56 protein-coding genes, 2 tRNA genes and 1 riboswitch (1 of these 59 running past the window's edge) are annotated in these 55,669 nt (G+C 63.8%); of the genes, 25 read left to right on the top strand and 33 right to left on the bottom strand.

Annotated elements, in window-relative coordinates; genetic code table 11:
• Positions 1 to 589, top strand: partial view of a phosphatase PAP2 family protein gene (locus NKH93_RS16485; protein WP_352539759.1) — the 3' portion only. The gene continues 323 nt to the left of window position 1, outside the view; the window shows 589 of its 912 coding nt (coding positions 324–912); its start codon lies beyond the left edge, outside the window; it ends in the stop codon at positions 587 to 589.
• Between the two features lie 343 nt (positions 590 to 932).
• Here NKH93_RS16485 and NKH93_RS16480 read toward each other — a convergent pair whose 3' ends face one another.
• Both NKH93_RS16480 and NKH93_RS16470 read right to left on the bottom strand, forming a co-directional pair.
• On the bottom strand, positions 933 to 2,000 hold the full coding sequence (locus tag NKH93_RS16480) for a cyclic nucleotide-gated potassium channel (protein ID WP_352970894.1): 1,068 nt from the start codon (positions 1,998 to 2,000) through the stop codon (positions 933 to 935).
• Between the two features lie 452 nt (positions 2,001 to 2,452).
• Positions 2,453 to 2,537 (bottom strand) — tRNA-Leu (locus tag NKH93_RS16470).
• A gap of 175 nt (positions 2,538 to 2,712) precedes the next feature.
• Between NKH93_RS16470 and lipB the strand changes: the two genes are divergently transcribed.
• Positions 2,713 to 3,456, top strand: a complete 744-nt coding sequence (gene lipB, locus NKH93_RS16465; protein ID WP_352450002.1) for a lipoyl(octanoyl) transferase LipB — start codon at positions 2,713 to 2,715, stop codon at positions 3,454 to 3,456.
• A gap of 388 nt (positions 3,457 to 3,844) precedes the next feature.
• Here lipB and NKH93_RS16460 read toward each other — a convergent pair whose 3' ends face one another.
• The 24 genes from NKH93_RS16460 to NKH93_RS16345 all read right to left on the bottom strand — a co-directional run bounded on the left by NKH93_RS16460 (position 3,845) and on the right by NKH93_RS16345 (position 27,686).
• Complete coding sequence (locus NKH93_RS16460) at positions 3,845 to 4,528, bottom strand: ABC transporter ATP-binding protein (protein ID WP_254818120.1); 684 nt, start codon at positions 4,526 to 4,528, stop codon at positions 3,845 to 3,847.
• A complete protein-coding gene (locus NKH93_RS16455) occupies positions 4,525 to 5,811 on the bottom strand; it encodes a lipoprotein-releasing ABC transporter permease subunit (protein ID WP_352705018.1) in 1,287 nt (428 codons plus the stop codon). The genes NKH93_RS16460 and NKH93_RS16455 overlap by 4 nt, the downstream gene beginning before the upstream one ends.
• A complete protein-coding gene (gene proS, locus NKH93_RS16450; RefSeq protein ID WP_352539626.1) occupies positions 5,808 to 7,136 on the bottom strand; it encodes a proline--tRNA ligase in 1,329 nt (442 codons plus the stop codon). The genes NKH93_RS16455 and proS overlap by 4 nt, the downstream gene beginning before the upstream one ends.
• 560 nt (positions 7,137 to 7,696) lie before the next feature.
• A complete protein-coding gene (locus NKH93_RS16445) occupies positions 7,697 to 7,981 on the bottom strand; it encodes a DUF1467 family protein (protein ID WP_352470241.1) in 285 nt (94 codons plus the stop codon).
• The gene (mce, locus tag NKH93_RS16440; RefSeq protein ID WP_352450005.1) at positions 7,978 to 8,382 is read right to left on the bottom strand and encodes a methylmalonyl-CoA epimerase; all 405 of its coding nucleotides are present in this window, start codon (positions 8,380 to 8,382) and stop codon (positions 7,978 to 7,980) included. Before mce ends, NKH93_RS16445 begins: the two co-directional genes overlap by 4 nt.
• A gap of 120 nt (positions 8,383 to 8,502) precedes the next feature.
• Positions 8,503 to 10,173 (bottom strand): ribonuclease J, encoded by a 1,671-nt coding sequence (locus tag NKH93_RS16435; RefSeq protein WP_352970891.1) that lies wholly within the window; start codon positions 10,171 to 10,173, stop codon positions 8,503 to 8,505.
• A 118-nt stretch (positions 10,174 to 10,291) separates the two neighbouring features.
• A complete protein-coding gene (locus NKH93_RS16430; RefSeq protein ID WP_352768816.1) occupies positions 10,292 to 11,113 on the bottom strand; it encodes a biotin--[acetyl-CoA-carboxylase] ligase in 822 nt (273 codons plus the stop codon).
• Positions 11,114 to 11,117: 4 nt separating this feature from the next.
• Complete coding sequence (gene nuoN / locus NKH93_RS16425; protein WP_352470239.1) at positions 11,118 to 12,554, bottom strand: NADH-quinone oxidoreductase subunit NuoN; 1,437 nt, start codon at positions 12,552 to 12,554, stop codon at positions 11,118 to 11,120.
• Positions 12,555 to 12,571: 17 nt separating this feature from the next.
• A complete protein-coding gene (locus tag NKH93_RS16420) occupies positions 12,572 to 14,077 on the bottom strand; it encodes an NADH-quinone oxidoreductase subunit M (RefSeq protein ID WP_352681670.1) in 1,506 nt (501 codons plus the stop codon).
• Entirely contained in the window at positions 14,077 to 16,050 is a 1,974-nt protein-coding gene (nuoL, locus tag NKH93_RS16415) for an NADH-quinone oxidoreductase subunit L (protein WP_352970887.1), read from the bottom strand. The genes NKH93_RS16420 and nuoL overlap by 1 nt, the downstream gene beginning before the upstream one ends.
• 10 nt (positions 16,051 to 16,060) lie before the next feature.
• Complete coding sequence (nuoK, locus tag NKH93_RS16410) at positions 16,061 to 16,369, bottom strand: NADH-quinone oxidoreductase subunit NuoK (protein WP_023676620.1); 309 nt, start codon at positions 16,367 to 16,369, stop codon at positions 16,061 to 16,063.
• A gap of 1 nt (position 16,370) precedes the next feature.
• Positions 16,371 to 16,991, bottom strand: coding sequence for an NADH-quinone oxidoreductase subunit J (locus tag NKH93_RS16405; protein WP_023676621.1), 621 nt, complete (start codon positions 16,989 to 16,991; stop codon positions 16,371 to 16,373).
• A gap of 118 nt (positions 16,992 to 17,109) precedes the next feature.
• The gene (gene nuoI, locus NKH93_RS16400; RefSeq protein ID WP_023676622.1) at positions 17,110 to 17,601 is read right to left on the bottom strand and encodes an NADH-quinone oxidoreductase subunit NuoI; all 492 of its coding nucleotides are present in this window, start codon (positions 17,599 to 17,601) and stop codon (positions 17,110 to 17,112) included.
• Complete coding sequence (gene nuoH, locus NKH93_RS16395) at positions 17,601 to 18,644, bottom strand: NADH-quinone oxidoreductase subunit NuoH (protein ID WP_352450011.1); 1,044 nt, start codon at positions 18,642 to 18,644, stop codon at positions 17,601 to 17,603. The genes nuoI and nuoH overlap by 1 nt, the downstream gene beginning before the upstream one ends.
• A 2-nt stretch (positions 18,645 to 18,646) precedes the next feature.
• A complete protein-coding gene (gene nuoG / locus NKH93_RS16390) occupies positions 18,647 to 20,728 on the bottom strand; it encodes an NADH-quinone oxidoreductase subunit NuoG (RefSeq protein ID WP_352970884.1) in 2,082 nt (693 codons plus the stop codon).
• A 74-nt stretch (positions 20,729 to 20,802) separates the two neighbouring features.
• Positions 20,803 to 21,498 carry a helix-hairpin-helix domain-containing protein gene (locus NKH93_RS16385; protein ID WP_352458243.1) on the bottom strand — a complete coding sequence of 232 codons (696 nt, stop codon included), beginning with the start codon at positions 21,496 to 21,498 and terminating at the stop codon, positions 20,803 to 20,805.
• A gap of 77 nt (positions 21,499 to 21,575) precedes the next feature.
• Entirely contained in the window at positions 21,576 to 22,880 is a 1,305-nt protein-coding gene (gene nuoF, locus NKH93_RS16380; protein ID WP_023676626.1) for an NADH-quinone oxidoreductase subunit NuoF, read from the bottom strand.
• Positions 22,881 to 22,890: 10 nt separating this feature from the next.
• Positions 22,891 to 23,952 carry an NADH-quinone oxidoreductase subunit NuoE gene (gene nuoE, locus NKH93_RS16375; protein ID WP_352919425.1) on the bottom strand — a complete coding sequence of 354 codons (1,062 nt, stop codon included), beginning with the start codon at positions 23,950 to 23,952 and terminating at the stop codon, positions 22,891 to 22,893.
• A 22-nt stretch (positions 23,953 to 23,974) separates the two neighbouring features.
• Positions 23,975 to 24,343: a hypothetical protein gene (locus tag NKH93_RS16370; RefSeq protein WP_352919428.1), complete on the bottom strand. Its 369-nt coding sequence runs from the start codon at positions 24,341 to 24,343 to the stop codon at positions 23,975 to 23,977.
• Positions 24,344 to 24,345: 2 nt separating this feature from the next.
• Positions 24,346 to 25,536, bottom strand: a complete 1,191-nt coding sequence (locus tag NKH93_RS16365; RefSeq protein WP_352970879.1) for an NADH-quinone oxidoreductase subunit D — start codon at positions 25,534 to 25,536, stop codon at positions 24,346 to 24,348.
• 50 nt (positions 25,537 to 25,586) lie between these two features.
• The gene (locus tag NKH93_RS16360) at positions 25,587 to 26,144 is read right to left on the bottom strand and encodes a DUF2059 domain-containing protein (RefSeq protein WP_352470231.1); all 558 of its coding nucleotides are present in this window, start codon (positions 26,142 to 26,144) and stop codon (positions 25,587 to 25,589) included.
• Positions 26,141 to 26,743, bottom strand: a complete 603-nt coding sequence (locus NKH93_RS16355) for an NADH-quinone oxidoreductase subunit C (protein ID WP_352470230.1) — start codon at positions 26,741 to 26,743, stop codon at positions 26,141 to 26,143. The genes NKH93_RS16360 and NKH93_RS16355 overlap by 4 nt, the downstream gene beginning before the upstream one ends.
• 5 nt (positions 26,744 to 26,748) lie before the next feature.
• Positions 26,749 to 27,330: a NuoB/complex I 20 kDa subunit family protein gene (locus NKH93_RS16350; RefSeq protein WP_023670824.1), complete on the bottom strand. Its 582-nt coding sequence runs from the start codon at positions 27,328 to 27,330 to the stop codon at positions 26,749 to 26,751.
• A complete protein-coding gene (locus NKH93_RS16345; protein ID WP_023676631.1) occupies positions 27,321 to 27,686 on the bottom strand; it encodes an NADH-quinone oxidoreductase subunit A in 366 nt (121 codons plus the stop codon). The genes NKH93_RS16350 and NKH93_RS16345 overlap by 10 nt, the downstream gene beginning before the upstream one ends.
• 335 nt (positions 27,687 to 28,021) lie before the next feature.
• Between NKH93_RS16345 and NKH93_RS16340 the strand changes: the two genes are divergently transcribed.
• The 8 genes from NKH93_RS16340 to NKH93_RS16305 all read left to right on the top strand — a co-directional run bounded on the left by NKH93_RS16340 (position 28,022) and on the right by NKH93_RS16305 (position 38,274).
• Positions 28,022 to 29,221, top strand: coding sequence for a winged helix-turn-helix domain-containing protein (locus tag NKH93_RS16340; RefSeq protein ID WP_352817123.1), 1,200 nt, complete (start codon positions 28,022 to 28,024; stop codon positions 29,219 to 29,221).
• 29 nt (positions 29,222 to 29,250) lie between these two features.
• Positions 29,251 to 29,454, top strand: a riboswitch (cobalamin riboswitch).
• 38 nt (positions 29,455 to 29,492) lie between these two features.
• Positions 29,493 to 29,927 carry a DUF1636 family protein gene (locus NKH93_RS16335; RefSeq protein ID WP_352817126.1) on the top strand — a complete coding sequence of 145 codons (435 nt, stop codon included), beginning with the start codon at positions 29,493 to 29,495 and terminating at the stop codon, positions 29,925 to 29,927.
• On the top strand, positions 29,924 to 30,964 hold the full coding sequence (gene cobW, locus NKH93_RS16330) for a cobalamin biosynthesis protein CobW (RefSeq protein WP_352817129.1): 1,041 nt from the start codon (positions 29,924 to 29,926) through the stop codon (positions 30,962 to 30,964). The genes NKH93_RS16335 and cobW overlap by 4 nt, the downstream gene beginning before the upstream one ends.
• Before the next feature lie 18 nt (positions 30,965 to 30,982).
• On the top strand, positions 30,983 to 34,648 hold the full coding sequence (locus tag NKH93_RS16325) for a cobaltochelatase subunit CobN (protein WP_352919434.1): 3,666 nt from the start codon (positions 30,983 to 30,985) through the stop codon (positions 34,646 to 34,648).
• Positions 34,645 to 36,114 carry a precorrin-3B synthase gene (gene cobG, locus NKH93_RS16320; RefSeq protein ID WP_352919437.1) on the top strand — a complete coding sequence of 490 codons (1,470 nt, stop codon included), beginning with the start codon at positions 34,645 to 34,647 and terminating at the stop codon, positions 36,112 to 36,114. The genes NKH93_RS16325 and cobG overlap by 4 nt, the downstream gene beginning before the upstream one ends.
• Complete coding sequence (locus tag NKH93_RS16315) at positions 36,111 to 36,758, top strand: precorrin-8X methylmutase (protein WP_502893717.1); 648 nt, start codon at positions 36,111 to 36,113, stop codon at positions 36,756 to 36,758. Before cobG ends, NKH93_RS16315 begins: the two co-directional genes overlap by 4 nt.
• Positions 36,755 to 37,513, top strand: a complete 759-nt coding sequence (locus NKH93_RS16310) for a precorrin-2 C(20)-methyltransferase (protein ID WP_352817140.1) — start codon at positions 36,755 to 36,757, stop codon at positions 37,511 to 37,513. The genes NKH93_RS16315 and NKH93_RS16310 overlap by 4 nt, the downstream gene beginning before the upstream one ends.
• The gene (locus NKH93_RS16305; protein ID WP_352919440.1) at positions 37,510 to 38,274 is read left to right on the top strand and encodes a precorrin-3B C(17)-methyltransferase; all 765 of its coding nucleotides are present in this window, start codon (positions 37,510 to 37,512) and stop codon (positions 38,272 to 38,274) included. The genes NKH93_RS16310 and NKH93_RS16305 overlap by 4 nt, the downstream gene beginning before the upstream one ends.
• Here the strand turns inward: NKH93_RS16305 and NKH93_RS16300 are convergent.
• A complete protein-coding gene (locus tag NKH93_RS16300) occupies positions 38,238 to 39,020 on the bottom strand; it encodes a cobalt-precorrin-6A reductase (RefSeq protein ID WP_352919443.1) in 783 nt (260 codons plus the stop codon). The genes NKH93_RS16305 and NKH93_RS16300 overlap by 37 nt on opposite strands.
• A 1-nt stretch (position 39,021) precedes the next feature.
• On the opposite strand from NKH93_RS16300, the gene cbiE reads away from it, so the two are divergent.
• The 8 genes from cbiE to NKH93_RS16260 are packed head-to-tail and all read left to right on the top strand — an operon-like array spanning position 39,022 to position 45,830.
• Positions 39,022 to 40,263, top strand: a complete 1,242-nt coding sequence (cbiE, locus tag NKH93_RS16295; protein WP_352919446.1) for a precorrin-6y C5,15-methyltransferase (decarboxylating) subunit CbiE — start codon at positions 39,022 to 39,024, stop codon at positions 40,261 to 40,263.
• Positions 40,260 to 40,640, top strand: a complete 381-nt coding sequence (locus NKH93_RS16290; protein WP_352919449.1) for a cobalamin biosynthesis protein — start codon at positions 40,260 to 40,262, stop codon at positions 40,638 to 40,640. Before cbiE ends, NKH93_RS16290 begins: the two co-directional genes overlap by 4 nt.
• Positions 40,637 to 41,401 (top strand): precorrin-4 C(11)-methyltransferase, encoded by a 765-nt coding sequence (gene cobM, locus NKH93_RS16285; protein WP_352470218.1) that lies wholly within the window; start codon positions 40,637 to 40,639, stop codon positions 41,399 to 41,401. Before NKH93_RS16290 ends, cobM begins: the two co-directional genes overlap by 4 nt.
• On the top strand, positions 41,398 to 42,204 hold the full coding sequence (gene cobA, locus NKH93_RS16280; protein WP_352919452.1) for a uroporphyrinogen-III C-methyltransferase: 807 nt from the start codon (positions 41,398 to 41,400) through the stop codon (positions 42,202 to 42,204). Before cobM ends, cobA begins: the two co-directional genes overlap by 4 nt.
• Positions 42,201 to 43,571, top strand: a complete 1,371-nt coding sequence (locus NKH93_RS16275; protein WP_352919455.1) for a cobyrinic acid a,c-diamide synthase CobB — start codon at positions 42,201 to 42,203, stop codon at positions 43,569 to 43,571. Before cobA ends, NKH93_RS16275 begins: the two co-directional genes overlap by 4 nt.
• A 4-nt stretch (positions 43,572 to 43,575) precedes the next feature.
• Positions 43,576 to 44,349, top strand: a complete 774-nt coding sequence (locus NKH93_RS16270) for an adenosylcobinamide-GDP ribazoletransferase (RefSeq protein WP_352919458.1) — start codon at positions 43,576 to 43,578, stop codon at positions 44,347 to 44,349.
• Positions 44,350 to 44,373: 24 nt separating this feature from the next.
• Positions 44,374 to 45,384 carry a nicotinate-nucleotide--dimethylbenzimidazole phosphoribosyltransferase gene (gene cobT / locus NKH93_RS16265; protein WP_352919461.1) on the top strand — a complete coding sequence of 337 codons (1,011 nt, stop codon included), beginning with the start codon at positions 44,374 to 44,376 and terminating at the stop codon, positions 45,382 to 45,384.
• 26 nt (positions 45,385 to 45,410) lie between these two features.
• Positions 45,411 to 45,830: a hypothetical protein gene (locus NKH93_RS16260; protein WP_352831137.1), complete on the top strand. Its 420-nt coding sequence runs from the start codon at positions 45,411 to 45,413 to the stop codon at positions 45,828 to 45,830.
• Positions 45,831 to 46,253: 423 nt separating this feature from the next.
• Here NKH93_RS16260 and NKH93_RS16255 read toward each other — a convergent pair.
• Positions 46,254 to 46,329, bottom strand: a tRNA-Lys gene (locus NKH93_RS16255).
• A 105-nt stretch (positions 46,330 to 46,434) separates the two neighbouring features.
• On the bottom strand, positions 46,435 to 47,340 hold the full coding sequence (locus tag NKH93_RS16250) for a PhzF family phenazine biosynthesis protein (RefSeq protein WP_352681705.1): 906 nt from the start codon (positions 47,338 to 47,340) through the stop codon (positions 46,435 to 46,437).
• A gap of 111 nt (positions 47,341 to 47,451) precedes the next feature.
• Between NKH93_RS16250 and NKH93_RS16245 the strand changes: the two genes are divergently transcribed.
• From NKH93_RS16245 to NKH93_RS16230, 4 genes are all read left to right on the top strand, one after another.
• Positions 47,452 to 48,744 (top strand): efflux RND transporter periplasmic adaptor subunit, encoded by a 1,293-nt coding sequence (locus tag NKH93_RS16245; protein WP_352539596.1) that lies wholly within the window; start codon positions 47,452 to 47,454, stop codon positions 48,742 to 48,744.
• A 2-nt stretch (positions 48,745 to 48,746) separates the two neighbouring features.
• Entirely contained in the window at positions 48,747 to 49,457 is a 711-nt protein-coding gene (locus NKH93_RS16240; protein ID WP_352470209.1) for an ABC transporter ATP-binding protein, read from the top strand.
• 2 nt (positions 49,458 to 49,459) lie between these two features.
• Entirely contained in the window at positions 49,460 to 50,677 is a 1,218-nt protein-coding gene (locus NKH93_RS16235) for an ABC transporter permease (protein ID WP_352919464.1), read from the top strand.
• Positions 50,678 to 50,791: 114 nt separating this feature from the next.
• Entirely contained in the window at positions 50,792 to 51,034 is a 243-nt protein-coding gene (locus tag NKH93_RS16230) for a hypothetical protein (protein WP_023720771.1), read from the top strand.
• On the opposite strand, the gene NKH93_RS16225 is transcribed toward NKH93_RS16230, so the two are convergent.
• Together NKH93_RS16225 and NKH93_RS16220 are read right to left on the bottom strand one after the other, a co-directional pair.
• The gene (locus NKH93_RS16225) at positions 51,031 to 51,759 is read right to left on the bottom strand and encodes a hypothetical protein (protein WP_352539593.1); all 729 of its coding nucleotides are present in this window, start codon (positions 51,757 to 51,759) and stop codon (positions 51,031 to 51,033) included. The two genes, NKH93_RS16230 and NKH93_RS16225, sit on opposite strands and share 4 nt — an antisense overlap.
• A gap of 7 nt (positions 51,760 to 51,766) precedes the next feature.
• Positions 51,767 to 52,879 carry an endonuclease/exonuclease/phosphatase family protein gene (locus tag NKH93_RS16220; RefSeq protein WP_352768891.1) on the bottom strand — a complete coding sequence of 371 codons (1,113 nt, stop codon included), beginning with the start codon at positions 52,877 to 52,879 and terminating at the stop codon, positions 51,767 to 51,769.
• Between NKH93_RS16220 and NKH93_RS16215 the strand changes: the two genes are divergently transcribed.
• From NKH93_RS16215 to NKH93_RS16205, 3 genes are all read left to right on the top strand, one after another.
• A complete protein-coding gene (locus NKH93_RS16215; RefSeq protein ID WP_352768894.1) occupies positions 52,878 to 53,015 on the top strand; it encodes a hypothetical protein in 138 nt (45 codons plus the stop codon). The genes NKH93_RS16220 and NKH93_RS16215 overlap by 2 nt on opposite strands.
• Before the next feature lie 49 nt (positions 53,016 to 53,064).
• The gene (locus NKH93_RS16210) at positions 53,065 to 53,649 is read left to right on the top strand and encodes a BA14K family protein (RefSeq protein ID WP_352768897.1); all 585 of its coding nucleotides are present in this window, start codon (positions 53,065 to 53,067) and stop codon (positions 53,647 to 53,649) included.
• 175 nt (positions 53,650 to 53,824) lie between these two features.
• Positions 53,825 to 54,109 carry a PilZ domain-containing protein gene (locus NKH93_RS16205; RefSeq protein WP_352470452.1) on the top strand — a complete coding sequence of 95 codons (285 nt, stop codon included), beginning with the start codon at positions 53,825 to 53,827 and terminating at the stop codon, positions 54,107 to 54,109.
• Between the two features lie 10 nt (positions 54,110 to 54,119).
• On the opposite strand, the gene NKH93_RS16200 is transcribed toward NKH93_RS16205, so the two are convergent.
• Together NKH93_RS16200 and NKH93_RS16195 are read right to left on the bottom strand one after the other, a co-directional pair.
• Entirely contained in the window at positions 54,120 to 54,743 is a 624-nt protein-coding gene (locus NKH93_RS16200) for a hypothetical protein (RefSeq protein WP_352681713.1), read from the bottom strand.
• Positions 54,736 to 55,257, bottom strand: coding sequence for a hypothetical protein (locus tag NKH93_RS16195; RefSeq protein ID WP_352470203.1), 522 nt, complete (start codon positions 55,255 to 55,257; stop codon positions 54,736 to 54,738). Before NKH93_RS16195 ends, NKH93_RS16200 begins: the two co-directional genes overlap by 8 nt.
• Positions 55,258 to 55,669 lie beyond the last annotated feature (412 nt).

The raw sequence follows: 55,669 nt of genomic DNA, 5'->3' as shown, positions 1-55,669 counted from the left end.
GATGCCGCCATGGGAGATCGTCCATAAGCTCGACAGCAACAATTGGTCGTTCGTCGTCTTCAACAGCTATGAAGTCATTTGGTTTTACCAGTGGTTCGGCGCCATCCTTTTCGTGTCGCTCTGGTCGGACGAGATTGCCCGCATCCGCTATCTCTGCGCAGCAGCGCTGACGTTGTCCGTCCTCGGAACGGTCTTGGCCGTGGCGCTGGCATCGGTCGGACCGGTTTACTACCACCACTTTGTCGGCGTGGATCGCTTCCACGGATTGAATGCGGCCCTGGACAGGCTGGACCATAGTTACATGGTGCGGGAACCCGCGGCATATCTCCTGATGGCTTACCAAAGCGGCCGGCCAAGTCTTGGCGGCGGCATCTCGGCCATGCCAAGCATGCATGTCGCCTTTGCCGCATTGAACGCCTATTTGCTGTCATCGATCAATCGCTGGCTTGGCGTTCTGGGTTGGACCTTTGCAGCCCTGATCCTGTACGGATCGGTGTTCACCGGCTGGCACTATGCCGTGGACGGCTACGCATCGATCGTTGTTGTGTCGGTGATTTGGTGGGCGACCGGACGCCTGGTGCGCGAATAGTTATGTGCGCTTGTCGATAGATGGCCATGCCTGCCGATGGCCACTTCGCATAAGCCAAACTCGCGACCGCAATCAGGCAAAAAGCACGTGCCCCGACAAGGACGCTCCCTGCCGTGCTCGAATTCAACGGGCAAGAGATTCCGCTTTCGAATTTGATGGTGCGGTCGAGATGCAGCGCCGCAACGCCTCCCGCGTTGATTTTAAGCCATTTTTCTACGATTCCGTGGCGATTTGTATTGAGGATGGTTCGGCAGCGGCAAAGCATGTAGTTCCGGCCAGCCACCATCGGCAGGCAGCTGGCAGCCTTGCCATCACATCCTCCTCTGACGAACACCTAGTACGGTCAACCCTTAGCTGCCGCGCCGCGCCGCTCGAGCGCGGTCTTGCGGATGGTTTCTGCGATCTCCGGGCTGCTGCTGCACAGCATCTGGAAATCCGCCGAGTGTAGCGACAGGAGTGAGACCACCGTTGTGGCGCTGACGGTCGCCGAGCGCGGTTCGCCGGTGATCAGCGCCATCTCGCCGAAGAAGGCGCCAGGGCCCAGATCCACCGGGTTCGGCGTCGCGACGCTGACGCGCCCCTCCACGACGAAGAACATCTGGTCACCGGTCTCGCCATTGCGGCAGATCACAGCGCCCGCCGGCACGATGCGAGGTCGTAATGCGCGCACGATCTCGACTAGTGTGGCCGGGCCGAGCTTCTGAAACAACGGCACGGCGGCGACCAATTGCCAATTGCGGACGAAATCCTCGCGACGGACTTCTTGATAAAAGCCGGTGGCAAGAATGCCAGCCCAGAGCGCGAAGATGCCGATGCCACTCATCATGACCGCCCCGGCAAGGACGCGGCCGGCGAAGCTTTCCGGAATAGCGTCGCCATAGCCGGTGGTGGACAGCGTGACCACCGCCCACCACATTGCCTGGGGGATGCTGCCGAACTGTTGCGGTTGGACGTCGCGCTCGATGACATAGGCTGCGAGCGCAAAACCGAAAAGAACGATGCCGAAGACCGTGGCGACGCCGATCAGGTTGCGCGCTTCGTTGGTCAGGATTCTGCCCAGCAGCGGGAAGAAAGTTGAGTCGCGCAGCGGTTTCAGCAGCCAGACAGCACAGTAGAGGCTCCGGTCGGGCGTGCCGACGAGCAGAAATGCGGCGAGTGGAACCAAAACCGCGAGCACATCAATGGCGATTGCCGGCGTCCTGTCCCGAACGTCTCCCGCCCGGCGCTTGTGCAGTTTCTCGGCCAATTCCAGGAGATAGACGCCCCAAATGACCGCCAGCACGGCAGCCAAAGCCAGTCTGCTTCGTCCGGACAGGTCCGGTGTCGTGAGCGTAGCCACCGCCACAAGCCCAGTCGCAGCCAGCACCGCGTTGAGCAGCGCGTAAATTCTTAAGAAAGGCAGTACCGACATTCTATGCCCACGAGCGGATACTACCCTCCAGAATAGGAGCCTTCAAGGCAAGCGCAAAGGTGCTTATTTTCGCTGCGATCGTCGCTGGACCATAGGCCATGAACCATCCGATCAGCGTCGAGATCGAGCTGCCCCTCGAACCACACCCAGCGCCGGCTCGTTCTGGGTTGGACCTTTGCAGCCCTGATCCTGTACGGATCGGTGTTCACTGGCTGGCACTATGCCGTGGACGGCTACGCATCGATCATTGTTGTGTCGGTGATCTGGTGGGCGACCGGACGCCTGGTGCGCGAATAGTTTGCACGCCAACCGCATAGATGGCTCCGCGCGCCGATTGCTTCTTCACTGGGCCACATTCGTGATCGCAACCAGGCAAAAAGCCTCGCGCCCGACAAGGACGCTCCCCGCCGTGCTCGAATTCAACGGGTTAGAGGTTCCGCTTTCGAATTTAATGGTGCGGTCGAGAAGACTCGAACTTCCACGGGTTGCCCCACAGCGACCTCAACGCTGCGCGTCTACCAATTCCGCCACGACCGCACGTGGTAGGAGCCGGAACCAACCGGCCCGCGGCGTGTAGCAAATCGTTTCCGGTGAAACAAGTGCGCGGCCAGCAATAATCGGCCGGACATCGGCATAACTGTTCAAGGGCCGAACGTGCCGGAACTGGACGTTTGTACCGATTGCCGCCATATGAGTGGCGAGACGAGATATCATGACAGAACGCAGCCAGATCGCCACGTCGTTCCTGCCCTTGCCCGGCTCGGCGCCGGTCGAATGGCGCATCGAGCCGGGGCTCACCGCCTATCCCGATGCGCTCGCCGTGATGGAGGCGCGCGCCGAGGCAATCCGCAGCGGCGCCGCCGGCGAGATGGTCTGGCTGGTCGAGCACCCGCCGCTCTACACCGCCGGCACCAGCGCCCGCATCGAGGACCTGATCGAGCCGGACCGTTTCCCGGTCTTTGCCGCCGGGCGTGGCGGCGAATACACCTATCATGGGCCGGGCCAGCGCGTCGCCTACGTCATGCTCGACCTGAAGCGGCGGCGCGAGGATGTCCGCGCCTTCGTCGCCGCACTCGAACAATGGATCATCGGCTCGCTGGCCGCCTTCAACGTACGCGGCGAACGCCGCGAGGACCGCGTCGGCGTCTGGGTGGTTCGGCCGGACCGCCCCGCTTTGCCCGACGGCTCGGCGGCCGAGGACAAGATCGCCGCCATCGGCATCAGGCTGAGGCGCTGGGTGAGCTTTCACGGCATCGCCATCAATGTCGAGCCGGACCTTAGCCATTTCAGCGGCATCGTGCCGTGCGGCGTCCAGGATCACGGCGTCACCAGCCTTGTCGACCTCGGCCTTCCCGTAACCATGGCCGACCTCGACCTGGCGCTGAAATCCGCTTTCGAGGACGTGTTCGGGCCCGCCGCGGTGTCGCCTGTCGAAGTATCCCGCAAGGCCGGCTGAAACACTCGCCCAATGCCTGCGCCAATATGCGAAGGCGGCCCTCGCTCATCAGCATCGAGCCCGCCCTTGAGCTCAATCCTCACATCGCGCCGATCCAGATTGCCATGGAAATGAGGAACGTGCTCATGCACACCAGCGAGACGACATCCTGAACAAGATCGGTCATAACTCTCTCCTGTTGTTAGTATGTTCGTATTTTGTTCTAATTTTGTTCGAATGTCAACGATCGCAGTCCGGGCGTCACCGGAATTTGCGCCCGGTCAATTCGACAGGGTTAAGAAAGGGTTGAGAGGGAAATGCCGAGCGTTTCGCGGCCGACAGGCGCGCGAAAGCGGCGGGACGGCGCACGGCAGCTCGCAGGCCGTCATCGCCTCAATTGCAGCGCACTCTAAAGCGGCACGACCTTGCCGTCGGCCAGCGTCACGCGGCGGTCCATGCGCGAGGCGAGCTCGTGATTGTGGGTGGCGATGAGCGCCGCCAGGCCCGATTGCCGGACCAGTGCCGCCAGCGCCTCGAACACATAGGAAGCGGTCACCGGGTCGAGATTGCCGGTCGGCTCGTCGGCCAAAAGCACCAGCGGCGCATTGGCGACGGCACGCGCGATGGCGACCCGCTGCTGCTCGCCGCCGGAGAGCTCGGAGGGGCGATGCTGTGCCCGCTTGCCGATCTGCATATAGTCGAGCAATTGCGCCGCGCGCTCGGCCGCCTCCTTGCGCGGCAGCCCTTTTATCAGCTGCGGCATCATGATGTTTTCCAACGCAGAAAACTCAGGCAGCAAATGATGGAACTGGTAGACGAAGCCGACATCGTTGCGGCGGATCGCCGTGCGTTCGTCGTCGGAAAGCCGGCCGCAGGCGCGCCCCGCCAGGATCACGTCGCCGGCGTCCGGTCGCTCCAGCAGCCCGGCGGTGTGGAGCAGCGTCGACTTGCCGGTGCCCGACGGCGCCACAAGCGCCACCATCTCGCCACGTTTCAGCGAAAAATCGGCGCCGTTCAGGATGGTCAGCTTGCGCGGCCCCTGCACATAGTGCCGCTCGACGCTCTTCAGCTCGATAATGGCCTCGGCCATCATTCGTACCTCAGCGCTTCGACCGGATCGAGCCTGGCCGCGCGCCACGCCGGAAACAGTGTCGCCAGGAACGACAGCGCCAAAGCCATGAGAACGACCGAGATCGTCTCGCTGGCATCCATGCGGGCCGGCAGCTGGCTTAGGAAATAGAGCTCGGGATTGAACAGCCGCTCGTTGGCCAGCCAGGAGAAGAACTGGCGGATGCGCTCGACGTTGAGGCAGATCACGATGCCGAGCAGCACGCCGGCGATGGTGCCGACAACGCCGATCGCAGCCCCGGTCATCAGGAAGATGCGCAGGATCGCGCCGCGCGTGGCGCCCATGGTGCGCAGGATGGCGATGTCGTGGCCCTTGTCCTTCACCAGCATGATCAGGCCGGAAATGATGTTGAGCGCCGCCACCAGCACGATCAGCGTCAGGATCATGAACATGACGTTGCGCTCGACCTGCAGCGCGTCGAAGAACGTCTTGTTACGCTCCCGCCAATCGACGAGGGTGATCGGCCGTTGCGCCGCCTCTTCGACCTTCGGCTTCAGCGCGTCGATATTGTCGGGATTGTCGGCGTAAATCTCGATCGTCTGCGCCCGGCCGTCCATGTTGAAGTAAAGCTGCGCTTCCGAAAACGGCATGTAGACGATGGAGCTGTCATATTCCGACATGCCGACCTCGAAGATCGCGGTTATCGGATAGCCTTTCATGCGCGGCGTCGTGCCGAGCGGCGTGACGTCGCCCTCGGGCGAGATCAGCGTGATCGTATCGCCGAGCACAAGGCCGAGATTCTCGGCCATGCGGCTGCCGATGGCGACGCCCTCGCCGGTGTCGAAGCCGACGATCGAGCCCGCCTTGATGTTGTTGGCGACGATCGTGATCTTGCCGAGATCCTCGCCGCGTATGCCGCGCACCAGCGCGCCGGTGCCGCCGCCGACATTGCCTTGCGCCAGCACCTGCCCGTCGATCAGCGGGATGGCATATTTGACGCCGGGCACGCCGTTGATGCGGCCGGCGACCTGGTCATAGTCCTCCAGCGGCATGTCGAGCGGCTGCACGATCAGGTGCCCGTTGACGCCAAGGATGCGCGTCAAAAGTTCGGCGCGAAAGCCGTTCATGACCGCCATGACGACGATCAGCGTGGCGACGCCCAGCATGATGCCGAGGAAGGAGATCGAGGCGATCACCGAGATCACCGTCTCCTTGCGACGCGAGCGCAGATAGCGCCACGCCACCAAGCGTTCGAAGCCGGAAAAAGGCCCGGCGCCCGATGGTCTTGCTGCCGCCGCTTCGTTCATGCGGCGGCACCGAAACGCTTTTTCACGTCGCCGATCGGCAGCGTCTCGCGCTCGCCGGTCCTGCGGTTCTTGATCTCGACCTCGCCGGCGGCGACACCACGCGGCCCGACGATCACCTGCCACGGGAGCCCGATCAGGTCGGCGGTGGCGAACTTGCCGCCCGGCCGCTGGTCGGTGTCGTCGTAGAGCACCTCCTTGCCGGCGGCGGCAAAGGCGGCATTCAGCTCGCCGCAGACGCGGTCGCATTCGGCATCGCCAGCCTTCATGTTGATCAGGCCGACATCGAACGGTGCCACCGCCTCCGGCCAGATGATGCCGTTATCGTCATGGCTGGCCTCGATGATCGCCGCGACCAGCCTGGACGGGCCGATTCCGTAGGAACCGCCAGAAACGAAATGATCCTTGCCGTCCGGCCCGGTCACCTTGGCGCCCATCGGCTTGGAATATTTGTCGCCGAAATGGAAGATATGCCCAACCTCGATGCCGCGCGCCGAGACCCGGTCGCTCGCGGGCACCTTCTCCCACGCCGCCTCGTCATGCATCTCGTCGGTGGCGGCATAGGGCGTCGTCCACGTCGTGACGATGCCGCCGATCTCGGCGTCGTTCGAAAAATCAGTGTCTGCGCCGGGCACTGCCAGCGAAAGATAATCGCGATGGCAGAACACCTGGCTCTCGCCGGTGTCGGCCAGGATGATGAACTCATGGCTGAGGTCGCCGCCGATCGGCCCGGTGTCGGCGCGCATCGGAATGGCCTGCAGCCCCATGCGCGTAAACGTCCTGAGATAGGACACGAACATGCGGTTATAGGCGGCCTTGGCGCCTTCATAATCGAGGTCGAAGGAATAGGCGTCCTTCATCAGGAACTCGCGCGAACGCATGACGCCGAAGCGCGGGCGCACCTCGTCGCGAAACTTCCACTGGATGTGATAGAGATTGAGCGGCAGGTCCTTGTAGGACTTGACATAGGAGCGGAAGATCTCGGTGACCATCTCCTCGTTGGTCGGCCCGTAGAGCATATCGCGGTCTTGCCGGTCCTTGATGCGCAGCATCTCCTTGCCGTAGTCTTCATAGCGGCCGCTTTCGCGCCACAGCTCGGCCGATTGGATGGTCGGCATCAGGATTTCGAGTGCGCCGGCGCGATTCTGCTCCTCGCGAATGATCCGGCAGACCTTGTCCAGCACCCGCTTGCCGAGCGGCAGCCAGGAAAAGCTGCCCTGCCCCTGCTGGCGGATCATGCCGGCGCGCAGCATCAGCCGATGCGAGACGATCTCAGCCTCGCGCGGATTTTCTTTGAGGATGGGCAGGAAATAGCGCGACAAACGCATGAACTGGTCCGTGAGAGAGGATGGCGGCGCCGGAATCGGCGCAGCGCAGGCTTGCTTGCCCCGGCTTCATAGCCATTTCATGGCGGAATGGAAACCCGGCCCAGGCGCTGCACAGGCGCCGCAATTGCCGCACACGGCTTGCTGGGCGTTTCGCAAGCAACGCCTGCCGTACTATTGTGCACTGCAGCACGAGATTGCCTGTTTCTGGGCAAAATTCTTCGTGACATTTTCACCCGCCTTAGGCTAGTGTGCCCCCATAACCGAGAGGGTAGAGAAAAATCTGCCCTCCTACGCGGTCAAAGTCTTGGGAGGATGCGATCTAGGCGCGGTAACTCGCTGCCGCCGGACACCGGAAACAGATCGGACGCGTTTAAATTGCAAGGCCTCGCGCCTTGCATTTTTTTTGTGCAATCATCTGGTTAGCACGACAGATTACCAACCTACATGACGTTGCGTCAGCCCAGACCCGCCCCGGCCTTTACTTTGGGTTGACCTTGCTGGCTCAGCTTGATTTCAGAGCCTCGGCTAGGCTGGGATAGTCGGACACGGTAGGTAGCCGGCTAATGCGCTGGGCTCTGGTTGAAATCCGGCACGATGTGCGGGATGTCGTCGATGCCGAGGCCAAGCCCTCTCGTGATGCCGTAGAAGATACCCATGAGGACCAGCGTGGCTATCGTCGTGCGCAGCGCGGCGCGCAGCATGTGCGGTCCGCGCGGTGCGCTCGGAACCGTGCCAAGCGTCACGTCCCGATCCTCGTCCTGCGTCCGCATGCTGAACGGCAGGACGGCGAACAACACCACCCACCACGTGGCGAAGAACAGGGCGATAAACGAAACCCAACTCATGCTTGCTCCAGTTCGACCAGCGTGCCGAAGAAATCCTTGGGGTGCAGAAACAATACCGGCTTGCCATGTGCGCCGATCTTCGGATTGCCGTCGCCGAGCACGCGCGCGCCGCTGGCCTTGAGACGGTCGCGCGCCGCAACAATGTCATCCACCTCATAGCAGACATGGTGCATGCCGCCGGACGGATTCTTCGCGAGGAATGCGGCGATCGGCGAGGCTTCGCCGAGCGGCTCGAGCAACTCGATCCTGGTGTTGCCGACATCGACGAACACCACCGTAACGCCATGCTCCGGCAGCGCCTGCGGCGCGGTCACGCGCGCGCCAAGCGTATCGCGATAGACCGCCGCGGCCGCGGCCAGATCCGGCACCGCAAGCGCGACATGGTTGAGACGTCCGAGCATAGAGTGCTCCCGGTTAGGGGAGTAGGGGAATAGGGAAGTACGGGAGTAGGGAAAACAAGTTTGGAGAGTGCAAATTATCTGTTCTTCCCTACTCCCCTACTGCCATACTCCCCTACTCCCTCATCTTGTGACGAACACCGTCACCAGCGGCTTCTTGCCCCTGGCTTCGTTGGCCGCGCCGCGCACCGCGCGGCGCACCGCCTCCTGGACCAGGTCGAGGTCTTTTCGGCGCTGGCGGGGGATGGAGTCCACGGCGCCGATTGCCGCATCGATCATCAGGTCTTCCAGGCTCTCACCGCTGCCGTCGGCCTCGGCGACGCCGATGGCGACCAGATCGGGATCGCCGGCAAGCTCGTATTTGTCGTCGAGCACGACATTGACGGCGACATGGCCGGCAAAGGACAGCTTGCGGCGGTCGCGAATGCCCATCGCCTGGTCGGTGCCGATCAGCCTTCCGTCCTTGTAGATGCGGCCGAACGGCACCTGGTCGATGATGGCGGCGGCACCCGGATACAGCCTGAGCATGTCGCCGTCGCGCACCTGCGCGACCTGGCCGATGCCGGACGTCGACATCAGCGAGCCCTGCGCCACCAGATGCGCCGCTTCGCCATGCACGGGAACGCCGATCTGCGGCCGCACCCATTCATACATCTTGCGCAATTCGCTGCGGCGTGGATGGCCGGAGACATGCACCAGCGCATCGCCGTCCTCGATGATCTTGATGCCGAGATCGATCAGGCGGTTCTTGATTTCGAGGATCGCCTTCTCGTTGCCGGGAATGGTGCGCGAGGAAAACACCACCGTGTCGCCGGCCGTCAGCGCCACCGACTTCATCTCGTCGCGCGACAGCTTGGCAAGTGCGGCAAGCGGCTCGCCCTGGCTGCCGGTGCAGATGATGACGAGGTTTTCGCGCGGGATGAAGCCGTAATCCTCCTCGGCGATGAATTCCGGCAAGCCGTCCATATAGCCGAGTTCATCAGCCACATCGATGACGCGCTTCATCGAGCGGCCAATCACCAGGCACTGGCGGCCGGCATCCCGCGCCGCCTTGGCGATGGAGACGATACGCCCGACATTGGAGGAGAAGCTGGTGACGGCGACCCGGCCCTTGGCGTTCTGGATGACGCTCTTGAGGCCCTCGCCCACCGCCACTTCGGACGGCGATTCCCCTTCCCGCATCGCATTGGTGGAATCGCAGACCAGCGCCAGCACGCCCTTGTCGCCATAGGCTCGGAAGCGCGCCTCGTCGGTCATCGGCCCGACCGTCGGCGCCGGATCGATCTTCCAGTCGCCGGTATGGATGACGACGCCGGCCGGCGTCATGATCGCCAGCGACATCGGCTCGGGAATGGAGTGCGCAACAGGGATGGCCTCGATCTCGAACGGGCCGACGGTGAATTTCTCGCCGGCCCGGTAGATCGTCACCGGGATCTTCGGCGCCCCTTGCTCACCCTGCCGCTTGGCTTCCAGCAGGCCGGCGCTGAACGGCGTCATCCACACCGGCGCCTTGAGCTTCGGCCAGATGTCGTGGAGCGCGCCGTAATGGTCCTCATGCGCATGGGTGATGACGATGCCGCGCAGATTGGCGACACTCTCCTCGATGAAACGTGTGTCGGGCAGAACCAGGTCGACGCCGGGCAGGGTTGCATCGGGAAAGGTGACGCCGACGTCGACGACGATCCATTCGCGCGCATTGGCCGGCCCATAGCCGTAGAGGGCGAAGTTCATGCCGATCTCGCCGACACCGCCGAGCGGCACGAAGACAAGTTCGGCGTTTTCCGCTGTCGCCATGGTCTTTCCTTCCTTGCCGGTCAAAATTGCGGGCCGGTCAAAATTGTCGGCCGGTCAAAATTGTCGGCCGGTCAAATTCAAGCTGGTCAAATGCTGGCCAGTCAAACGTATTGGCCGGTCAAACGCCGGCCGAGGCAACCGCGCCGAAATGCACGTCGCCGGCGGCGATCGTCAGAACCGAACCTTCATCGTCGCGGATCACGAAACGGCAGTCCTCGTCAATGGTCTCGAAGGTGCCGCGCACCACATTACCGTCAATTCTGACAGCAACCTGCCCGCCAAGCCCCGCCGCACGCGCCAGCCACCGCCGCCTGACGGCGGCAAGCCCACGCCCTTCGTTCCACAGCCGCGCATTCTCGCTCCAGGCATCCGACAGCGCCAGAAACAGCGTCTCGGCATCGCAAGCAGACCCCAACGCGCTGAGCGACGTCGCTGGATAAGGCAAATCCTTGGGATAAGCCACCACGTTGACGCCGATGCCGACAGCCACCGCCGAACGGTCGCCATCCAGCATCGCCGATTCCAGCAGGATGCCGGCGAGCTTGGCGCCCGAGGCAAGCACATCGTTCGGCCATTTCAGTTCGAAACGGTTCTTGCCTTGGCTCGCACCATCGAGGCCGATCGCGATCCTGCCCTTCGGCACGACAGCGTCGAGCGCGTCGGCCAGCGCCAGTCCGGCAACGAAGCCGAGCGTCGCGGCAAGCCGAAGCTCGGTGTTGGTGATCACCAGCAGCGTCGCTGCCAGATTGCCCTCGGGCGTCGCCCAGGCGCGGCCACGGCGGCCACGCCCGGCTTCCTGCTTTTTTGAGACGACCCAGAGTTTGCCCGGATCGCCGGCCCGCGCGTGCTCCAGCGCCAGCGCATTGGTGGAGCCGACCGTGTCGTGCGCCTCGAGCCGGAACCCGTCCGAAGCCGCGGTTGGAGCCAGCCTGAACGTCATTCCGTCAGAAGAAGGTCTTGGCCGCGGCAGCGGCGTAGGTTCCGATCGGGCCGCCGATCAGCACGTAGAACAGCACGAAGGCGCCGCAGACGCCGAGCACGACGCGCAGTTCGGTCGCCATCGGCACGAAGCCGCCGACCGGTTCGTCGAACCACATGATCTTGATGATGCGCAGATAATAATAGGCGCCCACCACAGAGGCCAGCACGCCGATGATCGCCAGCGCGTAGAGGTTGGCATTGATGGCGGCGAGGAACACGTACCATTTCCCCCAGAAGCCGGCGAGTGGCGGGATACCGGCCAGCGAGAACATCAGGATGGTGAGGATCGTCGCCATGATCGGATTGGTCGCCGACAGGCCAGCGAGATCGCTGATCTGCTCGACATTGCCCTCCTTTCGCCGCATGGCGAGGATGAAGGCGAAGGTGCCGAGCGTCATCACCAGATAGATCAGCATGTAGATGGCGACGCCGCGCACGCCGTCCTGGCTGTTGGCGGCAAGGCCGACCAGAGCATAACCCATATGGCCGATGGAGGAATAGGCCATCAGCCGTTTGATGTTGGTCTGGCCGATGGCCGCGAAGGCACCAAGCGCCATCGAGGCGATCGAGATGAAGACGATGATCTGCTGCCAGTCGGCGGCGATCGGCTTGAAGGCGCCCATGGTGACGCGCACCATCAGCGCCATCGCCGCCATCTTCGGTGCCGCCGCCAGAAAAGCCGTCACCGGCGTCGGCGCGCCTTCATAGACGTCGGGCGTCCACATATGGAACGGCACCGCCGAGATCTTGAAGGCAAGGCCGGCCAGCACAAAAACCAGGCCGAAGACGAGGCCGAGCTGGCGCTCGCCGCCGCTCAGCGCCGCGGCGATCTCCTGGAAGCCGGTGTTGCCGGTGTAGCCGTAGACCAGCGAGATGCCGTAAAGCAGCATGCCCGATGACAGCGCGCCAAGGACGAAGTACTTCAGCCCGGCCTCGGTCGAGCGCAGATTGTCGCGGTTGATCGCCGCCAGCACGTAGATCGCCAGCGATTGCAGCTCGAGGCCGAGATAGAGCCCGATCATGCCGTTGGCCGAGATCATCAGCATCATGCCGAGCGTGCAGAGCAGGATCAGCACCGGATATTCGAACTTGTCGAAACGCTCCGCCTGGGCAAAGCGGACCGACATGACCAGCGTCACCGCCGAGCCGACCAGCGCCAGCACCTTCATGAAGCGGGCGAACGGATCCTGGATGAAGGCTTCGCCATAGGCGTTGCCCTGTCCCGGCGAAAAGACCAGCCAGGCGCCGGCGATCACCAGCACGGCGACGGCAAGGCCGCTCACCGTGACGGTGGTGTTGGCGCGCGAATAGGCGCCGAGCATCAACAGCGCCAAGGCGCCGATGGCGAGGATCAGCTCTGGCGTCGAGAGCGACAGGCTTGAGAGAAGGTCCGGCGTCATGGTTCGCAAACCCCCAGTCAGTTCGCCGCCGCGGTCTGCGCGGCGCCGATGGATGCGGTGACATTGGTAACGAGCGCCTTGACCGATTCGGCGGTCGCGTCGAAGATCGGCGCCGGATAGACGCCGAAGAAGATGACCAGCGCGACCAGCGGATAGATGATCACCTTCTCGCGCGTCGACAGGTCGAGCAGGCCTTTCAGGCTTTCCTTGGTCAGCGCGCCGAAGATCACCTTGCGGTAGAGCCAGAGCGCATAGGCCGCCGAAAGGACGACGCCGGTGGCGGCGAAGAACGCCACCCAGGTGTTGACCCGGAACACGCCGAGCATGGTCAGGAACTCGCCGACGAAGCCGCTGGTGCCGGGCAGGCCGACATTGGCCATGGTGAAGATCATGAACACGGTTGCATATTTCGGCATGTTGTTGACCAACCCGCCATAGGCGTCGATGTCACGCGTGTGCATGCGGTCGTAGACGACGCCGACGCAGAGGAACAGCGCGCCGGAGACCAGGCCGTGCGACAGCATCTGGAAGATCGAACCCTGGACGCCTTCCTGGTTCATCGCGAAGATTCCCATGGTGACGAAGCCCATGTGAGCGACCGACGAATAGGCGATCAGCTTCTTCATGTCCTCCTGCATCAGCGCCACCAGCGAGGTGTAGATGATGGCGACGACGGAAAGCGTGAAGATCAGCGGCGCGAACATTTCGGATGCGATCGGAAACATCGGCAGCGAAAAACGCAGGAAGCCGTACCCGCCCATCTTGAGCAGGATGGCGGCCAGGATCACCGAGCCGGCTGTCGGCGCCTCGACATGCGCGTCCGGCAGCCAGGTATGCACCGGCCACATCGGCATCTTCACCGCGAAGGATGCGAAGAAGGCAAGCCACAGCCAGGTCTGCATATTGGCCGGGAAGTTATGGGTCAGAAGCGTCGGGATATCGGTGGTGCCGGACTGGAAGAACATCGCCATGATGGCGAGCAGCATCAGCACCGAGCCGGCCAGCGTATAGAGGAAGAACTTGAACGAGGCATAGACGCGCCGCTTGCCGCCCCACACGCCGATGATGATGAACATCGGGATCAGGCCGGCTTCGAAGAAGACGTAGAACAAGACGATGTCGAGCGCGCAGAACACGCCGATCATCAGCGTCTCGAGCAGCAGGAAGGCGATCATATAGGCCTTGACGCGCTTCTCGATCGATTCCCACGAGGCGAGGATGCAGAGCGGCATCAGGAAGGTGGTCAGGATGACGAACAGCATGGAGATGCCGTCTACGCCCATATGGTAGGAGATGCCGGAATCCAGCCAGGCAAATTTCTCGACGAACTGGAAGCCGGGCTGCGAATTGTCGAAGCCGGTCCAGATGAACAGCGAAACCACGAAGGTGAACGCAGTCGTGAACAGCGCGATGGCGCGGATGTTGCGGCGCGCGTTCTCGCTGTCGTCACGCACGAAAAGGATGAGCAGCACACCAACCAGCGGCAGGAAGGTGACCAGAGATAGGATCGGCCAGGCGGTCATCAGAGCATCATCCAGGTGACGAGTGCGGCAACGCCGATCAGCATGGCGAAGGCATAGTGGTAGAGATAGCCGGTCTGCAGCTTGACGACCCGGTTAGTGACGTCGACGACGCGCGCCGAAATGCCGTCCGGCCCGAGCCCATCGATGACGGTGCCGTCGCCGGTCTTCCACAGGAAGCTGCCGAGGCGCTTTGCCGGCCGCACGAACAGGAAGTCGTAGAGCTCGTCGAAATACCATTTGTTGAGCAGGAAGGCGTAGAGCAGGCGATGGTTGGCGGCGACGCTCCGAGGCATTTCCGGCGCGCGAATATAGAACTGCCAGGCAATCGCAAAGCCGATCAGCATGGCGATGAACGGTGACAGCTCGACCCACAACGGCACTTCGTGGATTTCGTGCAGGATGTGGTTGTCCGGCAGCGTGAACAGCGACGCCTTCCAGAATTCGGCATAGCCCTCGCCGATGAAGGCGCCGTGGAAGATCACGCCGGCGAACAGAGCGCCCGCCGCCAGGATGAACAGCGGCACCAGCATGACCGGTGGCGATTCATGGACATGATGCATGACCTCGTGGCTGGCCCGCGGCTCGCCGTGGAAGGTCATGAAGATCAGCCGCCAGGAGTAGAACGAGGTGAAGCAGGCGGCAATGACCAGCAATATGAAGGCAAACGCGGCGACCGCATTGTGGCCGGCGAAGGCCGCTTCGATGATGGCGTCCTTGGAAAAGAAGCCGGCCGTGCCGATGATCGTCACCGGGATGCCGACACCGGTCAGCGCCAGCGTGCCGATCACCATCATCCAGTAGGTCTTCGGGATGAGCGTCCTCAGGCCGCCCATTTTGCGCATGTCCTGCTCGTCGGAGACGGCGTGGATGACCGAGCCCGAGCCGAGGAACAGCAGCGCCTTGAAGAAGGCGTGGGTGAACAGATGGAAAATCGCCGCGCCATAGGCGCCGACGCCGAGCGCCACGAACATGTAGCCGAGCTGCGAACAGGTCGAATAGGCGATGACGCGCTTGATATCGTTCTGGACGAGACCGACGGTCGCCGCGAAGAAGGCGGTGAAGGCGCCGATGAAGGTGACCACGGTCAATGCCGAATGCGACAGCTCGAACAGCGGCGACAACCGCGCCAGCATGAACACGCCTGCCGTCACCATGGTCGCGGCATGGATCAGTGCCGAGACCGGCGTCGGGCCCTCCATGGCATCCGGCAGCCAGGTGTGCAGCGGCACCTGCGCCGACTTGCCCATGGCGCCCATGAACAGGAGCAGGCAGACGACCGTCATCGCAGCCTGCTTGTCGAGTGCATAGCCGAGGAAGGTCAGCACGGCCGCGCCTTGCGGCGCGCCTTCCGCCGGAATGAACGTCGCCGCATTGGCGAAGATGGTGCCGAGATTGACCGAGCCGAACAGCACGAACACGCCGAATATGCCGAGCGCAAAGCCGAAATCGCCGACGCGGTTGACGACGAAGGCCTTGATCGCAGCCGCATTGGCCGACGGCTTCTTGTACCAGAAGCCGATCAGCAGATAGGAGGCAAGGCCGACGCCTTCCCAGCCGAAGAACATCTGCACGAGGTTGTCGGCCGTCACCAGCATCAGCATGGCGAAGGTAAACAGCGACAGATAGGCGAAGAAGCGCGGCCGGTCCGGATCGTGATGCATGTAGCCGATCGAGTAGATGTGGACCAGCGACGACACCGTATTGACGACGACCAGCATGACCACCGTCAGCGTGTCGATCCTGAGCGCCCAGGACGCCTCCAGCCCGCCCGACTGGATCCAGCGCAGCACCGGCACGGTGAACACCTCGCCGCCGCCGAAGCCAACCGAGAAGAAGGCGACCCACGACAGCACGGCCGCGATCACCAGGAAGCCGGAGGTGATGTATTCTGAAGCCTTGGCGCCGAGCGAGGTGCCGAACAGGCCGACGATCAAGAAGCCGAGCAGCGGAAGGAAGACGATGGCCTGATACATGGTGGTTCCGTCAACCCTTCATCATGTTCACGTCTTCGACCGCGATCGAGCCGCGGTTGCGGAAGAAGACGACGAGAATGGCAAGGCCGATCGCCGCTTCGGCCGCGGCGACCGTCAGCACGAACAGTGCGAACACCTGGCCGACCAGGTCGCCGAGCGCCGCCGAAAAGGCGACGAAATTGATGTTGACGGCAAGCAGGATCAGCTCGATCGACATCAGGATGACGATGACGTTCCTGCGGTTCAGGAAGATGCCGAACACGCCGAGCGTGAACAGGATCGCCGATACGGTCAGGTAGTGCGCGATGCCGACGACCATCTCAGACTCCTTCGCCCGTCTTGACCTTGCGGATTTCCACTCCGGTTGCTGCCGTGCGGCCGACCTGGGCGGCGATCGACTGCCGCTTGACGCCCGGCTTGTGGCGCAGCGTCAGCACGATGGCGCCGATCATGGCGACCAGCAGCACCAGCCCCGCCACCTGGAAGTAATAGAGGTAATCCGTATAGAGGATGTCGCCGAGCGCTGCCGTGTTCGAGCGCGCGGCCAGGTCCGGAATGGGCTTGGCGACCGTCGCCGCCAGTTTCGGCGCGAATGTATAGCCGCCGAGCACCACGATCAGCTCCGCCGCCAGGATCAGCCCGACCAGCGCGCCGATCGGTGCATATTGCAGGGCGCCTTCCTTCATTTCGGCGAAGTCGACGTCGAGCATCATGACGACGAACAGGAACAGCACCAGCACCGCGCCGACATAGACGACGAGCAGGATCATCGCCAGGAACTCGGCGCCGGTCAGCATGAAAAGGCCGGCGGCGTTGAAGAAGGTCAGGATCAGGAACAGCACCGAATGCACAGGATTGCGCGCCGATATGACCATGAACGCCGATGCCACCGCGACAAAGGCGAAGAGGTAGAAAAAGGCCGCCTCTAGTCCACTCAGCATGGGTTCCCCCGGGTTTCCTGTCAGAACAGGACGTTCGTCCTGTTTTTTGCCACCGCCTCCGGTCGGCAAGTTGCGTGTTCCTTAAACGAGGCCCCTCGCCCCGTCCATGCGTCAAATATCAGCGGTAAGGCGCATCCAGCGAGATGTTGCGCGCCAGTTCACGCTCCCAGCGGTCGCCATTGGCCAGGAGCCTGTCCTTGTCGTAATAAAGCTCCTCGCGCGTTTCGGTCGCGAATTCGAAATTCGGGCCCTCGACAATGGCGTCGACCGGGCAGGCTTCCTGGCAGAAGCCGCAGTAAATGCATTTCACCATATCGATGTCGTAGCGCACGGTGCGCCGTGTGCCGTCGTTGCGGCGCGGGCCGGCCTCGATGGTGATGGCCTGCGCCGGGCAGATCGCCTCGCACAATTTGCAGGCGATGCAGCGTTCCTCGCCGTTGGGATAACGGCGCAGCGCATGTTCGCCACGGAAGCGCGGGCTGACCGGCCCCTTTTCATGCGGATAGTTGATCGTCTCCTTCGGCGCGAAGAACTGGCGCATCGACAGGAAGAAAGCGCTGACGAAATCCTGCAAAAGCAGTGACTTGGCGGCCTGGGATAATGCTGACATCAGGCAAACCCGGTGAGTTTGAGGAAAGCGGCGGTAGCGACCACCATGAACAGCGAGATCGGCAGGAAGACCTTCCAGCCGAGCCGCATCAGCTGGTCGTAGCGGTAGCGCGGCACGAACGCCTTCACCATGGAGAACATGAAGAACACCAGGCAGACCTTGAGTACGAACCAGATCAGCCCCGGCACCCAGGTGAACGGCGCGAAGTTGAAGGGCGGCAGCCAGCCGCCAAGGAACAGGATGGTGGCCAGCGCGCACATCAGGACGACGGCGACATATTCGCCGAGGAAGAACAACAGGAACGGCGTCGAGGAATATTCGACCATATGGCCGGCGACGAGTTCCGATTCGGCTTCCACAAGATCGAAGGGCGGCCGGTTGGTCTCGGCCAACGCCGAGATGAAGAAGACGATGAACATCGGGAACAGCGACAGCCAATGCCAGTCGAGGAAGGTGTTGGGCAGGCCGAGCCGCGTGCCCAGCCCGTCCTGTTGCGACAAGACGATGTCGGACAGGTTGAGCGAGCCGACGCAAAGCAGCACGGTGACGATGACGAAACCGATCGAGACTTCGTAGGACACCATCTGCGCCGCCGAGCGCAGCGCGCCAAGGAACGGGTATTTCGAATTGGAGGCCCAGCCGCCCATGATGACGCCATAGACCTCGAGCGAGGAGATGGCGAAGACATAGAGGATGCCGACATTGACGTTGGCGATCGCCCAGCCCTCATTGACCGGGATAACCGCCCAGGCAGAGATCGCCAGCACCGCCGACACCAAAGGCGCCAGCAGGAAAACGCCCTTGTTGGCGCCGGACGGGATGACCGGCTCCTTGAAGACGAATTTCAGCAGATCGGCGAAGGCCTGCAGCGTGCCCCATGGGCCAACGACATTCGGGCCTCGGCGCAATTGCACCGCCGCCCAGATCTTGCGGTCGGCGTAAAGCACATAGGCGACGAAGATCAACAGAACGACGATCAGCACGACCGACTTCAAAAGGATCAGCAGCGCCGGCAGCACGTAGAAGGAGAAGAAGGTGTCCATGTCTACTCCGCCGCCTGCCTGAAGCCGTTCTTCGCCAAAGCCGAGCACTCGGCCATCACCGCGGAAGCCCGCGCGATCGGGTTGGTCAGGTAGAAATCCTTGACTGGCGAGGTGAAGGTGTCTTTGTTCAGCCGCCCGCCGAGCTTGGCAACCCTGGCGATGTCGGCCGGGTCGCCGGCCGCGACATGGTCGATGCGGGCAAGATGCGGGTATTCCGCATAGAGCTTTGCGCGTAGCTGCGGCAGCGAATCGAAAGGTAGCTTCTTGCCGAGCACATCCGACAGTGCCCGAAGGATCGCCCAGTCCTCGCGCGCCTCGCCGGGCGCGAAGCCGGCCCGGTTCGTCTGCTGCACGCGGCCTTCGGTGTTGACGAAGGTGCCCGACTTCTCGGTATAGGCGGCACCCGGCAGGATGACGTTGGCGCGGTGTGCGCCCTTGTCGCCATGCGTGCCGATATAGACGACGAAAGCGCCGCCGGTCTTGGCCATATCGATTTCGTCGGCGCCGAGCAGGAACAGCACATCGGTCTCGCCCAGCATGCCGGCGACGTTCCTGCCGCCCTCGCCCGGCACAAAACCGACATCGAGGCCGCCGACGCGTGCCGCGGCGGTGTGCAGCACGGCAAAGCCGTTCCAGTCGGCCCTGGCGGCGTTGACGGCGACGGCGAGCTTCGCCGCCTGGCCGAGCACGGCCGCCCCGTCCGGACGCGCCAGCGCACCCTGTCCGACGATGATCAGCGGATGCGTCGCCTTCTTCAGCAGCTGGAAGAACTTGCCGTTACCGTCGGCCAGATCCTTCAGCGATTCCGGCCCGGCGCCGAGCTGCTCGTAATCATAGCGTGTATCGCCGACATCGCCGATGACGCCGACCGGCAGATTGCCGGCCCGCCAGCGCTTGCGGATGCGGGCGTTGAGCAAGGATGCCTCGAAGCGCGGATTGGCGCCGATGATCAGCACCGCATCGGCCTGTTCGATGCCTTCGATGGTCGGGTTGAACACATAGCTCGCCCGGCCGAGCGACGGATCGAGTGCGGCGCCGTCCTGGCGGCAGTCGGTGTTCTTTGAGCCGAGCGAAGCCATCAGAAGCTTCAGCGCGTAGATCTCCTCGACGGCGGCAAGATCGCCGGCAATGGCACCGATCTTTTCGGGTGCCGCATTCGACACCGCTTCCTTGATCGCGGCAAAAGCCTCGGCCCAGCTTGCCGGGGCCAGTCTGCCGTCCTTGCGCACATAGGGGCGGTCGAGGCGCTGCGTGCGCAGACCGTCCCAGATGAAGCGAGTCTTGTCGGAAATCCACTCCTCGTTCACCGCCTCGTTGGTACGCGGCAGGATGCGCATCACTTCGCGGCCTCGGCTATCGACGCGGATCGCGGAGCCGACGGCGTCCATCACGTCGATGGATTCGGTCTTGGTCAGTTCCCACGGCCGTGCCTGGAAGGCGTACGGTTTGGAGGTCAGCGCACCAACCGGGCAAAGGTCGATGACATTGCCCTGCAGTTCCGAAGTCATCGCGCTTTCGAGATAGGTGGTGATCTCGGCATCCTCGCCGCGGCCGATCAGGCCGAGCTCCGATATGCCGGCAATCTCGGTGGTGAAACGGACGCAGCGCGTGCAATGGATGCACCGGTTCATGATCGTCTTGACCAGCGGCCCGATATACTTGTCTTCGACCGCCCGCTTGTTCTCGTGGTAGCGCGATGAATCGACGCCGAACGCCATCGCCTGGTCCTGCAGGTCGCACTCGCCGCCCTGGTCGCAGATCGGGCAGTCCAGCGGATGGTTGATCAGCAGGAATTCCATCACGCCTTCGCGCGCCTTCTTGACCATCGGCGTGTTGGTGAAGATTTCCGGCGGCTCGCCGTTCGGGCCTGGGCGCAGGTCGCGCACGCCCATGGCGCAGGACGCCTGCGGCTTGGGCGGGCCGCCTTTCACCTCAATCAGGCACATGCGGCAATTGCCGGCGATCGACAGCCGCTCGTGGAAGCAGAAGCGCGGCACTTCCGCGCCGGCGTCCTCGGCCGCCTGCAGCAGCGTGTAATGGTCGGGTACAGTGATCTCTTTCCCGTCGACCTTGAGCTTTGCCATTTCGCCTCAAACCCCTGCGGACGTTCCGCAATCTTTCCTTCCGGGCGCAGCCGAGACCGCGCACGATATTGAATTCACTTTTTGGCCCCGGCCAACGCGGCCGCCTGACCGATCCAGCCGTCACGGCCGATGCGGCCCTTCAACGACAGGTAATCTTCGACCCAGGCGATCTCTTGCGGCGTCCACGCGGCGATCTGGGCGTATGTCCAGATGCCAAGGCCGTTCAGCACCTTTTCCAGTTTCGGCCCGATGCCCGATATCGCCTTGAGGTCGGCCGGCTCGGCTGGCCGATCCATCGGCTTGGGCTGCTTGAAATCCTCCGGCATCAGCCCGGCCGACGCATCCGCTGCAACGGTGCTCGCATTCGCCAAGCTCCGCGCCGCGGTGCTCGTCGCAATGTCGGTCACATCATTGGCAAAGGACTGCGCCTCGGCAATCAGGGTTTTGGTCGCCGCGCGCGCCTTTGTCGAGGAGCTTTTGCCGGTTGCGGAAAAGCGTTCCGTTCGCGCCTCGAAATCCTCGGCGACCGGTTGCCAAAGCCGCTGCGAGGTCTCAGCGGCGCCTGAAAGCACGCCCATCCAGATACCAAAGGCGTGGTTGGCAAGGCCGATGCCGAGTGCCGTCATCGCCGCCGCGCCCGCGACAGGATGCGCCAGGAGATTGACGGCATTGGCCATCTCCTTCGGCATCATCCTGGTCAGATCCTGGTTCATCTTCAACAACGGGTCCATATCGGGCGTAAAATCGTCGGGTGTCGAAAACAGCGACATAGGTGGTCTCCTGGTCGTTTCCGTCTGCCCCGCGCTCGTTTCCTCGTTTCGGACATTCGCCCGCATTTTGAATTCTTCTATTCCGCCGCCGCCAGCACCGGTTCGGCGCGGTGTGCGTTGCGCGAAAACTCGTCGATGCGCCGCTCCACCTCGCCGCGGAAATGCCGCATCAGGCCCTGGATCGGCCACGCCGCCGCATCGCCCAGCGCGCAGATCGTATGGCCCTCGACCTGCTTCGTCACGTCGAGCAGCATGTCGATCTCACGCTTCTGCGCCTCGCCGCGCACCAGCCGTTCCATCACCCGCCACATCCAGCCGGTGCCCTCACGGCAGGGCGTGCACTGGCCGCAGCTCTCGTGCTTGTAGAAATAGGACAGCCGCGCGATCGCTTTCACGATATCGGTCGATTTGTCCATGACGATGACAGCCGCCGTGCCGAGGCCCGATTTCAGGTCGCGCAGCGCATCGAAATCCATCGGCGCGTCGATGATCTGCTCGGCCGGCACCAGCGGCACCGAGGCGCCGCCCGGAATGACCGCCAGCAGGTTGTCCCAGCCGCCGCGAATGCCGCCGCAATGCGTCTCGATCAGTTCGCGGAACGGGATCGACATCGCCTCTTCGACGGTGCACGGATTGTTGACGTGGCCGGAGATGCAGAACAGCTTGGTGCCGACATTGTTGGGCCGGCCGAAGGACGAGAACCAGGCGGCACCGCGGCGCAGGATGGTCGGCGCGACAGCGATGGACTCGACATTGTTGACCGTCGTCGGGCAGCCATAGAGGCCGACATTGGCCGGAAATGGCGGCTTCAGCCGCGGCTGGCCCTTCTTGCCCTCGAGGCTTTCGAGCAGCGCCGTTTCCTCGCCGCAGATATAGGCGCCGGCGCCATGGTGCATGTAGATGTCGAAATCGTAGCCGGAGGTATTGTTCTTGCCGATCAGCTTGGCCGCATAGGCCTCGTCTATGGCGCGTTGCAGCGCCTCGCGCTCGCGGATGAACTCGCCGCGCACATAGATGTAGGCGGCGACCGCGCCCATGGCGAAGCCGGCAAGCAGGCAGCCTTCGACCAGCGTGTGCGGGTCATGGCGCAGTATGTCGCGGTCCTTGCAGGTGCCGGGCTCGGATTCGTCGGCATTGACGACGAGATAGCTCGGCCGGCCGTCGCTTTGCTTGGGCATGAACGACCATTTGAGCCCGGTCGGGAAACCGGCGCCGCCGCGGCCGCGCAGGCCCGATGCCTTCATCTCGTTGACGATCCACTCGCGCCCCTTGGCAACGATGCCGGGCGTGTTGTCCCAGGCGCCGCGCGCCATGGCGCCGGCCAGCGACTTGTCGAAGCGGCCGTAGATGTTGTTGAAGATGCGGTCTCTGTCCTGAAGCATTGCTCGTTCCTCAGACCGGCTTCTTGCCGGTCGGCCGGCTCCTGTTTCCGGGCGACGGCTTGGCCGCCTTGGCGGCAGCCTTCGCCGGTTTGACCTTGGCCTCCGGCGCTTTGAAAGCAGACGCCGGCTCGGCCTTGTTCTTGGGGCCCTTGCGCTGTTTCGAGACGTCCTCGACCTGCGGTTCGGCCTTGTTGGCATTGGCGGCCGAATGCAGAGGCGCTGCGACGCTCGCCGCCCTTTCCGCCGCGGGCGCGACTTTCGTCGCCGACGGCGATTTCAGCGCCGGGTTGGTCTCGACCGCGTCGGTCTTCGGCTTGCTGGCATTCGAGGGCGCAACCGGCGCCGGCGCGGCAGGAGCAGCTGGCGGAACTGATGCTGCGGCGGCAGCCGCCGGCTCTGCATCCTTGGCGGCCTTGGTCGCCGCCCTGGTTTCCCGGTCGCGGGTCGCCTTGAGGATCGCCTTTTCGCTCTTGAGGGTCGTCAGGCCACTGGCCGGCTCAGAGGTGATGCGGCCGTTTTGCGGTCCTGGCGTCACCGAAGCACCTTTGCCGGCGTCATAGAGGTCGATGATCTCGGCAAGCCGCTCCGGCGTCAAATCCTCATAGGTGTCCTTGAATATCATCACCATCGGTGCGTTGACGCAGGCGCCGAGGCACTCGACCTCCTCCCACGACAGCGTGCCCTTGTCGTTGGTGTGGAACTGGTCGTGATGGATCTTCGAGCGGCACACATCCATCAGCGCTTCCGAGCCGCGCAGCATGCAGGGCGTGGTGCCGCAGACCTGGATATGCGCGCGGGTACCGACCGGATTGAGCTGGTACTGCGTATAGAAGGTGGCGACTTCCAGCCCACGGATATAGGGCATGTCGAGCATGTCGGAGATCGTTTCGATCGCCGCCTTGGTCACCCAGCCTTCCTGCTCCTGCGCCAGCATGAGCAAGGGGATAATCGCGGATTGCTCGCGCCCCTTCGGATATTTCTTGATCCACTGCTTCGCCGCCGCCGCATTCGCCCGGTTGAAGGCGAAGGAGGCTGGCTGGAGGCTGGCTTCTGCGAGACGGCGGACTGACATGGAGTTTCGCTTTTATGTTTTCTTATTGAACCGAACTGGAGACGCGATAGCAGTTCTCAGATTGCCCTAACACGCATACAAACTCTTCCTTACCGCGCTTCAGACGGATGTATTCATCATAACGATCGTCAACCCAAGAGACACAGTAAGGCCTCGGCCGGCTGGGCACTTGGGCAACAAACGACTCGATCGGACACGGAAGAGAATGAAAACCCATCCCGTCATCCATCGGCGCATGCCTCTCGTATGTACGCCCCATCAGCAAGTCGCCCTCCGAGACCAGCTCAAACCCGATCTTGAGCAGGTCTCGCGAAAGCAATCGACCATCCGGGGCCCAAGCAGGAACTTGGGCCGCCATGGTCAGAACCGCTGCGGTGACAAGCGCGTTCATTGCTACCGATCCACCTCACCAAACACGATGTCGAGGGAGCCGAGAACGGCGGTGACGTCGGCCAACATGTGGCCGCGACACAAAAAGTCCATGGCCTGGAGGTGCGCGAAGCCGGGCGCGCGCAGCTTGCAGCGATAGGGTTTGTTGGTGCCGTCGGAGACCAGATAGACGCCGAACTCACCTTTCGGCGCCTCGACCGCCGCATAGACCTCGCCGGCCGGCACGCGGTAGCCTTCGGTGTAGAGCTTGAAGTGATGGATCAGCGCTTCCATCGAGCGCTTCATCGCCGCGCGCTTCGGCGGCACCACCTTGCCGTCGAGGTTAGACACCGGCCCGCTGCCTTCCTTGCCGAGCAACAGGTCGACCGACTGGCGCATGATTTTCGCCGACTGCCGCATCTCTTCCATGCGTACCAGATAACGGTCGAAACAGTCGCCGTTCTTGCCGATCGGAATGTCGAAATCCAGCTCGGCATAGCATTCGTAGGGCTGCGATTTGCGCAGGTCCCACGGCGCGCCCGAGCCGCGCACCATGACGCCGGAAAAACCCCAGGCCCATGCGTCGGCCAGAGACACCGTCGCGATGTCGACATTGCGCTGCTTGAAGATACGGTTGCCGGTCAAAAGCGCGTCGAGATCGTCGACCGATTTCAGGAATGGGTCGATCCACTTGCCGATGTCCTCGATCAGCTTCTGCGGCAGATCCTGATGGACGCCCCCGGGGCGGAAATAGGCAGCATGCATGCGCGAGCCCGAGGCGCGCTCATAGAACACCATCAGCTTTTCGCGCTCGACGAAGCCCCACAGCGGCGGCGTCAGCGCGCCGACATCCATCGCCTGCGTCGTCACGTTGAGGATATGCGACATGATGCGGCCGATTTCCGAATAGAGAACTCGGATCAACTGGCCCCGCTTCGGCACCTCGATACCGAGCAGCCGCTCCGCGGCAAGCGCAAAGGCATGCTCCTGGTTCATCGGCGCGCAATAATCGAGCCGGTCGAGATAGGGCACGGCCTGCAGATAAGTCTTGGCCTCGATCAGCTTTTCCGTGCCGCGATGCAACAGACCGATATGCGGATCGACGCGATCGACGACTTCGCCGTCGAGCTCCAGCACAAGGCGCAAAACGCCATGCGCCGCAGGGTGTTGAGGGCCAAAATTAATGTTGAAATTGCGGACGGAGGTTTCAGCCATTTTTTCTATATACTCATTGCCCCAGTACCGGAGCTTCGATCCTCAACAAATCAGATTTTGATGTCCTTACCCTGTGCCTTCAGGGCAGCTTGTGTCTGCCGGAGTGCCTCAGGGACGATGGTTTTTTGGAAGTACTCGGCCAGATACGGCAGTTTGGCCATATAGGCCGGCGTCTTTGCCAAAATACGCGACCCCATCGGCGACGCGTAAAAGTCATCCATCGCCTCCACTTCATCGGGATCGAAGGCTTCCAGCAGCATCAACGCCGTCAGATGCTCTAGAGTCTCCGAGTTATCCAGCAATGCTCGCTTGATGAAGTCATCAGCAAACTCACCCGCATCGCTGTCTGAAATCGAGGGATTGGCTCCTTTCAATTCAGCTATCGTTTGCTGCCGCAAGGCGGGCGCCATCGCTTTGAAATTTGCGTTCATGTTGAAATTTCGAACATAGCGCAAGGCAGCGCTGACCGCTTTGGGATCATATTTTTGCAGCTTAGACTCAAAATTGCCGTCAGGAATGCTATCCGCTCGACCCGTCAAGTCACCGGCCAACAGCGCGAAAAACGATACGATCACGATCGGAAGCCAATGCCGTGATATTTTTATCATTGTTTCGCCTTTTCGTCGCCTGGAAGCACGTAATCCGTACCTTCCCACGGAGACAGAAAATCGAAATTGCGGAATTCCTGCTTGAGCTCCACCGGCTCGTAGATGACGCGCTTGGCTTCGTCGTCGTAACGCACCTCGACGAAGCCGGTCAGCGGAAAGTCCTTGCGCAGCGGATGGCCTTCAAAGCCGTAGTCGGTCAGGATCCGCCGCAGATCGGGATGGCCCGAAAACAGCACGCCGTAGAGATCGTAGGTCTCGCGCTCGAACCAGTCGGCGCCGGGATATATCCCGGTGATCGACGGCACGAGCGTCTCTTCGTCGGCCTGGACCTTGAGCCGGATGCGGATATTCTGCTTCGGCGACAGCAGGTGATAGACGACGTCGAAGCGCTTTGCCCGTGACGGATAATCGGCGCCGCAAACGTCGATGATCGAAATGAACTGGCATTTCGGGTCGTCGCGCAGGAAGGTCACCACCTCGATCAGGTCGCGCGGCTCGACCGAGATAGTGAGTTCGCCATAGGCGAGCACCGCCGCGCCGATCCGGCCGATCAGCTTCTCGCCGAGATAGGTCGAGAGGTCATTCAACGCCTGGGTCATGCCGCTCACCGCTCGATCGTGCCGGTGCGGCGGATCTTCTTCTGCAGCAGAAGGATGCCGTAGAGCAGCGCTTCGGCGCTCGGCGGACAGCCGGGCACGTAGATGTCGACCGGCACGATGCGGTCGCAGCCGCGCACCACCGAATAGGAATAATGATAATAGCCGCCGCCATTGGCGCAAGAGCCCATCGAGATGACGTAGCGCGGCTCCGGCATCTGATCGTAGACCTTGCGCAGCGCCGGCGCCATCTTGTTGGTCAGCGTGCCGGCGACGATCATGATGTCGGACTGGCGCGGGGACGCGCGCGGCGCGACACCGAACCTCTCCGAGTCATAGCGCGGCATCGACGTATGGATCATCTCGACGGCGCAGCAGGCGAGGCCAAACGTCATGAACATCAGCGAGCCGCTGCGCGCCCAGGTGATCAGCGCCTCGGTCGAGGTGACGAGAAAGCCCTTGTCGGCGAGCTCGTTGTTGATCTCCAGGAAGAATGGATCGTCGGACCCGACCGGCCTGCCGGTGTTGGGGTCGATGAGGCCCTTGGGCTTCGGCGCGACGAGCGTACCGGAACTGTCGTTCAATCCCATTCCAGCGCTCCTTTTTTCCATTCATAGGCAAAGCCGATGGTCAGCACCGCCAAAAACACCATCATCGACCAGAAACCGAGCATGCCGATCTGGCTGAACGACACCGCCCAAGGAAACAGGAAGGCCACCTCCAGATCGAAGATGATGAACAGGATCGACACCAGGTAGAAGCGGATATCGAACTTCATGCGGGCGTCGTCGAACGAGTTGAAGCCGCACTCATAGGCGGAAAGCTTTTCCGGATCGGGGTTGCGGTAGGCCACCAGGAACGGTGCAGCGAGCAGCGCCAGCCCGACGATCAGCGCCACGCCGATGAACAGGACGATGGGCAGGTACGAACCTAAAAGTGCGTTCATGCTGCAGTTTCCGTTGGCGGCCAATCCACTCTGATTACAGCACCGGACCCACTTGCGGAAGCGTGACAGTTTAACCACTGAACCGTTTTAAGGGGGCTCTATGCTGCAACGCGGCGAGGGTTAGCGCAGCGCTTTCGGCGAAGCAAGTCAAACCTTGTTCAAATCGCGGTGCTGGACGGCATATCCGGGAAAACTGGTCCGATCCGCTCCTGTTTGATTTCCTTCACTTTTTACTCCACTTTTCTCTCCTGACATGGATGCCGCCAAAACCCTGCTAGCATGGCACGGAATCGCAGGTCATTTTCTCTGTCTAAAATCCTCCGGATGCCGCCTTCATGAAGGAAAAAATCTCGCTTGCCACGGCCCGCCGCATCGCGCTCGCGGCACAGGGATTCAATGACCCGCGACCCACCGGCACGCCTGACCGCCGGCATCTGGCCCGCGTGCTTGCCCGTACCGGCCTGCTGCAGATCGATTCCGTCAGCGCCGTGGTGCGCGCCCACTATATGCCGCTCTATTCGCGGCTTGGCCCCTACAAGCTGGCGCTGCTCGACGACGCCGCCGTAACGCGCAAGCGCATGGTCTTCGAATATTGGGCGCACGAAGCCTCCTTCTTGCCGGTCGAGACCTATCCGTTGATGCGCTGGCGCATGCAGCGGGCCGAGTGCGGCGACGAAATGTACAGCGGATTGGCCAAATGGGGCCGCGAGCACGCCGCCTATATCGAAGACATCTATCGCGAGGTCGCCGAACGAGGCCCGATCGCGGCGTCGGCTTTCGAAGGGCAGAAGGGTTCGGGCGGCTGGTGGGGCTGGAGCCATGCCAAGCACGCCTTCGAATGGCTGTTCTGGGCCGGCCGCATCACCACGGCGCATCGCCGCGGCTTCGAACGGTTCTACGATCTGCCGGAGCGCGTGCTGCCGCCAACAATACTGAGTCTGCCAACGCCCTCCACCGAAGACGCTCACCGCGAATTGCTGCGCATCTCGGCCCGCGCCCACGGCATCGCCACGGCAGGAGACCTGCGCGACTATTTCCGCCTCTCGCCCGCCGACATCAAGGGCCGCATCGAGGAGTTGGTCGAGGCCGGCGACCTGTTGCCGGTGAGCGTCGAAGGCTGGAACAAAACAGCCTATCTCCACAAGGACGCCCGTTTGCCGCGCAAGATCGAGGCGCGCGCCTTGCTCGCGCCGTTCGATCCTGTCGTCTTCGAGCGGTCGCGCACCGAGCGGTTGTTCGATTTCCACTACCGCATCGAGATCTACACGCCGGCCGAAAAGCGCCGGTATGGCTATTATGTGCTGCCATTCCTGCTCGGCGACAGCATCGTCGGGCGCGTTGACCTCAGGGCCGACCGCCCGGCCGGCGTACTGCGCGTCCATGCCGCCTATGCGGAGCCCGGCGCCTCGCTGCAAACCGCAGCCGAGCTTTTCGAAGAATTGAAGCAGATGCAGGGCTGGCTCGGCCTGGAACGCATCGAGGTGACCGCTGCCGGCGACCTCGGCCGGCCGCTCGCGGATATCGCCGCGCCATAGACGTGCGTTGACACGACTGCCCCCACAAGCCTAAATCCGTTCCAGACGGTCCCCTGCCCGCAACGGCAAGGGCCAAGAGGGAATGCGGTGCGAAATCTCGATTTCAAATCCGCGGCTGTCCCCGCAACTGTAAGCGACGAGCCAAGGCCGAAAACCACTGGGATGTTCCCGGGAAGGCGGCACCCAGGCGATGACCCGCGAGCCAGGAGACCTGCCGTCTAGGACATAAGAATCCGATCGCCTGGCGGGTTTTCCGGGCAAGGAGCCTGATTTGGAACGCGACAGCAGTTTTCCGGCTGAGACAGCGGATTTATTGTCCGGCCTTGGTGATTCCCCGGCCGGCGTTACCGTCATCGTCTGCTCGTCATGCCGTGACGAGACCGGTTCGGACGCTCATCCGCGCGCCGGCGAACTGCTCGCAGAGGACACGCGCCGCGCCGCTTCCAGCGAAAACATCAAAATCCGCACCGTCGAATGCCTCGGCAATTGCAAGCGCCGGCTCAGCGCGGCCATGCTGCGCGACGGCTGCTGGAGTTACGTCTTCGGTGATCTGACCACGACCAGCGGCGCCGATCTCGTCACCGGGGCAAAGCTGTTTGCCACCTCGACGGATGGGCTCATTCCTTGGCGCGGCCGTCCCGATTGCCTGAAGCGCGGCCTTGTTGCCCGCATCCCTCCCCTCGACCTTTTGAAGGACCTGACATGACCGCTGCCTCCCTTTCACGCGTTTCCTGCACCGTGGTCACCGGCTTTCTCGGCGCCGGCAAGACGACGTTGATCCGCCATTTGCTCGAAAACGCCAAAGGCAAGCGCCTGGCCATCATCGTCAACGAGTTCGGCGACATCGGCATCGACGGCGAGATTCTGAAGGGCTGCGCCATCGACACCTGCCCCGAGGAAAACATCGTCGAGCTGGCCAATGGTTGCATCTGCTGCACCGTCGCCGATGATTTCGTACCGGCGCTGGACCAGATCCTGTCGCTGACGCCGAGGGTCGACCACATCCTGATCGAGACATCCGGCCTCGCTTTGCCCAAGCCGCTGGTCCAGGCCTTCCAGTGGCCGTCGGTGAAAAGCCGCGTGACGGTGGACGGCGTCATTGCCGTGGTCGACGGACCGGCGCTGGCTGATGGCCGCGTAGCCAACGACATGGACGCCCTGCAGGCCCAGCGCGCGCAGGACGAGACGCTCGACCATGACGATCCGGTCGAGGAAGTGTTCGAAGACCAGCTCGCCTGCGCCGACCTGATCATCCTGTCGAAGAGCGACCTGATGGACGCAGCCGGCTCGGCCCGTGCCAATGCCGTCATCGGCAAGCACGTTGCGCGGGCGGTGAAGATCGTACCGACTTCGCAAGGCAAGGTCGACCCGTCGGTGCTGCTCGGCCTCGGCCTCGCCGTCGAGGACGACATCGAGAACCGCAAGACCCACCACGACGACGAGCTCGACCACGAACATGACGATTTTGACTCGTTCGTCATCGACATCGCGTCTGTGTCCAACCCGGACGAGCTCGCACAACGGGTCGCCACGGCGGCGGAGGAAGAAAACGTGTTGCGCGTCAAGGGTTTCGTCGAAGTCGGCGGCAAGCCGATGCGGCTCCTGCTGCAGGCCGTCGGTCCGCGCGTCAACCACTATTACGACCGCGCCTGGACCGCTGAAGACGACCGCCGCTCGCGCCTGGTCGTCATCGGCCTGAAAGGGCTGAACCGCCCGGCCATCGAGCGTATCCTCGCCGGCTGACCCCAGGTACGAGCCGCGATGCACATCCTCACCACCACATCCGCCTCGCTCGACGATCTCGCCGAGCCTGTCGATCTCAGGCAAACGCCTGCGGATGTCGTGGCGCTGTCCTTCACCGACAGCGACCTGGCCGGGCTGGCGGCGGCGTGGAGGGCAGATGCGCACCGCCTGCCGTCGATGCGGCTCGCCGCCTTGCGCGACCTGCGCCATCCGATGTCCGTCGACCTGTGGATCGACAGCGTCGCCCGCCACGCCAAGGTCATTCTGGTCCGCATCCTCGGCGGCTATGACTGGTGGCGCTATGGCTGCGACCAGCTCGCCGCTATCGCGCGAAATCGCGGTATCAAGCTGGCGCTGCTGCCGGGCGAGAGCCACGACGAGGATTTGCGGCTGATCGAAGGCTCGACGCTGCCGCGCGAGGAGTTGGACGGCCTGCTTGGCTATTTCCGCGAGGGCGGACCGGCAAATATGACGGCGCTGGTGCAGAGGCTGGCAAGTCTCGCTGGATCGGGTGCGGCTGTAGCCGAACCTGTCAGCGTGCCAAAGGCGGGATTTTACGAGCCGGGACTGGGGGTCGCAGAACGCGGCGTCCCCCTCCTCCTCGAGAGGAGGGTCCGGCCGCAGGCCGGGGGCGGGATCCTCTCCGAAGCGCGCCTACACAAAACGTCGACCACTGCCGTGACGACCCCACCCGGCCGTGCGGGCCACCCTCCCCTCGAGGGGGAGGGGGACGTCGTGCCAATTCTCTTCTACCGTTCGATGCTGCTCGCGGCCGATGTCGCGCCCATCGACGCGCTTTTCGAAGCCCTGCGCCACCGCGGCATGGTTCCCGTGCCTATGTTCGTCTCCAGCCTCAAGGACCCGGCGTCGCTCGCCTTTGTCGAAACCGCGCTCGCAACCCTGAAGCCTGCCGCCATCATCACCGCCACAGCTTTCGCCTCGGGTGCCGAGCCCGGCGTTGAAACCCTGTTCGACCGCGCCGGCGTGCCGGTGTTCCAGGTCATCGTCGCAACCACCCGCCGCGACATCTGGCAAACCAATCAGCGCGGCCTGGCGCCCGCCGACCTTGCCATGCATGTCGTCCTGCCCGAGCTCGACGGCCGCATCCTGGCCGGCGCCATTTCATTCAAGGGCGAAAGCGAAACCGACCCGGCGCTGGCCTTCCGCGCCTTCGCCAACCGGCCTGAGCCCGACCGCGTGGCGCAAGTGGCGAACCGTGTCGAGGCCTTCGTGCGCCTGCAGCGGACGCCGCGTGCGGAGCGCAAGCTCGCCATCCTGATCCCCGACTATCCGAGCGCCCCCGGTCGCACCGGCTACGCGGTTGGTCTCGACGTGCCGTCCAGCGTGCTGGCAATGCTGCGCGACCTCAGCGAACAGGGCTACGCCGTTGAAAGCATTCCACAAACGCCGCGCGAGTTGCTGGATGCGTTGGAAAAGGACAGCCAAGGGCTGGCATTGAAGGAGTATTTGACCTTCTCGACGGAATTGCCGCCGTCGGCCATCGCTGCGGTGGAAGCCGCATGGGGAAATCCAGAAGATGAGACAGGTTTGTGCGAGGCACCCCCCTCTGTCCTGCCGGACATCTCCCCCTCAAGGGGGGAGATTAGCAGTTCCGCCACCGGCTCTCCCTTAAGGCCCTCGGTAATTGGCGAAAGTAGAGACAACAGCGCAATCTCCCCCCTTGAGGGGGAGATGTCCGGCAGGACAGAGGGGGGCGCGACAGAACGCCAACCTTCGCTGCTGGTCAGCGAAAAACAATTCGCCTTCCGCACAGCCACCTTCGGCAACGTCACCGTGGCACTCGCCCCTGACCGCGGGCGCTCAGCCGACCGCCGCGCCGACTATCACGACCCGACGCTGCCGCCGCGCCATGCGCTGGTCGCCTTTGGGCTCTGGCTGCGCAAGTCGCTCGGCATCCATGCAATTGTCCATGTCGGCGCCCATGGCACGCTGGAGTGGCTGCCCGGCAAGACCGTGGCGCTCAGCAAAAACTGCTTTCCCGAGATAGTCACCGGTCCCCTGCCCGTCATCTATCCCTTCATCGTCTCCAACCCGGGAGAGGCAGCGCAGGCCAAGCGGCGCATTGCCGCCGTCACGCTCGGCCATCTGCCGCCGCCGCTGACCGGCGCCGGGCTGGACGAAAACCAGCACCGGCTTGAACGACTGGTTGACGAATATGCCCAGGCCGACGGGCTCGACCGCCGCCGCCGCGACCGCCTGGCGAAGCTGATCGTCGAGACGGCGGAAAAGACCGGCCTCGCCTCGGAAGCCGGGGTTGCCCAAACCGACGTCCCCGACGAAGCGCTGCGCCGCATCGACGCCTGGCTCTGCGATCTCAAGGATTTCGCCATCAAGGACGGCCTGCACATTTACGGCCGCTCGCCGGAAGGCGAGGCTGATCCGTTGCGGCGGCAAAGCGCGGCAGCTGAAAAAACCGCGCTGCTTGCCGCCCTCGACGGCCGCCACGTCGCTGCCGGTCCGGCCGGTGCGCCGGCGCGTGGCCGGAGCGATGTGCTGCCCACCGGCCGCAATTTGTTTACCGCCGACCCGCGCACCATGCCGACGCCGACCGCCTATGATCTGGGCAAGGTGGCAGCGGAAGAAGTGGTCCGCAGCTACATGCAATCGCATGGCGACTGGCCGCGCTCGCTGGTCATCGACCTGTGGGGCTCGGCCTCGCTGCGCACCGGCGGTGAGGAGATCGCGCAAGGCCTGGCGCTGATGGGCTGCCGGCCGCAATGGGATTCCGCCACCGGCCGCATCACCGGCATAGATGTGCTGCCGCCGGCAACACTCGGCCGTCCGCGCATCGATGTCATCTGGCGCATATCGGGCCTGTTCCGCGACATGTTCCCGACCCAGATCGCGCTGATCGACGCCGCGGCCAACGCGGTGGCGACCCGCGACGAGGATGATTCGGAAAACCCGCTCGCCGCTAGGACCCGCATCGACGGCAAGATCAGCCCGCGCATTTTCGGCACCTCGCCGGGCACTTACGGCGCGGGCGTCGAGGACTTGTTGTCGAGCGGCGACTGGGCCGCGCGCGAAGAGATCGGCCGCACCTATCTCGCCGCCACCTCGCACGCCTATGGCGGCTCCGAGGGCAAAGGCATTTCGGCGCCCGGCGCGTTCGAGGATCGCCTCGCCGAGGCCGACCTTCTGGTTCATACCGGCGACGACCCCGGCCGCGACATCCTCGAAGGCTCGGCCGACGTCGCCTTCATCGGCGGCTTTTCGGCAGCGCTTGCCGCGCTCGGCAAGAACGCCGACGTGATCGTGCTCGACACCACGGACCCGCAAAAGCCGAAGCCGCGCTCGATCAGTGAGGCCGTATCCCGGGTAGTTCGCGCCCGCGCGGTCAACCCGCGCTTCATCGCCGGCCAGCTGCGGCACGGGCCGCGCGGCGCCTCGGAATTCGCCGAGACGGTCGACCGGCTGGTCGGCTTTGCCGAGACTACCCATGCCATATCGGGCACGCTGATCGAGGCGGTGCACGACGCCTATCTTGGCGACCCCGTGGTGCGCGCCTTCATCCTGCGCGAGAACCCGGCGGCGGCGAAGGTGATCGCCGAGCGTTTGCTGTCGGCACGGCGGCGCGGGCTCTGGCATCCGCTGCGCAATTCGATCGATGGCGATCTCGCCGCACTGATTGCCGAAGCGCAAGCGCTGGGAGTGGCGGCATGAACGCTTTCTCGCTCCGTGGCGCCTGCCCTGCCTTGTCCGCGCCGATGCAGACCGGCGACGGGCTGCTGGTGCGGCTCAATCCGGTCGCTGGAGGACTGTTGCCGAAATCGTGGATCGGACTCTGCGAATCCGCCTTGCGCCATGGCAACGGTATCATGGAAGTGACCGCCCGCGGCAGCCTGCAGATCCGCGGCCTGACGCCGGCAAGCGCGCGGCTGCTGGCGATGGAGGTCGATGTGCTCGGCATCGCGGTGCGCACCGGCGTGCCGGTCGAGACCGGCCCGCTGGCCGGGCTCGACCAGGAGGAGATAGCCGACCCGCGCCCAATGGCGCAGCGGATTCGGGCGGCAATTGAGGACGCCGGTGTTACGCAACGCCTTGGCCCGAAGGTGTCGGTGATTGTTGACGGCCGCGGGCAACTGACGATGGATGCGGTTACGGCCGATGTCAGGCTGGTCGGGGTGCGGGCCGCCGACGGAATTAAGTGGCGGGTATCGCTCGCCGGAGATGCGCAGGGTGCCACGCCGCTGGCGATGTCCGAGGAAGATGCGGCTTGTGACATCGCCGTCGCCATTCTCAGGATGGTTGCCGAAAAGGGCCGCGATGCCCATGCGCGGGATTTGACGGCGAGGCAGCTGAGATCTCTCGCAAGTTGGCGATCCGTCGCGCCCCCCTCTGTCCTGCCGGACATCTCCCCCACAAGGGGGGAGATCGGCAGCTTCGCCGGCGGCTTCCCCCCAGCACCTTCGGCGATTGGCGAAATCGGAGACGAAGGCGCAATCTCCCCCCTAGAGGGGGAGATGTCCGGCAGGACAGAGGGGGGCGCGAAGGATCGCCGGCCCATCGGAGTTTTCGATCTGGCAGCCGGCAGTACCTCCCTCGGCATCGGTCTGCCGTTCGGCAGCATACCAGCGCAAAAACTTATCAATCTCACCCAATACGCCCTCACCCTCGGCACCACCGAAATCCGCCTGGCGCCGGGTCGCGCGCTGCTTTTGCTTGGCCTCTCCCCAGCCGCATGTCTTTCACTCCAGAAAACCGCCGCAGCCCTCGGCTTTGTCACCGACGGAGCCGATCCGCGCACCAGGATCGCCACCTGCCCCGGCGCACCCGCCTGCGCCTCCGGCCGGATCGCCACCCGCGACATCGCCGAGATCATCGCTACAGAAAACCGCGACATCCTTGATTCCTCGCTGACGCTGCACATCTCCGGCTGCGCCAAGGGCTGTGCCCATCCCGGTCCGGCGGCGCTGACCCTGGTCGGTGGCGAAAACGGAGCCGGACTTGTCGTGGACGGGACGGCAAAGGCATTGCCCGCCGGATACAGGCCGGGCTACGACGCCGCGCACGGCATCGGCCGCGTTGCAGCGGCGATCCGCAGCGCACGACATTCCGGCGAGACTGCTGCCGCCTGCCTGGCAAGGCTCGGCGCGGCCGGCATCACCGAAATCTACCGACAGGAATGAGCATGCCCGCCCAGAACGCCTACGACTACATCCATGATGGCACGGCGATCTACGAGCGCTCCTTCGCCATTATCCGCGCCGAGGCCGACCTTTCGCGCTTTTCCGAAGCCGAGGCCGAAATCGCTATCCGCATGATCCACGCCTGCGGCCAGGTCGATGCTTGCAGGCACTTCGTTTTCTCGAGCGATTTCGTCGCCGCCGCGCGCACGGCGCTGGCGGCCGGCGCGCCGATCTTCTGCGATGCGCAGATGGTCTCGCATGGCGTCACGCGCGCCCGGCTGCCGGCCGGCAATGAGGTGATCTGCACGCTGCGCGATCCGCGGACCGCCGACATCGCGAAAAAGATCGGCAACACCCGCTCGGCCGCCGCGATCGACCTGTGGGGCGAGCGCATGGCCGGTTCGGTCGTCGCCATCGGCAATGCGCCGACAGCCCTTTTCTATCTGCTGGAAAAGCTGCGCGACGGCGCGCCGAAGCCGGCGGCGATCATCGGCATGCCGGTCGGGTTTGTCGGTGCCGCCGAATCGAAGGATGCGCTGGCCGAAAATTCCTATGGCGTGCCTTACGCCATCGTGCGCGGCCGGCTGGGCGGCAGCGCCATGACCGCCGCCGCACTCAATGCATTGGCGAGGCCGGGCCTATGAATACGATTGCAAAAGGCAGGCTTGTCGGCGTCGGCACCGGACCCGGCGACCCGGAACTCTTGACGCTGAAGGCAGCGCGCGCGCTCGCCGAGGCCGATGTCGTCGCGCATTTCGCCAAGCGCGGCAACAACAGCAATGCGCGCGCCATTGTCGGCGCGCATTTTCGCCCTGATCTGATCGAACTGCCGCTGCTCTACCCGGTGACGACCGAGATCGACAAGGACCACAGCGATTACCGCTCGCAGATAACCGATTTCTACGAGCAATCGGCCGAAAAGGTCGCCGCGCACCTCAGCGCCGGCAGGATGGTCGCTGTGCTTTCGGAAGGCGACCCGCTTTTCTACGGCTCCTACATGCATCTTCATGTCCGGCTGGCGCACCGCTTTCCGAGCGAAGTCATTCCCGGCGTCACCGCCATGTCCGGCTGCTGGTCGGCGACCGGCCTGCCTATCGTCCAGGGTGACGACGTGCTGACGGTGCTGCCGGGCACCATGAGCGAATTCGAGCTGACGCGTCGCCTCGCCGATACCGACGCTGCGGTGATCATGAAGGTCGGCCGCAACCTGCCCAAGATCAGGCGCGCGCTGGAGGCAACCGACAAGCTGGCGCGGGCCATCTATGTCGAGCGCGGCACCATGCCGGGCGGCGTCTCGATGCGGCTGGCCGATAAAAAGGACGACCAGGCGCCTTATTTCGCCATCGTGCTGGTGGCCGGCTGGTCGGGCCGGCCAAGCGCATTGAAAGCCGAAGCATGAGCGGCCGCCTCACTGTCATCGGCCTCGGGCCCGGCAACGCCGACCAGGTGACGCCGGAGGCAACCCGCGCCGTTGCCGAGGCAAAATTCTTCTACGGCTATAAACCCTATCTCGACCGGCTCGATCTGCGCCCCGACCAGATTCGCGTCGCTTCCGACAATCGCGAGGAACTCGCGCGCTCCAGGGACGCGCTGCTCAAGGCTGCGGAAGGCCACGATGTCGCCGTCGTGTCGGGCGGCGATCCCGGCGTCTTCGCCATGGCCGCGGCCGTCTGCGAGGCGATGGAGGCGGGCCCACCCGAATGGCGCGCGGTCGACATCGCCATCGTGCCCGGTATCACCGCCATGCTCGCCGTCGCCGCCCGCATCGGCGCGCCGCTCGGCCATGATTTCTGCGCCATCTCCCTGTCCGACAATCTGAAGCCGTGGGATCTGATCGAGCTACGCCTGCTGGCGGCAGCCGGCGCTGGCTTCGTAATCGCGCTCTACAACCCGATCAGCAAGGCGCGCCCATGGCAGCTAGGCCGCGCCTTCGAATGCCTTGCTGCGATCCTGCCCGGCACCACGCCGGTGATCTTCGGCCGTGCCGCCGGCCGTCCCGACGAGCGCATCGAGGTTTTTCTGCTGGCCGACGCCGATGCCGCGAAGGCCGACATGTCGACCTGCATCATCATCGGCTCGCCGGAAACCAGGATCATCAAGCGGGGTGACAAGGCCGCGCTGGTCTACACGCCGCGTTCGGCAGCGGGCCCAAGAACATGACCGACCAGAACATGATCGACCATCGCGGCAAGAGATTCGACGGTCTCAGCCGACGTGACGTCCGGCAGCGCCGGCCTGCGGATCATCACCACCTCGATTCCCAGCGCTCGCGCCGCCGCGATCTTGCCGTAGGTCGCCTCGCCGCCGCTGTTTTTGGAAACAACGACTTCGATGTGGTGTTGCAGAAGCAGTGCATGTTCGTCGACTTCCCGAAACGGCCCGCGCGCCAAGAGATAGGTCGCATCGGGCACAGCGAGCCTGGGCTCGACCGGGTCGACACTGCGGATGAGATAATGATGCTGGGGAGCGGCCTTGAAGGCAGCGACCTCCTGTCGCCCGAGCGCCAGGAACACGCGGCGCGGCACCGGTCCCAAAGCCGTCACCGCGCTGGCAACGGTGTCGACCAACATCCAGCGATCACCTTCGACCGCCTCCCATCCGGGACGCCTGAGCGCAACGATAGGCACGCCGGTCATGCGCGCTGCTTCCGCCGCATTGGCGGAGATTCGCGCCGCATAGGGATGCGTGGCGTCGATCAGCAGGTCGATCTTGTTCTGGCGGAGATACGCCGCCAGCCCGCCGGCACCGCCGAAGCCGCCGACCCGCACCGGCACCCCCTGCGCGGCCGGGTTTTCGGTGCGGCCGGCCAGCGACAGCATGACCGAAATATCCGCGCGCGCGGCCAGCTTTCCGGCCATTTGCCGGGCTTCGGTGGTTCCGCCGAGGATCAGTATGCGGTGGGTCATTATGCCTGCTGAAGCTCCGCGCGGCGCCAAGCTCACCTCAAAGTGGCTCACGATCATCGGCATCGGCGAGGACGGTGTAGCGGCTCTCGGCGACGAGGCCAAGCGGTTGATCGCGGAGGCCGAATTCGTCTTCGGCGGCAAGCGCCACCTTGCCCTCGTCGCGTCGCTCGCCAAAGGTGAAGCGCGCGCCTGGCCGACACCTTTCGATGCCGAGATGCGCGGCGTGCTGGCGCTCTCCGGCAGACGCGTCTGCGTGCTGGCCTCCGGCGATCCCCTCTTCCACGGTGTCGGAGTCACCCTCGCCCGCAAGGTCGCGGCAGAGGATATGCGGGTGATCCCCGCGCCCTCGGCCTTTTCGCTGGCCGCCTCACGCCTGGCCTGGGCGTTGCAGGACGTCGAGACCATTTCGCTGCACGGCCGCTCACTCGACCTGATCCGGCCGTTGCTGCATCCTTGCACCCGCATTCTCGCGCTGACCTCGGACAGCGATGCGCCAACAGCGATTGCCCGTCTTATGACCGAGCTCGGCTTCGGCGCTTCGCGGCTGACGGTGCTGGAGGCGCTGGGCGGACCGAACGGAGGGCTGCGCTCGGCGAGCGCCGGCGCCTTCGACCTCGAAAAGATCAACCCACTCAACGTGCTCGCGATCGAAGTTGAATCGACTTCGCAAGCGCGCATCGTGCCGCTGACAGCGGGACTTGCCGATCATCTGTTCGAGCATGACGGCCAGATCACCAAGCGCGAAGTGCGCGCCGTCACCCTGTCCGCTCTCGCGCCAAGGCGCGGCGAACTGCTGTGGGACATCGGCGCCGGATCGGGCTCCATCGGCATCGAATGGATGCTGGCCCATCCTTCCATGCGCGCGATCGCCGTTGAGGCCGATCCGGCCCGCGCCGCGCGCATCCGACGCAACGCCGCGGCTTGCGGCGTTCCCGGTCTCACCGTCGTCGAAGGTTCGGCACCGCAAGCTCTTGCCGGGCTGGAGACGCCCGCGGCGATCTTCATCGGCGGCGGCGGCAGCGATGCCGGCGTGCTGGAGGGAGCCATGGATGCCTTGCCTGCCGGCGGCCGCCTCGTCGCCAATGCGGTGACCCTGGAGATGGAGGCGCTGCTGCTTTCCCGTCACGCCGCGCACGGCGGTCAGCTCACCCGCATTGCTATATCCCGTGCTTCGCCGGTCGGTTCGATGCAGGCGTGGCGGCCGGCTATGCCGGTTACCCAATGGAGTTGGGTCAAGCCATGATGGTCGCGGGCATCGGCAGCCGCAAAGGCGTCAGCGCAACGGACGTGCTTGCCGCGGTAGAAACCGCGCTGGAGGCGCACGGGCTTGCCCTGCCCGCGCTTTCGGCCCTCGCGACCGCGTCTCTCAAGCAGGATGAGGCGGCAATCTTCGACGCCGGACGCGAACTCCGCCTTCCGGTAATCGTTGTCGGGCAGGACGAACTCAAAGCCGCATCTACGACCAGCCGTTCCGACCTATCGCAGGAGCATGCCGGCACGCCGTCAGTTTCCGAAGCCTCGGCGCTTGCCGTCGCCGGCAAAGGCGCAAAACTGCTCGGGCCGCGCACGGTGCTCGGCGCTGTCACCTGCGCCATCGCCATCAGCGGAGATGCGGCATGACCGTTCACTTCATCGGTGCCGGCCCCGGTGCTGCCGACCTCATCACCTTGCGCGGCAGCCGACTGCTCGGCAGTTGTCCCGTCTGCCTCTATGCCGGATCGATCGTCGCGCCGGAGCTGTTACAGCACTGCGCGCCCGGAACGAGGTTGATCGACACCGCGCCGATGTCGCTCGATGAGATCGAGGCCGAATATCTGGCCGCCCACGCGGCCGGCAATGATGTCGCCCGCCTGCATTCCGGCGATCTTTCGGTGTGGAGCGCCGTTGCCGAGCAGATCCGCCGGCTGGAAAAGCACGGCATTCCTTATACGCTGACGCCGGGCGTGCCGTCATTCGCCGCTGCGGCGGCAGCGCTGCGCCGCGAGCTGACCATTCCAGAAGTCGCGCAAAGCCTGGTGTTGACCCGAATCTCCGGCCGCGCCTCGAAAATGCCGCCTGGCGAAACGCTGGCCGGCTTCGGCCGCACCGGCGCCACGCTGGCCATCCACCTTGCCATCCACGCCATCGACCGCGTCGTCGCCGAGCTGACGCCGCATTACGGCGCCGACTGCCCGGTCGCGGTCGTCTTCCGTGCCTCCTGGCCGGACGAGCGCGTGCTGACCGGCACGCTGGCCACCATCGAGGCGCAATTGGCCGCCGATCCGATGGAACGCACGGCAATCATCTTCGTCGGCCGCTCGCTGGCGGCCGAAGGCTTTGGCGAAAGTTCACTGTATGACGCGCATTACCAGCGGCGCTTTCGCGGACGGGACGGATTGTGAGCGGCAGCAATAGAAACACTACGGTCGAGCAGGCGCTCACCCGGCTGAACTTCAAGCCGCGCCAGCTGGAGCCCGGTCACGTCTGGCTAGCCGGTGCCGGCCCTGGCGATCCCGGCTGCCTGACGCTGGAAGTGCTGGCCGCCCTCGGACAGTGCGACGCGCTGGTTTATGACGCGCTGGTCTCGCCCGCGGTCGTCGCCGTCGCCGAGGGCGCGGAACTGTTCTATGCCGGCAAACGCGGCGGCAAGCCGTCGATGAAGCAGGACGACATAACCGCTCTGCTGGTCCGGCTGGCGCGCGCGGGCCGGCGCGTCGTCAGGCTGAAGGGCGGCGACCCCTATATTTTCGGGCGTGGCGGCGAAGAGGCGCTGGCGCTGGCCGGGGAAACTATCCCGTTCCGCATCCTGCCTGGCCTGACGTCCGGCCTCAGCGCGCTGGCCGCGACCGGCATTCCCGGCACCATGCGCGGCATCAACAAGGCGCTGATCCTGGCGACCGGCCATGCCGCCGGCACCGATGATGATCTCGACTGGGCGGCAATCGCTCGCACCGGCCAGCCGGTGGTCATCTATATGGGTATGGCCAACCTGCCGCTGATCGCCGCTTCGCTGCTCGAGGGCGGCCTGCCATCTTCGACGCCCGCCGCGGCCATCGTTGCCGCGACGACGCCGCAGGAGCGTATCGTCGTCGCCACGCTCGCGACGATTGCCGAGGAAACGGCCGCAGCCGGCTTGACCTCGCCGGCGCTGATCGTCGTCGGCGGGATCGTCGGGATGCGCGCGGCACTGGCGGGTGAGTCATGACCCGCGCCATCATCATCGGCGCGCCGCGCTCGGGCTCGGGCAAGACCAGCGTCACCATCGGCATTTTGCGCGCACTTGCCCGGCGCGGCCTAAAAGTGCGCGGCGCCAAATCCGGCCCGGACTATATCGATCCCGGCTTCCACACCGCCGCCACCGGGTTGTCCGGCGTCAATCTCGACAGCTGGGCAATGCCGCCCGCCCTGCTCAACGCACTGGCCGGCGAAGCGACCGAGGACGCCGACTTCATCTTCCTCGAAAGCGCCATGGGCCTGTTCGACGGGATCCCTGCTGCTCCGGGCCGTTCCGGCTCGGCCGCCGATCTCGCCCGGCTCTATGGCCTGCCGGTGCTGCTGGTGCTCGACGTCTCCGGACAGTCGACCACGGCGGCGGCCGTCGCCAAGGGCTTTGCTATTTATGACCCCGATGTGCGCATGGCCGGGGTCGTGCTCAACCGGCTGGGCAGCGAGCGCCACCGCCGGCTATGCGGCGATGCCATCGAGGCACTTGGCCTGCCTGTCGTCGGCGCCATCCTGCGCGATCCCTCGCTCAACCTGCCCGAGCGCCATCTCGGCCTCGTCCAGGCCGGCGAATATGAGAATCTGATGGCGCATCTCGACCGGCTGGCCGACATGGTCGAGCGCTCGCTCGACCTTGACGCCATTATGGCGCTGGCGGCGCCATTCACGCCCGCGCCAGGCAATTTCGACGACGCGCTGCCGCCGCCCGGCCAGCGCATCGCACTGGCAGAGGACGCCGCCTTCACCTTCCTCTATCCGCACGTTGCCACGCATTGGCGCAAGGCCGGCGCCGAGATCGTTCCCTTCTCGCCGCTCACCGATGAGGCGCCAGGCGACGATTGCGATGTCTGCTGGCTGCCCGGCGGCTATCCCGAGCTTCATGCCGGCCGCCTCGCGGCCGCGGCGAATTTCAGGGCCGGCATGGCTCGGTTCGCCACCACGCGGTCGGTGCACGGCGAGTGCGGCGGCTTCATGGTGTTGGGCGAAGCGCTCGAGGACGCGTCGGGCGAGACGCATCGGATGCTTGGCCTCCTCGGCCATTCGACCAGCTTCGCCAAGCGCAAGATGAATCTCGGCTACCGCGAGGCGCGGCTGCGGTCCGGCTGTCCGCTCGGCAGCCAAGGCACGCTGATCCGCGGCCATGAATTCCACTACGCGCAGATGATTGCGACCGGCAATGACGAGCCGCTGGCCGACCTCGCCGACGGTCAAGGAAATCCGCTCGGCGCCTCGGGCTACCGGCGCGGCAATGTCAGCGGCACGTTCTTCCATGCCATTGCGAGGGGCGAGAGCATGATCCCGAACCGAAGGACCGCGTTAGCGAAAAGTGGTAGCCGGTTTTCGGAATAGAATCATGCTCAACCTCCAGATCCCCTCGCAACAGCAAATTCTCGATGATATCGCGCTTTGCCTCGTCTTCTTTACCCGGCTGCCGCTGCCGCAAGCCGACTTCCGTGGCCGCAGCCTTGCCGCTGCGATCTGGGCTGCACCCGTTGCCGGCCTCGCCGTTGCTGTTGTCGGTGGGCTGGTCTACGCCGTGGGCACAAGGCTCGGCCTTGCCACGGCTCCCGCTGCCGCATTGACCCTTGCCGCGATCTTGCTCGCTACCGGCTGCCTGCATGAAGACGGGCTTTCGGACGTCGCCGACGGCTTTGGCGGCGGCAAGACGCGCGACAGGAAACTCGAGATCATGCGCGACAGCCGCATCGGTGCCTACGGCGCCTGCGCGCTCGGCATCTCGCTGCTGATCCGCTGGAGCGTGCTCTCTGGATTCGCCGGCCCGGCCCATGTCTTCTGGGCCCTTATTGCCGCGCATGCGGGCTCGCGCGGCCTGCTCGGCGCCTTCATGCACCTGCTGCCGCCGGCCCGCGCCGACGGCCTCTCGGCTGATGCAGGCTTAGTCACCGCCGAAACCGCGGGTGTCGGTGCCGTGCTCGGCGCCGTCGCGCTGCTGGCGCTTGGGTTCAGTGCTGCCATGTTCGCGCTCATCCTGCTTGCGTTCTTGTTTGCCGCGTTTCGAGCGCTTTGCCTCAACCAGATCGGCGGCCAGACCGGCGACACCGTCGGCGCCCTGCAGCAGCTCGGCGAGATCGCAATCCTGCTCGTCGCTTCCATTTCCCTTTCCTGACTCTGTTTCGGAGATTTTGCCCCCATGCCTTTCAAATCGCTCGATGAACTGCGCGCCGCCTGCCTCGACCTGCCCATTGGCAGCGACGCCGCGGCCAATGCCGTCGCCCGCCGCCAGGACACGCTGACCAAGCCGCAAGGCAGCCTTGGCCGGCTGGAGACAATAGTCGCCTGGCTGGCGCGCTGGCAGGGCCGCGACATGCCAAAGCTCGACCGTGTCAAGGTCTTGGTCTTCGCCGGCAATCACGGCGTCACCGCGCAAGGCGTGTCGGCCTTCCCGTCGGAGGTCACCGTGCAGATGGTGGCGAATTTCGCCGGCGGCGGCGCCGCCATCAACCAACTTGCCCGCGTCGCCGGCGCGGAGCTGGACGTCATCCCGCTAGACCTCGACCGTCCGACCGGCGACTTCACGCAAGAGCCCGCAATGGACGACGAGGCCTTCCTCGCCGCTGTCTCCGCCGGCTACGACGCGATCAGCAGGGAACTCGACCTTGTCTGCTTCGGTGAAATGGGCATCGGCAACACCACGCCGGCGGCGGCCATCTCGACCGCGCTGTTCGGCGGCGGCGCGGAAAGATGGTCCGGGCGCGGCACCGGCGTCGACGACGCCGGCCTCGAGCGCAAGATCATCGCCATCGAGGCCGGCCTGAAGCGCCACGCCCCGGCGCTGGCCGATCCCCTGAAGGTAGCGGCAGCCCTCGGCGGCCGCGAGCTTGCGGCGATCTTGGGCGCTACACTGGCGGCGCGCCATCTCGGCGTGCCGGTGCTGCTCGACGGCTTCGTCTGCACCGCCGCCGCGGCACCCTTGGCCGGGCTGCATCCTGCCGGCCTTGCCCACACCATGGCCGCTCATGTCTCGGCCGAGTCCGGCCACCGCCGCCTGCTCGAAGCGCTCGGTCTGCCGCCGCTGCTTGATCTCGGCATGCGTCTCGGCGAAGGCTCAGGCGCTTGCCTGGCGGTCAACATCGTCCGCTCGGCGCTCGAATGCCATGCCCGCATGGCAAGCTTCGCCGAGGCCGGCGTGTCGGAGAAGTAAGGCGGAGCCAAGCGCGGATCGCGTTGATGAACAAACGCTCACAGATCTTCGGAGACCCCAAACAGGGGCTTCGCGATATTCTTGCTCGGATCATCAGAGATTTCGACAGCAAGAGCGGCGCCTTTGCCGGGCTGAAATACAATTCGCCGTGGATACTCGCCACCGAGGATTGGGCAGAGCGATCGGGCCATACGGTCGAAGAGCTATGCGAGATGATTTCTCAATGGCGAATCTCAATCTTTTCTGGCGAGCAGACAGACCCGAGAATCGTTCAGATTTTTGAAGATCTTCGCAGCGCCGCGGAAGATTGGCGAACCGAGACAGACTACATCGATCCACCGCTTCCCTACGATCCTGAAGAGGCAAAATTCCCCAATCGCAAAGAACTGAAAGCGCATACCCTCAGGGCTTGGGGATTCTTTGGGATTATCGACGCAGTGGCATAGCTATGATGCCAAGGACCTTAGGTTCTGCGGAATTTTTGAGAACAGATTTGGTCACGATGTTACAGTCATAATGACCTTTAAGCTTGGATATGGTGGGCCTATCCGGCTGGATTTTCACTTTCCTTACTACGCAGACGATGAACCTACATCCTTTGGACTGGGCGGTCTCTCGGGCGAGGCGCTATTCAATGCACTTCGACTGCCCAGGCATCCTGAACTCGAATGGATCGCAGGCAAGAGCAAAACAAACTTCGATGCCGTCGACGGCGTGATAGCCATAACGCGAGCAATCCTGACCTATCTGAGGCCCACCATCCAATAGTCGGGCGAGCCGACCGCAGCTGGCTGATACGTGCAAACCTGCAAAACGCCGTCTCGCGTTCCCAGCTCGTTAAGGTCCTTCCACCAAATCCTGGAGATTTTTGGTGGGTGCGCACAGGATTGAACTGTGGACCCGCTGATTAAGAGTCAGCTGCTCTACCAACTGAGCTACGCACCCACTCGGCCGGCAAAACCGGCGTTGGCGGGCATATAGCCGCCGATATCCGCCATGTCCAGCCCCGCGGGATTCATTTCCCGACAAATCGCCGAAGTGCCGCGCCCGTCAAACAAAAAGCCTGCCTTCAGCCACCTTCACCGCATGGCCGCCGATGCGGGCGGCCGCCAGTTTGCCGCCTTCGACATTCAGTTCGAGGCGAATGCGCGAAGGCCGGCCCATCTCCAGCCCCTGCTCGATCCACAGTTGTGAAACGCCGTCCGTCGGGCCGTCGAAATGCATGATCGCGCCGGCGAAGGCGGCCGCCGCTGAGCCGGTCGCCGGGTCTTCGTAGGACGGATTGCCGGGCACCATCATGCGGACATGGAAGGCGCTGTCGTGATGCACCGTCTCGCGGCAATAGACATAGGGGCTGGCGAAGGCCCATTCGCTCTTGCGTGGTGCGAGCTCCGACCAGGCCTGGTTGTCCAGCCTGATCCGGGCGGCCGCCTCCAGATTGGCGACGGGGATGGTCACGTAGGGCACGCCCGCCGACCAGAACGAAACGCGGTGGTTCTCGAAGCCGATCTCGTGCGGCCCAAGGCCAAGGGCCGCGCCGATCGCCTCGGGATCGGCCGACAATGCCAGCTGCGCCGGCAGTTTCGCCAGGTCGAACTCGGCAAAGGTCGAACCGTCGTGCTTGCTGACAGCGCAGCGCACCGGGCCAATATTCTCCTCGAGCACGAAGATGCCGGCGGCCTCTCCCGCAATTTCGGCGAGCGCTATCGCCGAGCCGACGGTTGGGTGGCCGGCGAACGGCATTTCATAATCGGGCGTGAAGATACGGATGCGGGCCCGGTGCTTCGGGTTGTCCGGCGGCAGCACGAAGACGGTTTCGGACAGGTTGAACTCGCGCGCCACCGCCTGCATCGTCGCAACGTCCAGCCCATCACAGTCGAGCACCACGGCCAGCGGATTGCCGGCCAGCCGGTTGGTGGTGAATACGTCGTAAAGCAAGTAATTCCGCGGCTGCATCTCAGTAAGTCCTCTGCCTCATTCCAAACATGAGCGAAATTTAATTTGAATTTTGAACCATAAGGCCTGATTTGTGCACCGATGGGATATCACTGAACATAGGGGTCCGGCGTGGACCAGATTGTCAATCTGCCAAAGACGGAATCCGCTTCCGCCATCGAGACGGCGCTCGGGCTCGACCACCAGGGCCTGAAGACAAAACGCCGTCGCGGTTGGGGTTACGCAGTGTTCGCACTGCTTGCCGTCGCCGCGAGTGTCGTCGGCTACCAGTGGTATGCGGGCTCGCCCGCCAAGATCGAGTATACCACGACACTGGCCGCCATGGCCGACCTTACCGTCGCCGTTTCGGCTACCGGCGCGCTGCAGCCTCTCACCCAGGTCGATATTTCCAGCGAACTCTCCGGCGTCGTCCGCTCGGTTTCGGTCAACGAGAACCAGCTGGTGAAGAAGGGCGATGTGCTGGCCGCGCTCGACACCGCAAAGCTGGAGGTGCAGATCGAGCGCGCCCAGGCCTCCGCCAAGGCAGCGGCGGCGAGCGTCGAGGACGCCACCGTGACCCTGGCCGAAAACGAAAAGGCGCTGGTGCGCGCGGCGCAACTGACCAAGCGCGGCATGGCGACGGACCAGTCGCTCGAAGCGGCAACCGCCACCCGCGACCGCTCGAAGGCGGCGCTTGACATCGCCAAAGCCAACCTCGCCATGGCCAATGCCGATCTCAAGGCGCAACAGACGGATCTTGCCAAGAGTACCATCTACGCTCCGATCGACGGCATCATACTGACGCGCTCGGTCGACCCCGGCCAGACGGTCGCCTCCTCGCTGCAGGCGCCGGTGCTGTTCGTCATCGCCGCGGATTTGAAGAACATGGAATTGAAGGCTGCGGTCGACGAGGCCGATATCGGCGCCGTCAAACCCGGCCAGCATGCGCGCTTCACCGTCGACGCGTTCCCCGAACGGCCATTCGACGCCGAAATCCGCGACATTTCCTATGCCTCGGTCACCACCGACGGTGTCGTTACCTATGATGCAAGGCTCGACGTCGACAATAGCGAGCTTCTGTTGCGGCCCGGCATGACAGCCACCGTCTCGGTCGTCACCAAGCAGGCCAAGAACGTGCTCACCGTGCCATCGATCGCCTTCCGCTACCGGCCGGCGCAGACGGCGGAGCGCGGCTGGAGCCTCACCGACCTGTTCACCGGCCGCATGGGACGCCCCGGCGGCAACCGCCAGCACCAGGCGGCGGCGAAGCCCACCGACGGCTCGCGCACGCTCTACGTGCTGGAGAATGGGCGGCCGCATCCGGTCAACGTCAGGGTCGGCTCGACAGACGGAGAACTGACCGAGATCGTCTCCGGCCTGGAGGAAGGCGCGCAAGTCATTACCGCCTCGCAGCAGCGGAGCTGATCGTGGCATCGGGCGCGACCACCCTCATAGGCTTCGACAAGGTCTGGAAAAGCTATGGCCAGGGCGAAGCCCGGGTGCATGCGCTGGCCGGCGTCGACCTCGCCATCAGGCGCGGCGAATTCGTCGCCATTATGGGCCCGTCCGGTTCGGGCAAATCGACGGCCATGAACATCATTGGCTGCCTCGACACGCCGACCGCTGGGACCTACAGCTTCGAAGGCATCGACGCCGGCCGTCTCGATCGCAATCGCCGCGCCGTACTGCGCAACCTCTATGTCGGCTTCGTCTTCCAAGGCTACAACCTCTTGCCGCGCACCACGGCGGCGGAGAATGTCGAACTGCCGCTGATCTACCGCGGCGTTGGTGCCCGCGAGCGTCGCGGCCTTGCCATGCAGGCGCTTGCCGAGGTCGGCCTTGTCGGCCGCGAGCATCATACGCCAGCCGAGCTGTCCGGCGGCCAGCAGCAGCGCGTGGCGATCGCCCGCGCCATCGTCACCAGGCCGACGCTGCTCGTCGCCGACGAACCGACCGGCAATCTCGACACCGCACGCACGCACGAGATCATGGAACTCCTGATGCAGCTGAACAGCGAGCTCGGGCTGACTATCGCCATGGTCACGCACGAAGCCGATGTTGCCGGCTATGCGCAGCGCACGATCCGTTTCCTCGATGGCCATGTCGCCTTGGACACAGCCAATCTCGAGATGGCCTAGCCATGATCTGGGAAACCGTTCGCCTCTCGCTCCGCTCCATCCGCCGCAACGTGCTGCGCTCGTTCCTGACGCTGCTCGGCATCGTCATCGGCGTCGCCGCCGTCATCGCCATGCTGACCATCGGCTCGGGCACCACCGAGAAGGTCAAATCCGACATTTCCAAGCTCGGCAGCAATCTGCTCGTCATCCGTTCCGGCCGTCCGGCCGGGCCTGGCGGACCTGGAGGGCTCGATCAGGTCGTCCGACCTCTTGCCTACAAGGATCTCACCGCGCTTGCCGCGCATCTGGACGGCTCGCGCGCCATCTCGCCGGCGTCGCAAAAGCAGGTGCGCGTCATTTTCGGCACCGAAAGCCTGACCTCGGGCGTCACCGGAACCGACAGCGCCTATCTCGATGCCCGCGACTGGAAGCTGGTTTTGGGCCGCCCGTTCAGCGATTCGGAAACCCGCTCGGGCACCGGCGTCTGCCTCATCGGTGAGACGGTGCGCCAGCAGTTCTTCGGCGCCGGCGACCCTGAAGGCGAGATCATCCGCGTCAACCGCACTTCCTGCAAGATCATCGGCTTGCTCGAACCGAAGGGCTATACCGGTTTCGGCCAGGACCAGGACAATGTCGTGCTGATGCCGCTCGCCGCCTATCAGCGTCGCATTGCCGGCAATCGCGACATCGATTCGATCTATGTCGCCGCCGACGACCGTACGCCAACCACGGTGCTGCAGCAGCGCGTCGAGGACATCTTGCGCGACACACGCCGCATCACGCCCGACCGCGACGATGATTTCTCGATCCGCGACATGACCCAGATCGCCGATGCCATGGCCAGCGCGACCACCACCATGACTGGCATGCTCGGTGCCGTCGCCGGCGTCAGCCTGCTCGTCGGCGGCATCGGCATTATGAACATCATGCTGGTGTCGGTAACCGAGCGCACGCGCGAGATCGGCATCAGGCTCGCCATCGGCGCCCACGAAAAGCACATCCTCATCCAGTTCCTGGTCGAGGCAACCGTGCTGTCGCTGCTTGGCGGCATCATCGGCATCCTGATCGGCCTGGCCCTTGCCGGCCTCGCCTCGCTGACGCTGACGATCCCGTTTGCGCCAAGCCCGGCGGTCATCCTGCTTGCTGTCGGCTTTTCCGCGCTGATCGGCATGATGTTCGGCTTCTTCCCGGCGCTGCGCGGCGCGCGGCTTAACCCGATCGACGCGCTGAGGCATGAATAGGCATTGCAGCAAGTGTCGCCTTCAGACGCTGCCAATTTTTTATGCAACCTGCCCTTGTCGCAGCACATTCTGCAATGATAACAATGCTGTTGGGGACTAAGGGGGGAACAATGGATGAGCAAGAAAGCGCGACTGGCTCTGGCGATTGTGATCGTCGAAGCCGCCTTGGCAGGGCTTTGGTGGAATTTGATCCTTTATGGGATGGAGAATCCCGATCGCGTCACCGCTGACTTCCAGCAGGTGATTGGGCAGACGATGGGAACAGCGATGGGGGCGCTCCTGGGTCTCGGCGTGCTGTTGTATTTTGTTGCCGCCCGCAACGACCGCAAGGCTATTGAAGGTAGGCTACGACGTTAGAGTTGGAAACCTTGCTCGCTCGCAAAGTGCCATTCGATCAGCGGTCTCATATGCGGCATCAGCCCGTCCGGCAGATCGGCGGCATTGCGGATGATTACAGGGCCTTCGATTTCAGGCTCTGATTCGGCGGCGACGAATGCACTGATCCGCTGTGCGAGGTCGTCGGCGGAGGCCGTCTCGCGGTAGCGGCGAAAGATCACCGTGCCGGTTGCCGTCGACAGGGCGTAATGGCGCCTGCCGCGTGTCGCACCTGATAGATCGAGCCCGGTTTCCTCCAGTACCTCGCGGATCATGTTGAAGTCGACGTCAACAATGCCGTCGCGGAAATCGGTTGGCTCGAACGAACCGGCGGCGAAGTAGACGCGCCCGGCATTGACCGTATGCGGTGCCATACGGATCGCCACCAACGCGTTGTCGCCGGCGACCAGCATGGCGTGCGCGTAGGCATGTTCGGCGCCAGGCACCTGTCGATTGCTGCGCCAAAGCATGAAGGTCGAATAACGCACCGCATGGCAACGGCCGACTAGGCGATTGTCGCGATAGCTGAGAGCGGAAAGCAGCACCACGGTGCCGTCGAAAAGCGCCGGCTTGGCCGCGGTCTCACGCCGCCAGTTCGCCGCGATCGCGTCGGCATGATCGCGCTCGAACGGATGCGGGCCGGAATCGAGCCTGACGTCGATGGCATCGACCGGCAGGATGACGTTGCGCGGCAAATCGAAACTCACGCCTGTCTCACACCATGTCGAGGGCAATTGCTACTGGGCAATGGTCGGATGCTTTCGGCCGGTCCCACCCGGCGCGTGGGAAGCGCTCGACCTCCTGGCCCGCCGGAAATATGGTGCGCCAAGGCTGTCCGCTACGGATGATATCGGGAACGGCGGTGGCGTTCTGCCTGGCTAGCGCCCTCGATAAAAGGATGTAGTCGAGCTGGCAGAGATGCCGCTCTTCCGGTCCGCGCGTGTGATAGAAAGTCCAGCGGTCCATTTCCGGCCGCCGCTCGACCGCGTTTTCGCAAAAACCGCCGGCAGTGAGCACGTCGATGCAGGACCGGGTCTCGTCGATCACCTCGAAGCGATGGCCGTCGAAAACATCGCCAGTGATCTTTACGCGCTGCCGGTAGTCGTTCATGTCGCCGCAGATTGCCCAGCGCTTGTCGGCGGCATTATCCTTGCCGAAGCGCTCCTCGATGATCCGGCGCACCGCTTGCGCCTCGGCGATGCGCAGCGGCATTGTCGCCTCGCGGCCGTCGAGGCCGTTACGGGGCGAGCCCATCGACTTGAAATGCACGAGATACAGCGTCAACGGCGCGCCAGCGACCGTCAGATCGATTTCCAGGCAGTCGCGTCGGAAGATGCGTTCATTGGCCTGGTGACCAAGCGCTGCCAATTCCGCCGTGTGCAGGCCGAATTGCTCGAACGTGACATAGGCGTAGCTAGTCATGCGCACGAATTCGATTGGCTGGCCCTGCGCGGTCTCGTTGCGCATCATCACGGCGACGTCGATGCCGCGCGAATCATTGCCGGCGGTGGTGTATTTCTGCCGATAGCCTTGCCCCACCATCTTGAAGAGATAGCCATATTCGAAGGCCTTCAGCGCCTCGATATTGTCGACCTCCTGCATGCAGATGATGTCGGCGCGGGTGGCCGCGATCGCCAGCGCCGTCAACTGGCGCGTGTCGTCGGACTGCGCGATCGCCCGCGCCTGCTCGAGCATCTTGTATTCGGCCTCGCTCTGGATGTCGAAAAGCGCCAGTGTGCGATCTTCGTTGAGCTGATTGCGGTATCCGGAATAATCAAACCTGTTCATCAGGTTTTCGACGTTGAAGGTGGCAAGGCGCAGCGACATGGCTTTGAGCTTTGCCCGCAAGCGCGCCCGAAAACAAGGGCGCAGAAACCAGGAGGCTCTGATTGATCGCGCGCTCGCCATGGTTGACGGAACCTTTTTGTTCATCTTCCGTTCAGATGGAAAGTTCCATCAATAGGCTCTTCCCCGAGGTTTCTGGGCGTGGGGCCTGAATTTCGGAGAGTGCGATGAAACCGCTCTTTTTATCTTCCGTCAGATCCGGGCTGATGGCCCTCGGTCTGATCGCCAGCCTCTCGGCCCCGTCGCTTGCCGGGCCGATACCCAAACCCCTGCTGCCGGTGGCGGGCAACGCTGCCGACATCGTGCAAATTCGTGAAGATTGGGCAGGCGGCAATGACAGGCAGATCTGGCGTTGGCGCAATCGCGGCTTTCGGCAATGGCACGGCGGCGACGATTGGAGATGGCGGTCCCACAATTTCCGCGGCCGTCATTTTTCGAGACACTGGGACAATGGCGGCTGGGACGACAGCTGGCGCTGGCGCCACCATCGCCGCCATTACCGCGGCGGCTACTATGATGATGGTGCGGGTGCCGCGATTCTTGGCTTGGGCCTGGGCCTCGGCCTTGGCAGCCTGTACAACAGCTACAACTACTACGACGCGCCGCCACCGCGCCGCTATTATCGCGCAGGGCGGCTTTCCAGTGCACATGTCCAATGGTGTTACAATCGCTACCGGTCGTACCGCGCCTGGGACAACACCTTCCAGCCCTATTACGGGCCGCGCCAGCAATGCTACTCGCCCTATAGGTAAGCAGGCCGACAACAAGCATCATTCGGCGCCGTGCTTCGCGGCGCCTTTTTCTTCCAGCCAGGAACCGCGAACATCGCCCAGTCCCGACTGCTGATAACGCTATTTTTATCAGGCAGGTCTAATAATCCTCCCGATCAGAACGCCCGAGACGCGAAAAATGGCTGGATTGCGTGCGATGGCCGAGGACGAACAGAGGGACAAACACCGGCAGCGCGTCTTGAAGGGCGCGACGATCCTGACCGGCGTGAGCAATTCCGAGGTCACATGCACGCTGCGCAACATGCACGCCGGCGGCGCCGAATTGAAGGTCTCGATCGACGCGCGCGTGCCCGATGAGTTCCTGCTCTATGTTCCGACCGACGGCATTGCCTACAAGGCCGTGGTCCGCTGGCGCCGCGAAGATCGTATCGGCGTGATGTTCACCGGTACCGAACCAAAGCCCAGTTGGCACTACGGCTGAGATCCCGGCGCTATCCGGGTGGCAGGACTCGCAGTGTCTGCTCGTCAAACAGCGGCTCATCCTGGCCGACGCGAACGAATAGAAGCTTTCGCAGTTCGGGTGATTGCACCTCGAAATACTGAATGCCGTCCGGGGCTTCGCCCCATTCGCCACAAGGCGGTTCGCCGACCTCGTCAGGGTTGGCGACGGTCTTCAATTCCTCACGATAGGCGGCATCGGGACTGAAAACATACCGGAGGATGCGCGCGGGCGTCGGCCCTTCGGTGTAAGGCATGAGCACGCAACGTGTGCTGATGGCTTTCTCGGTCTTCTGAGTAAAAATGCGCTGCAACGCAGCATCGGCGGCCTCGCCAGGCAGCATATCGAAGACTTCGACGACGGGATCGGCCGGCCCGCCGTCGCTGTATTCGATGGCAAGAGCATTGCCGCCAAGCTCGAAATGAATCCGGCGAAAACCGAAATCGCAGCGCTGCACCCAGGCAGCCAGCCCGACATCCTTGTCCGCCAGCCGTTCCCAAGCGCATTTGTCGACAGGCGGACGCGACGGCTTGCTTTGGTCGGCACGAGCGCCGGTTGCCATGGCCATAAGGACCGGCAGGGCGAACATGCAGGCCGGCGGTCTCTTGCTATTCATCGCTACAACCCGTCAAACTAAAGGCGTCCCAGGCTGAACCGTCGGGATTGGCTTTGGCGAAATCGGGCCATTCGGTAAAAATCGCGCCGAAGTCAGGCAACAGCAACCCTGCCGGTGCCGGCGAGGCTTCGCGGGAATTCAACTGCTCGGCACCGCCTGCATTGAACGCATAGACCTGCCCATCCCACACTCTGCACAGCCCGGTGCCGTCCTCGAGACCAGCCTCACGATCGTCGTCGGTGCAGGTGTGCCGGATAGTGCCCACAGGAAAGGAGTACTTGCCATTGGTCCAGGTAATGTCCGACGGCAGACGAATGTCGGTATTGGGCACGATCAACGAAAAGACCTCGGTCGTTAGCGCGGCCAGCTCGTTGTTGGTTGGCCGGAACTGTATCGTCGCTCCCGAACGCGGCTCGCGATAGGTCGCATGGCTGAGCGAACATTCTGTTGCGTTCGCTGCTTGCAACAGGCTCAGCATGCTCAGAAAAATAGCTGCTGCTTTGCGGATGATCATTTAAGTCCCTTGGAGCAGCATCATTGTGAAGCCTGAGCATCGATGCTTTAACATGGCCCAAGGCCGCGTCGAAAAGAAAGAATCGATGATGCGAAATCTCTTGATGCTCATTTCGATCTTAACATTTACGTGCGGCAGCGCCTTTGCCACGGAACCCTATGTGGGCACATGGTCCGGGGACAGATCGAACTGTACCGCCGTTGCGGATGTTCAACGCCAGACTGTCTACACATTGTACCGCGACGCGCTGTCGGTCCCTGCTCTCGGCTGCGAACACGCATCGTTTCTCAAGACGCCTACGGGCTGGGTGGCTCGGGCCAGCCAATGCTACGGATCCGACCCGTCGGCCGAAGAGCCGTTCTCCCGTGTCATCCATATTGTGGTCGACGGGGCGACGGTGAGATTGACATGG

Source organism: Mesorhizobium sp. M0954 (assembly GCF_040319155.1).
Taxonomy (GTDB): domain Bacteria; phylum Pseudomonadota; class Alphaproteobacteria; order Rhizobiales; family Rhizobiaceae; genus Mesorhizobium.
The sequence above is the reverse complement of the archived record's forward strand: the minus strand, read 5'-3'. Positions and strand labels throughout refer to the sequence as shown.

Coding starts and splice junctions, on each gene's coding strand:
- cobW (WP_352817129.1), top strand. CDS start 29,924: ATGACCGCTGCCTCCCTTTCACGCGTTTCCTGCACCGTGGTCACCGGC.
- NKH93_RS16340 (WP_352817123.1), top strand. CDS start 28,022: ATGAAGGAAAAAATCTCGCTTGCCACGGCCCGCCGCATCGCGCTCGCG.
- NKH93_RS16200 (WP_352681713.1), bottom strand. CDS start 54,743: ATGAATAGCAAGAGACCGCCGGCCTGCATGTTCGCCCTGCCGGTCCTT.
- cbiE (WP_352919446.1), top strand. CDS start 39,022: ATGCCTGCTGAAGCTCCGCGCGGCGCCAAGCTCACCTCAAAGTGGCTC.
- NKH93_RS16350 (WP_023670824.1), bottom strand. CDS start 27,330: ATGGGATTGAACGACAGTTCCGGTACGCTCGTCGCGCCGAAGCCCAAG.
- NKH93_RS16370 (WP_352919428.1), bottom strand. CDS start 24,343: ATGAACGCGCTTGTCACCGCAGCGGTTCTGACCATGGCGGCCCAAGTT.
- NKH93_RS16230 (WP_023720771.1), top strand. CDS start 50,792: ATGAGCAAGAAAGCGCGACTGGCTCTGGCGATTGTGATCGTCGAAGCC.
- NKH93_RS16445 (WP_352470241.1), bottom strand. CDS start 7,981: ATGAGTTGGGTTTCGTTTATCGCCCTGTTCTTCGCCACGTGGTGGGTG.
- NKH93_RS16345 (WP_023676631.1), bottom strand. CDS start 27,686: ATGAACGCACTTTTAGGTTCGTACCTGCCCATCGTCCTGTTCATCGGC.
- NKH93_RS16195 (WP_352470203.1), bottom strand. CDS start 55,257: ATGATCATCCGCAAAGCAGCAGCTATTTTTCTGAGCATGCTGAGCCTG.
- cobM (WP_352470218.1), top strand. CDS start 40,637: ATGACCGTTCACTTCATCGGTGCCGGCCCCGGTGCTGCCGACCTCATC.
- NKH93_RS16315 (WP_502893717.1), top strand. CDS start 36,111: ATGAGCATGCCCGCCCAGAACGCCTACGACTACATCCATGATGGCACG.
- NKH93_RS16305 (WP_352919440.1), top strand. CDS start 37,510: ATGAGCGGCCGCCTCACTGTCATCGGCCTCGGGCCCGGCAACGCCGAC.
- proS (WP_352539626.1), bottom strand. CDS start 7,136: ATGCGTTTGTCGCGCTATTTCCTGCCCATCCTCAAAGAAAATCCGCGC.
- lipB (WP_352450002.1), top strand. CDS start 2,713: ATGACAGAACGCAGCCAGATCGCCACGTCGTTCCTGCCCTTGCCCGGC.
- NKH93_RS16275 (WP_352919455.1), top strand. CDS start 42,201: ATGACCCGCGCCATCATCATCGGCGCGCCGCGCTCGGGCTCGGGCAAG.
- NKH93_RS16460 (WP_254818120.1), bottom strand. CDS start 4,528: ATGATGGCCGAGGCCATTATCGAGCTGAAGAGCGTCGAGCGGCACTAT.
- nuoN (WP_352470239.1), bottom strand. CDS start 12,554: ATGACGCCGGACCTTCTCTCAAGCCTGTCGCTCTCGACGCCAGAGCTG.
- nuoF (WP_023676626.1), bottom strand. CDS start 22,880: ATGCTTCAGGACAGAGACCGCATCTTCAACAACATCTACGGCCGCTTC.
- mce (WP_352450005.1), bottom strand. CDS start 8,382: ATGCTCGGACGTCTCAACCATGTCGCGCTTGCGGTGCCGGATCTGGCC.
- nuoI (WP_023676622.1), bottom strand. CDS start 17,601: ATGTCAGCATTATCCCAGGCCGCCAAGTCACTGCTTTTGCAGGATTTC.
- NKH93_RS16205 (WP_352470452.1), top strand. CDS start 53,825: ATGGCCGAGGACGAACAGAGGGACAAACACCGGCAGCGCGTCTTGAAG.
- NKH93_RS16325 (WP_352919434.1), top strand. CDS start 30,983: ATGCACATCCTCACCACCACATCCGCCTCGCTCGACGATCTCGCCGAG.
- NKH93_RS16260 (WP_352831137.1), top strand. CDS start 45,411: ATGAACAAACGCTCACAGATCTTCGGAGACCCCAAACAGGGGCTTCGC.
- NKH93_RS16220 (WP_352768891.1), bottom strand. CDS start 52,879: ATGTCGCTGCGCCTTGCCACCTTCAACGTCGAAAACCTGATGAACAGG.
- NKH93_RS16250 (WP_352681705.1), bottom strand. CDS start 47,340: ATGCAGCCGCGGAATTACTTGCTTTACGACGTATTCACCACCAACCGG.
- NKH93_RS16310 (WP_352817140.1), top strand. CDS start 36,755: ATGAATACGATTGCAAAAGGCAGGCTTGTCGGCGTCGGCACCGGACCC.
- NKH93_RS16420 (WP_352681670.1), bottom strand. CDS start 14,077: ATGACCGCCTGGCCGATCCTATCTCTGGTCACCTTCCTGCCGCTGGTT.
- NKH93_RS16405 (WP_023676621.1), bottom strand. CDS start 16,991: ATGCTGAGTGGACTAGAGGCGGCCTTTTTCTACCTCTTCGCCTTTGTC.
- NKH93_RS16455 (WP_352705018.1), bottom strand. CDS start 5,811: ATGAACGAAGCGGCGGCAGCAAGACCATCGGGCGCCGGGCCTTTTTCC.
- NKH93_RS16235 (WP_352919464.1), top strand. CDS start 49,460: ATGATCTGGGAAACCGTTCGCCTCTCGCTCCGCTCCATCCGCCGCAAC.
- NKH93_RS16430 (WP_352768816.1), bottom strand. CDS start 11,113: ATGACGTTCAGGCTGGCTCCAACCGCGGCTTCGGACGGGTTCCGGCTC.
- cobG (WP_352919437.1), top strand. CDS start 34,645: ATGAACGCTTTCTCGCTCCGTGGCGCCTGCCCTGCCTTGTCCGCGCCG.
- nuoH (WP_352450011.1), bottom strand. CDS start 18,644: ATGGACACCTTCTTCTCCTTCTACGTGCTGCCGGCGCTGCTGATCCTT.
- NKH93_RS16480 (WP_352970894.1), bottom strand. CDS start 2,000: ATGTCGGTACTGCCTTTCTTAAGAATTTACGCGCTGCTCAACGCGGTG.
- nuoK (WP_023676620.1), bottom strand. CDS start 16,369: ATGGTCGTCGGCATCGCGCACTACCTGACCGTATCGGCGATCCTGTTC.
- nuoL (WP_352970887.1), bottom strand. CDS start 16,050: ATGTATCAGGCCATCGTCTTCCTTCCGCTGCTCGGCTTCTTGATCGTC.
- NKH93_RS16355 (WP_352470230.1), bottom strand. CDS start 26,743: ATGACCCAGGCGTTGAATGACCTCTCGACCTATCTCGGCGAGAAGCTG.
- NKH93_RS16215 (WP_352768894.1), top strand. CDS start 52,878: ATGGCTTTGAGCTTTGCCCGCAAGCGCGCCCGAAAACAAGGGCGCAGA.
- nuoG (WP_352970884.1), bottom strand. CDS start 20,728: ATGGCAAAGCTCAAGGTCGACGGGAAAGAGATCACTGTACCCGACCAT.
- NKH93_RS16300 (WP_352919443.1), bottom strand. CDS start 39,020: ATGACCCACCGCATACTGATCCTCGGCGGAACCACCGAAGCCCGGCAA.
- NKH93_RS16290 (WP_352919449.1), top strand. CDS start 40,260: ATGATGGTCGCGGGCATCGGCAGCCGCAAAGGCGTCAGCGCAACGGAC.
- NKH93_RS16210 (WP_352768897.1), top strand. CDS start 53,065: ATGAAACCGCTCTTTTTATCTTCCGTCAGATCCGGGCTGATGGCCCTC.
- NKH93_RS16365 (WP_352970879.1), bottom strand. CDS start 25,536: ATGGCTGAAACCTCCGTCCGCAATTTCAACATTAATTTTGGCCCTCAA.
- NKH93_RS16360 (WP_352470231.1), bottom strand. CDS start 26,144: ATGATAAAAATATCACGGCATTGGCTTCCGATCGTGATCGTATCGTTT.
- NKH93_RS16435 (WP_352970891.1), bottom strand. CDS start 10,173: ATGGCGACAGCGGAAAACGCCGAACTTGTCTTCGTGCCGCTCGGCGGT.
- NKH93_RS16270 (WP_352919458.1), top strand. CDS start 43,576: ATGCTCAACCTCCAGATCCCCTCGCAACAGCAAATTCTCGATGATATC.
- cobT (WP_352919461.1), top strand. CDS start 44,374: ATGCCTTTCAAATCGCTCGATGAACTGCGCGCCGCCTGCCTCGACCTG.
- nuoE (WP_352919425.1), bottom strand. CDS start 23,952: ATGTCAGTCCGCCGTCTCGCAGAAGCCAGCCTCCAGCCAGCCTCCTTC.
- NKH93_RS16385 (WP_352458243.1), bottom strand. CDS start 21,498: ATGTCGCTGTTTTCGACACCCGACGATTTTACGCCCGATATGGACCCG.